Source organism: Sphingopyxis sp. Geo25 (assembly GCF_949769135.1).
GTDB lineage: Bacteria > Pseudomonadota > Alphaproteobacteria > Sphingomonadales > Sphingomonadaceae > Sphingopyxis.
In genome coordinates this window covers 1-55,616 of record NZ_CATKOZ010000009.1, presented here as the reverse complement: position 1 = coordinate 55,616, position 55,616 = coordinate 1, and the positions used below count along the sequence as shown (strand labels likewise).

The following is a 55,616-nucleotide window of genomic DNA, read 5'->3' as shown; positions in this document are numbered from 1 at the left end:
GATCTATGGCAGGACCAGACGAGCCCGCTACGGTTCGTGCTCGATGAACTCTATGCTGACGAGGCCGCGGTCGCCGCACATCGCCTGACCCCGCATTTCAAACATTATCTCTCGGTCATCAACGACCTCGCCGACCGCGTAGCCGTGGTTCTTGAACCGGTCCGGGTGGATTGACCTGGCCCCGCGCAATGCTGGGCGTCTCGTTGTCAGCGGCTCGTCAAACAACGCCGACCGGCGCCGGATAGCGGAAACCCGCCTCGAGTACATCTAAGGGGGAATAGCGCACTCTCCGTGCCTCGCCCCCGACATCCTTCTTGCGCTCTGGTACAGAAAGGAATTCCGGTTTGAGGGCGGAACCTCCCGGCTTGTCCGCAAGGTCAAGGCGAGCGAACCGGCAACGTCGGATCGACCGACATTTACCCTTCACGGCGTCCCGTCTGCCTCCGTCTCCGGCAGCGGAGGCTCGGCTAAAAAATTACGCTTGCCGTAGCGTAAATTCACTATAAGCAGAATTTCAGACCGTAATAGTTCGTGGCGTGTGGGAGCGCCGCGACGATATCGACGTCCGGCGTGCAGCCGGCGACTGCGCGCGGTTCTTCTCTTGGTCGAACCCGCACCTACGCCTGGGGAGGGGCCAAGGATGAAGAGCAGCAGCAATAGCGATCCGGAAAATCAGAGGCCCGGGGACGACGGCCAAGATGCCGCCACGCGCAACCGGCGAGGGTCGGAGCGTTACCGGACCGTGTGCCGCGTCGCGCGCGTGCAGCGGGCACATGATTCAGGTTTGTGGCGGGTGCGCAATATATCGAACCATGGTTTGATGCTCGCGGCTGATACGCCGGTGAGGATTGGCGAGAGGCTCGAAATTTCCCTCTCCGAGACGACGACTGTCCGCGGCAAGATAGTCTGGGCAGAGCGCGGTCGCTGCGGGGTCGCCTTCGACAAGCCGATTGCTGCCGCGGCTGTGCTGAGAGCCCTTGCCTGCGAACAGCGCAGCGAGAGTTATCGAGCTCTCCGCCTCCCGGTCGAGGTCAAGGCCGTTATGGCGCTGCGCAACGATGCCCGCCCGATCGACCTCGTCGATATCTCCCAGCAAGGTGCGGGTTTTCGCTATGACGGTGTGCTTGCGCCCGGGACCGAGATAGAGTTGCTACTCCCCGGCGGCGAACTTCGACGCCAGGCCCTTGTGCGCTGGTCGCGCGGCCCGCGCGGCGGCCTTTGGTTCACACGGCAACTCGACCGAGCCGATCTGGAAAGCATCTCGCTCCTGCGGGGATAGATCGCACGGTTCCGGACGGGGACCCGAATCTCCCCGACCCCACCAACGTCCCCAAATTTAGGGCTCCACCGTGACGATTTCCGGCGATCAGACCGCGCGGGGATCGATCGGCAGCGACGTCTGTGACACGGTGAAGACTAGATGAAGAGGATGATCGCAAGTGGCACCGCCGCGTCATTCTCCTTCCGGAGCGCGGGAAACGATCTCGCGCGAGGAAGTGAGGAGGCAGCGCAAGAAAATGGCGATAGATCGCGATCCGCCCCGACCGGGCGTCCGCATATTGCTCTCTGCCATCCGCTGCCGCCCTCTCTATAACGGGTCAGGACTGATTATGTGCTGACCCTAGAATTTGGTGCGCACCGTCACGCCATATGTGCGCGGCTCCTCGAGAAACGCCATCCGCGACCGGTGGCCTGTTCCGCCACGCAGCGGGGTGTTGGCGGTGATACCGCGGGTGATCTCGTTTGTCAGATTCACACCCCACGCTTCGAAGGTGACCCGGCCATCCGGGGTCGACACCCCGAGCCGGGCGTTCAACTTGAAATAATCCTCCTGATAATCGAGTGGTAACGGATCGAACGGCGCAGCGATTTCGGTCGGAGTAGTACCGGTGCGGCGCTTGCCCGAGTAGTGAAGATTCGCGTTTGCGAGCAACCCCCAACCCAAGCTGTTGAGCGGGCCGTCGTAGGTCAGTCCGGCAACCCCGCTCCATTTTGGCGCATTGGTCAGCGACTGGCCGCATAGCGTCTGGACCGTCGCAAGGGCTGCCCCGGCGATACCCCGGTCGCAATCGCTCGGATAGCGCGCGTCGGTGTAGGCGACCGAAAAGTTCACGATCATATGGGGATCAAATCGGCCGAGGAACTCAAATTCGGCACCGGTCGATTTGGCGGAAGCCACGTTGAATGTCTGGAACTGGATCCCGGTAAATTCGAGCACCTGAAAATCGGACATGTCCATGTGGAACACGGCAAGGTTCGCGGTTGCCTTGTCATCGAGCAGCGCGGTCTTGAAGCCGAGTTCGTAGGAGTCGACTTTTTCGGAATCAAAACGCGGATCGAGCCCGCCGGCGGCAGCGAGCGGGTCGAGGTTGAACCCGCCCGATTTGAATCCGTGAGAGTGGCTGACATATGCCAGGAAACCAGCATTGTTATTGTACGCCAACTGCGCTGTGTACGTCAGCTCGTCGTCCTTGAACTTCAGATCGAACTCGCGCGGGAGCGGCAGGACGGCCGAGCCGGGCAGGTTTGCCGCGGTCGTGAACGGGAAGCAGTTCAGCGCGAGCGCGCCCCCTGCCAGTGCCTGCGCGGCATCAGAGGGCAGGTTGACGATCGTCGTGAGGTTGGTGACGATATTGTTGAAACCATTCGCGGTCGTGGCGCAGGCCGGCGAGCTGGCCGATAGCTGATCGAACGCACCATCCTTTTGCTCTTCGACATATCGTGCGCCAAGCGTCAGGCTGATATTGTCGGTCAGCTCGATCACATTATGGGTGAAGACCGAGAAGCTCTTGGCTCTCTGCGTGAAGTTGTTGATCGCGAAACTGCCATCGGTATCCACGCCAACGGTCGTAGGCAAAGCGAAATTGGGCACAGGCCCTACACCTGGAACCGATGTGACCCCCGTCGTCTGTGCCAGTCGCGTGAGCGCGAACAGCGGATTGGGGCCGAACGCTGCGAAGCCGTCACCGACAGCATTGAACAATAAGGTCGAGGCATAAGCCTGATAGTCCGGCCCGAGGCCTATCGCCTGGATCTCGCCGATCTTCTCGTCCGAATAATAGGCGCCAAATAGCCAGTCGACGCGATCGTTGAAGGCTTTGCCCTGCAGACGAAGTTCATGCGTCATAGTCTTCGCGTCAATGCCGCTGAAGGGCAGATTGGGTACGAACGCGCCCGGTCCTACCTGATATGTGTCGAGGCCGATGTAATCATATTGGGTGTTCCGTGTCTCGAAATCGCGATACGATCCAATGTAGGTCGCCTGAACGGCGCCCAGGTCATATTTGAGTTCCCCCGACAGGCCCCACTGCTTGCTGTTGTTGACAAAGCCCAAGTCGCTCGAAAGCCGGCGGCGTACGGCGTTCTGGCCGAAATCGTTCACTCCGCCGTTTGCCGTGAGCCCGTAGGCCCCGAATGCGCCCAAGCCGCGCAGTTCGGTTTCCCGAAGGATGACTGCGGTGCAGCAGTTCTCGTCGGATTCCGCATAATCGCCGATCAAACGCAGGCTGAAGTCCGCGGTCGGCTCCCATAGCGTCTGCCCGCGGAGGATGAAACGATCGCGATTCTGGCTTTCCTGGCCACTGGTCGTGCTGGTGACGAAGCCGTCTCGCTCGCGGTAAGCACCCGAGACCCGTACGCCGAGTTGCCCTTCGATTACCGGGGCACTCACGCCCGCCTGCACGCCAATATAGTCGAAATTACCGGCACTGAGGTTGGCGAAGCCCTCGAATTCGTCGAGGTTGGGGCGCTTGGTGGTGATGCTGAGCGCGCCAGCGGAGGTGTTGCGCCCGAACAGGGTCCCCTGCGGACCGCGCAGAATTTCAAGGCGCTCGAGATCGAGCAGGTCGCCGAGCGCTATGCCGGGACGCGACTGATACACACCATCGATGAAAACGCCGACCGAGCTTTCAAGCCCGGTGTTATTGCCCGTGGTGCCCACCCCGCGGATGCGGATCGAGGTGCCTTGTGTTTCGGTCTGCGACGACTGGGCGTTGAAGCTCGGCGAGATGGACGACAGCGACTTGATGTCCATAACCCCCTGCCGCTCAAGCTCGACAGGGGCAACCGCCGTTACCGCGATCGGGATGTCCTGAATGTTGGCGGCGCGCAGAGTGGCGGTGACGATGATCTCGTCACCCTCCTCGGCTGCGGCCGTGCTGTCTTGAGCATATCCCAGGGCTGGAACGGCCGCGCACACACCAGAAAGCAATGCAATAATAGTTCTCATTTCCGTCCCTCCTCAGCGGAGCAGTCCATTACATAACTTCTGCTCATTTATTTAAATTATTTGCTACCAGTTCAACTGTTCTTATGTTTCTATACTTCTAAAAGGCCAAATCATTTACCATAATCATAGTGAATAATATTAGATAGCCGATCCCGCCTTCGAGACGCTGGCCACACTGACTGATGTCACTGGCGACACCGGCGCCCCTCGAGCCTCGGCGGGCAGGTCTGCGGCTTTGCCTCCCTGACGCAACGACCTCAGCGGTGCGCGTCCGGTGACCCGCCGGACGAACGGCAGCGTGTCAGCCAGGGAGAGGTACGGCAGATCCATATGGTTCGCTTCGTAGCAATGATATTCGACCTCGCAGCCCGCCGCGCTTAGCTCTTCGGCAAGACGGCCAACGGTTCCCGGCACGCAATATTCGTCGACCGCACCCTCGGTCAGGAGAATGGGGCGGTCGAAACCGCCCCGCGGCGCCTCGAGCCCGGACATGTCAATATTGGCAAAGATGCGCGCCGCCGCTTCCGCGTGAGTCGAATCACCCGGCGCGAGACGGAATAGCGGCTTACCGAGCATCGGCATGAACGTGTCGAGCACCGCGCCCGGCTCCGCCAGCCTGCTCGTGCACCAGGCATTCCACAGCGCCAGCCCGTCGCTGTTGAGATGCGCCTCGACCTCTACCGACGGGTCATGGTATGAGGCGGCATGCAAGACGAGCGGCAACAGAATGCGCGCCATGTCTGTCATGTCCGCCACGAGTGTGGACCATTCGGTCGGAGGACATTCAGCGACAGCGCCGCGATAATCCAGTTCGGGGGCGGTAGCCGTTGCGATCGCAGCGGTGAATAGCGTAGATTGTCCCCCTTCGGACGCACCCATGGCGACCCATATCGCGGACAACTCGGATGTGAGCTCGCGACCCGCTCGCACGGCATCGATCTGGTTGGCCGCGAGCGTGGGACCGTGCAGATAGGGATGTGGACCTGCAGTGCCGCGTCCCTCCTGGTCCGACAACACCACCGCATATTTGGCCTGGAGGAACGACGGAATTGTCGTCCAGGCCGGGTAGCCAAGCACGGTCGCGAGCGGGTCGAGCGAAGGTGCCGCTATGGAGGTAATGCCGGTCGTCCCGACGGCATAGGAGACGACCGCCCAACCCTCCTGAGGAGGCTCGCCATTCGGCAGGAAAACGAGGCCGCTGACGGCGATCTCGGTGCCTGCGCAGCCGATACTGACATACAAGACGCGCCAGCCCCGCGCCGCGCCCCGGATGAGTTCGCTCTCGGCCAGGGGCTCGCTGCGCAACAATGTCCCCCGCGCCATGCCGGACAAGTCTTCGGACCATGCGTAGAAGGGCGCTGCGGGATCGAACGGCTTGCTCATAAGATCTCCCATTTTGCCTTACCATATGGTAGAGCTATTTTCGGGCATTTTATTATGCGAATGTAGAATTGGAGTCAAGCGTCGATGGAAGAGACAGACGAAAGTGGAAATGCGACACGGCAAGACGGCCGCGCATTGCGCTACCAGCACCGACGCCCCGAGCTGCTCGAGGCGGTGCTGAATCACTTGCTCGACAACGGCCTCAACGGTCAGTCCGTCCGGGCACTCGCCGAATCGGTCGGCGTCTCTCACGTGACGCTGCGTCATCATTTCGGAACACGCGAGCAGCTGTTAGCCGAAGTTTTCCGAGCGATTCTCGAGCATGCCTCGATCGCCTCCCACTTCGCGCGACACGATCTGGTTTGGGTCGTCCGCGACCAATGGCAGCGGTGGAGCCAAGCCGAAGGGCAACGCTACTTCCGACTGGCATTCGAAGTGTACGGGCTCGCCATAAGCCAACCCGACAAGCACCGAGCCTTCCTCGCCGGGATGGTCTCGGACTGGATCATCCTCATCGTCAACCGCTTGGTCGAGATGGGCTACCGGCGCCCGGAGGCCGAAAGTCTGGCGACCCGCATTCTGGCGCAGGTGCGCGGACTCCTGATGGACCTACTCGCTACCGGTGACCACCAGCGCGTCACGGCAGCTTTCGAAGAGTTCGCGTCCCAGTTGGCAACCGAGATCTCCCAAGCGCTAACATAAAGATGCGCGTCCTCACGGCATCTTGCCATGCCACGCGGGATGACGACGCCCCTCTGCGAGACAAGGGGGTGGCACGATTCCTCCGGTGCCGAGGACGGGCTCGCCAATGAAAGCTGCGATCGTGTCGGGCCCTTCCGCGAGGATCAGTTCCTCAAGCTTGTCCGCACAATGCTGCGCGAAGGCTTCCTCGCTCATTGAACGATCGTCGCGGCGGAAATAATAGGGCGCCTGCGTATGAAGGATCGGCGCCCGCGGAAGGTCGAACGCATTGTGGAACGCTTGAAGGCCGGTCAGAGAGCCGGTGATAACCCCCGAACCATGATAGCCCCGCCAGCGGGAGATGATCTTCTTCTTCTCGGGACGGCCGAGAACATTGTTATAATACCAGATGAGCTTGATGTTCGTCTCGTTCGCGTCGGAACCCGAAAGGCCGAAAAAGACGCGGCTCATACCTTGGGGGGCGCGGTCGATGATCATTTTGGCGAGGGTTACCGACGCATCTGTGCCGTGCCCCACATAGGCGTGATAATATGCCAGCTCGCGCGCCTGCTCGGCGATTGCATCGGCGATCTCGGTGCGCCCGTAACCGACGTTGACACAGTAAAGACCGGCGAACGCGTCGAGACTGGTCCGGCCTTCCCTGTCCGTGACGAAAACGCCCTTCCCTCCTGCCATGATCCGGTTCGGGGTTTCACCGCGCGCATGAGCGCCCATATGGGTCGAGGGATGGAAGAAATGATCGCGGTCCCAAGCCGCCAATTCGCTGCTGAAGTTCGACATGCCATTCTCCTTGAAATGGGCCTAGATAACTGAATCAAAACAGATATATTTGAGCTCGGAGAAGGCGTCGAGGCCGTGGCGCGACCCCTCTCTGCCGACGCCCGACTGTTTCCAGCCTCCGAACGGCACGGGACCGCCGGTGATCTTCACGCGGTTGACCGCGACCATCCCATATTCGAGAGCGCGCGCGAGGCGTTTCTGGCGAGCGCCGTTAGCGGTCACGACATATGCGCAAAGGCCGTATTCACTGTCGTTCGCGCGCGCGATGACCTCCGTCTCGCTATCGAAGGCCGCGACAGCGGCGACTGGACCGAAGGTTTCCTGCCGCATGATGAGAGCCTCGTCGGGGACATTCGCAAGCAAGGTCGGCTGATAGAACAAAGGGCCTGCTGAATGACGCGCGCCGCCCACGACCAGCCGCGCGCCCCGCGTCCGCGCATCGGCAACCTGCGCTTCGATCTTTGCCATGGCACGCTCGTGCACCAGCGGGCCGATATCGACACCCAGCTCCGCTCCCGGGCCGACCCGAAGCTGGGCGATCCGCGCCGCAAAGCGTTCGAGGAAGGTCGCAAGGACCGGCCGCTCGACATAGATGCGGTTCGCGGCGAGGCAGTCCTGCCCCGAGGTTGCGAATTTCGCGTCGACGGCAAGCCGCGCCGCCTCGTCGGGGTCGGCATCGGCAAAGACAATGAAAGGCGCGTGGCCGCCCAGTTCCATGACAAGCCGCTTCATGCTCGCAGCCGAGCGCGGGGCAATAAGGCGACCGATTTCGGTGGACCCGGTAAAGCTCAGCGCTCTCACGCGCACATCGTCGGTGAGGCATCCAACGATCGCCGCGGGATCGCCCGTCACTACATTGAACACACCGGGGGGGATACCGGCACGCTCGGCGAGTTCGGCGAGCGCCAGTGCGGACAGGGGAGCTTCGCACGAGGGATGCGCGACGACAGTGCACCCGGCGGCGAGCGCAGCAGCAGCCTTGCGCGTGATCATCGCGCTCGGAAAATTCCAGGGCGTGATGACGGCCGCTACGCCCAGCGCTTCCCGGCGCACGACCATTTCAGCGTCGGCGAGATGGCTCGTGACGCTCTCTGTATTGAGACGTCGACCCTCTTCGGCAAACCATTCGATAAAGGAGGCAGCATAGTCGATTTCTCCCAGCGCCTCTGCGAGGGGCTTGCCCTGCTCGAGTGTGAGGAGGCGAGCGAGGTCCCGACGCGCACTGACCACAAGATCATGCCAGCGTCGGAGCAGGCGGGAGCGCTCCTGGGGCAAAGCGCTGCGCCAACCTGGCAACGCGTTCGCTGCCGCGTCGATCGCGCTCCCGGCTTGGCCAGCCTCGAGCGAAGCAACCCAGGCGATTGGTCGCGCACAGGCCGGATCGCTGACTTCGAAGGTTTTTCCATCGGCGCCCGCGGTCCAGCGGCCGTCGATGTAGGACAGCTCGCGCAGGAGCTGACGGTCGGTCAGTTCTGCGATATCGGGGTGAAAATCTCGCGGTGCAAGAACTGCATTCATCTTCGGGCCTCCCTCATCGCCCCAGAGTAGCGACGAGGCAGAGAGAGATTGTCCAATGTTGGAAGTCGCGAAGCGCGTTCAGTCCAAATCCGCGCTGCCTGGTAGAGAGACTATCTAGACTGCAAATTCATCCTGCTTTGGGGAATGGCTACGCGCCGACCTCCGCAGCTCGGCTCGCCGGCTTTTCGAAGCCTGCCGGCGTCCCAAAATCCAAATGGTTGCGGTCGATCAGTTTTGAACTCGGAACGCAAAAAACGGACATTGCCGCCAATGAGCAAGCGCCGATGGCGGACGGCGAATTTTCGAGCAGGCGTTCAGCGAATTCGCGCGCTGCGGACAAGGCACCGCCCTCGGGCGCGGGCGCGTTCACAATGCCCAGGTCGAGTGATTCTTAAGTGTCGAAATGGCGCCCCGTAAGGATCAGGTCCATCGTGGCCTTTCGGCGGCCTCGACAACATGCTCGGTTCCGTCCCGAGTAACGACTGTAATCGTGCTCATCGTCGAACCGCTCAGGCCTTGCGCACGGGGAGCGCGTCGGGGACAGCGAATGATGAATCCGCGTGCCCGACGATTGGTTAGCCGGGAAAAGCTGAGAACTTTGCGGTTCACAGTACGTCGGCAAACTGGCTTATTCGAGCACCTCACCTCAATCGTCGCGCCTACCAGAGCGCCCGCGTCTCCATCCAAGCAAGGACATCTGCCAGCTTGAACCGCGGCCGCGGCACCCTGCCCCGGCTCACGTCATACTCCTTGGGGAAGCCAACAGGGCGGTCGCGCCGGTAGCGGTCGATCGTCCGGCGCGAGAGCCGGGCTACGCGAGCAAAATCCTCCACAGTGATGAAGCGCTCGCTTGGCGCCGGGGGCTGGGCAGTACGGCGCGGAGCGCGATCGCCGCGCATCTACGATTCCCTGCGCCGCTGTTTGCCGAACTCCCGATCGCTTGCAATGAAGCGCTCGATCATTGGACCAATCAGTCGCTCGGGGGGCAGCGGCGTCACCAGACCGGTCAGCTTGGCGTGTACCCTCGCATAGTCCGCAAGATCACGGACAAGTGCACCCGGCAGCTCGACTGTCAGCTTGACCGGCTTTTCGTCAACTACGGGTCCGAGCCTAAGCTTGCTCATCTCGCGTCTCCTCCTGTCTGGTCTAGGACAAGGTCGCGCGTCACAAGCACCCGAAAGGCAAAGCCGGGCCGAATGGTGATCGTAGGTGCAATGGAAAGCTCGCGCTCCACAACTCGCCGACCTGCCTCGTTCGTGCTGTCCTGCAAGCCCGATCGGAGCGCCCGGACAAGATCATCCTCGCCGCCCGCGGCCAGCTCGGTACCGACGCCGAGGAGCGACGAAACCAAAGCGGCGCGCAGCATGCGCCCCCAATGATTGTTCACGCGATCCTCGAGTCCTGCATAGCCGGTGGCATCGGCACCCGGCTGGCGGTCAAGGCGAATAGAGCGCCCTCCGGGCAAGATGAGCCGGTCCCAAGCGAGCAGGACCCGGCGCTGGCCCGCCGCGACCTCGCTGTCATATTCGCCGATCAATCGGGCGCCCTGCGGAATCAGGAGCAGGCGCCCGGTCGGGCTGTCGTAGATGTTCTGCGTAACCTGCGCCGTGATCTGGCCGGGCAGGTCGGACCGGATTCCGGTAATCAGAGCCGCCGGAATGACGGTTCCCGCCTGGATGATGGAGGCCGAACCAGGCGCGACGACGCGCTCAACGCTTTCGATCGCGCCACGCGGACCGCTGGCTAGAAAGGCCTGCCGGCGAGTTGCTCCACCGCTCGGATCGCTCTGAGGCTGGACTTGCGAAGGCGGCGTCTGCGCCAAAGCCGTCCCGGACACCGCCGCGCTGCTCCCCCCGAGGAAGAGCCGGCTGCCTTCGGCGGCTTCACGCTCCTGGAGAGCGCGCAGTCTCGCCTGTTCGCGGGCCGTTTGCGCCGGGTCAGGTGGCGGCGGTCCCATCGCGGGCGCGGGCATCGGCTCCCCCGCCTTCTGCGCCGAAACGATCGGTCGGCCGAGGTCGCCCGGCAGCGGCGGACCGAGTTTCGGGACGGCGCCGTAATCGGCTGGGGCGCCGGTTACAGTCTCCGAGCGGTTCGGTGCCGTGACTTCATACAGTTCCTGCGCGGCTCTGGGATCGACCGGCCGCAGCGCCCAGAGCAAGGCACCACCGATCGCGATCCCGGCGGCCCCGCCCAGCACGGCGAGAGTCTTTCGCGACAAGCGCATGACACGCGGCAGCTCGCCCCCAAGGCGAAAGCCATCGGGGCTCGGCGGCGCAATCGCCGCCGGCTCCGCTTCCGGCGCCGACGCGATCGCCTCCCGGCCATCGATTCGATCCTCGGGCATGCCTTCCTGCCGGCTCACGGGCGGCCTCGCCCGACCGGCACGTCGCGCGAGATGCGGACCTTCTTCTCCGCCTTACCGGACCCGAGCCGTAGCTCTCCACGCTCGAACAGCCGATCGACAATCATGAAGCGGCCATCGACACGGTAGTTCAGCAGCTCGGCCGCCTCCTTCTCGCCGACGGCAAACAGCGGCGGCATTTCGCCGGTCGCGACCGAAGGGCCGAACTCGACGAAGAGCTGGCGGCCGTCATCGAACGCACGCACCGGGCGCCACGGCACCTTGTCGCCACTGATCCGGTAGGCGAAGTTGAGCGACGGCAGGTCGATCCCGCCGGCGACGGGCGCGGATCTCACGCGCGCGGCTTCAGCGGCACGAAGCGCAATCAGTTCGTCCTGCGGATAGCGCCACGAAACCGCCGCCATATAGGTCGAAGGCGTCGCGCGCAGCTCGATGTGATATGTCCGACGGCTCGTGTTGATGATCAAATTCGTGACGATGTCGGGCCGGGTTGGTTTCACGAGGATATGAACGCGTCGCGTCGCGCCCTCGCCGCTCAGCGTGTCACCAATAATCCACCGTACCGTATCGCCCGCGGCGACGGGACCCGGGCCGACCAGCTCCTCGCCTTCCTGCAGGGCGATATCGGTAACCTGGCCCGGCGCTGTATAGACTTGGAACAGTGCGCCCTCGGCCCAGGCATATTGCTGGATCGCATTGAGGAAGGTCGTGCGTTCGGGCTGGACGCGCGCGGCATCGTTTGCGCGGCCGACCTGCACACGCGGATCGCCCGGCGCGGCGTGGAGCGGCAGCGCGACCACCGCAGCGCCGACGAGAAGGGAAAGGCGGATCGTCATTGATTGAGCTCCTTTGAGAGGTTGATCGCAGTCACGAAGACGCCGAGCGGATTTTTGCGCAGAGCGTCGGGCGTGCGCGGCGGAAGGATCGTGACGGTCACGATCGCCGACCATCGCGAGGTCTCGATGAGGCCGCCGTCCTGATAGCGGCGCTCGGTCCAGGCGATGCGGAAGCTGTCCTTCGATGCGCGGATCACGCTCGACACGTCGACCGCGACCTGGCGCTTGCCGATCTCGGCGAACGGGTCGTTGTTGCGCGCATAGTCGTTGAGCGCCTGCGCGCCCGAGGTGGCCGTGAAGTCATAGGCACTCAGCCAGTTCGCGCGGAGCACGACGGGATCGGCAGGGATCGAGCGGATATGCTCGATGAAGCGCGCAAGATGGAATGCGACCTGCGGATCTGTCGGCGCGTAATCGGAGTCCGCCGGCGCGACCGCCCTTGCCGCGCCGAGCTTGTCGACCTCGACCACCCAAGGCGTGATCGTGCCGCGCAGCGATTGCCAGACGAGCGCCGAGGCAAGGCCGCCCGAGAGCGCGAGGCAGCCGAAGAAGGCGAGCCGCCAGTTCTTCGCCTGGACGCGCGCCGAGCCGATGCGATCGTCCCATATCTGCGCGGCACGCTGATAGGGCGTCACCGGCTCGGGCGTCTTGCCATAATGTTGGTGAGGTCGTCGGAACATGCTCTCAATCCTTCTGGCTGATGTCGGGGGATGAGCCGGCGCCATGGCTGTCGCCTTGCTTCAGGGTCTGCGCGCCGATCGTGGCACCCGAGGTGATCGCCTGCCGCCGCTTCATCGCAGCGGCCCAGCCCGGCTGACCGGAAGGCTCCGCCCCGGCTGCGGCAGGCGCAGGCTTGCCGGCCTGCCCCTCGGCAAAGTTCTGGCGAAGCTTGGCCGCGGCCTGCCGGAGCGGCGAACCCGCGCCGCTCGCCGCGTCGCGCGCGACATTGGCCATGCCCGATCCGAAAGCCCGCATCCCCGACTTGCCCGCAGCGCCGCGGGCGTAGGAGGCCGAGGCCGATCCGGAAGCGCGCGAGGCTCCCGCCGCTCCCTTGCCGGCCATCGAAGCGGCCGCGCCGGCCGCAAGGGTCGCGCCTGCGGCACCGGCGGCGATCGTCGCTCCGGCGGCCAACGTCGTCCCCGCTGCGGCGCCAGCGCCGAGCTGCGGGCCACCGGCAACGATACCGTTGGCGACGCTAGGACCGAAGATACCGAGGCCGAGCAGCGTCAGCGCACCGAGCGCGATCGCCATCACTTCGCGAATGTCGGGCTCGGTGCCGAGGCCCGCTTCCATGAAGCGCTCGAACAGAGTGATGCCGATGCCGGTGATGACCGCGAGCACGAGCAGCTTGATGCCCGAGGAGATCACATGCCCGAGAACGCGCTCGGCCATGAAGGCAGTGCGATTAAAGAAAGCGAACGGCAGCAGGACGAAGCCCGCGAGCGTCACCAGTTTGAATTCGAGAATGGTGACGAAGACCTGCACCGCGAGGATGAAGAAGGCCAAGACGACGATCACCCAGGCGATCAGCAGGATCAGGATTTGCACGAAGTTGGTGAAGAGGCCCACCGGGCCGACGAGATCGGCCGTCGCATCGAGCAAGGGCTCGGCGGCGTCGAGGCCGGTCGCGGCAATCATGCCGGGGCGCATGAAGTCGCCGATCGCCATTGCCCCGCCGCTCGCCTTCAGGCCAAGGCCTGCGAAGCTCTCGAGCAGGATGACCGAGAGCGCCTGGAAATTGCCGATGATGAAGGCGAAGACGCCGATATAGAGCGTCTTCTTGACGAGCCGCTGCAGCACATCCTCGTCGGTGCCCCACGCCCAGAAGAGCGCCGCGATCGTCACGTCGATGACGATGAGCGTCGAGGAGAGGAAGCCGACCTCGCCGCCGAGCAGGCCGAAGCCGCTGTCGATGTAGGTCGAGAAGACCGACAGGAAATTGTCGATAACGCCGGTGTCGTTCATTGCTCGGGCTTTCCAGAACGGAAGAAGTGACGCCGCTTCGCCTCCCATGCCGCCTCGCATTCGGGATCGGCTTCGGTGGCGGTTCGGCAGCGGCGCAGCGTGTCGCCATAATCGGGGGGTGCGTCCGCTCCGGAGATCTGGGGAGCGGACGCACGGGGCACGGGCGGATCGAGCGCGGCGATGAGGGCAAGGGTCAGCGCTAGACCCAGGACGATTGCCGCCATCACCAGACCGCCCGCCCGGCCCATCTCAATTGCCCTTGCGGAAGCGGCGGAAGCGTTCGCGGCCTTCGGCCTCGGCCGCCGCCGCACGCGCGGCATCGAGCATCTCGGCGCGACCCTGTGCCGTCATGACGGCGGCGAGATCGGCAATCTGCTGTGACTGGATCGCCAGCAACTGGTTGCCCGCCTGCGCCGCCTGCAGCGCCCCGGTCGCCGACTGGCTGGCGCCGACGATGGTCGAGATCGACGTCCGCGTGCCGCCCATGTTCGAGACGATGCCGGCCTGCACCTTCATCGCGTCCTCGAAGGCGCCGACACTGTCCTTCCAGCGCGCCTCGGCATTGGCGACCATAGTGGCCGCGGGGCCGGAAAAGGCGGTGCCCTTGTAGCGCTGCTCGAACCCCTTGCGGATTTCGGCCACGTCATAGGCGATGCCTTCGGCCTCGCTCAGCAGCTGCTTGGTCTGGTCGATCTGCGCCTGCAGCTCGCCGAGCGTCGACGTCGGCAGGCTCTGGAGGTTCCGCGCCTCGTTGAGCAGCGAGGTCGCCTGGTTCTGGAGCTGCTTGATCTGGTTGTTGATCTGCTCGAGCGTGCGGGCGGCGGTCAGGATATTCTGCGAAAAGTTGCGCGGGTCGTGGACGATGCCGCCGACCTGCGCGGTGGCCGGCGCCGCGATCATGGGGCCGGAGGCGGTTGCGAGCAGCGCGACAGCGAGAGCGCGGGCGAGATTCTTCTTCATTTGGGGGACTCCTGGTTGGGGGCGACGATGGGAGGCAGCAGCTCGGTCGCCCAATCGAGCTTGCGGTGGGAGAGCCAGGCGGCCGCGAAACCGGCGCGGCCGTGCGCGGCGAAGAGCTCGCCGATGCGCGTCTGGTCGGTTTTCGAGGAGGCGGCGGTGAAGGCGAGCGCAATGTCGCCAAGCCCCAGGTCGAAGAGGCGGTTGCCGCGGCGCGATTGGCAATAATAGTCGCGCTTGGGCGTTGCCCGGCTCAATATCTCGATCTGCCGGTCGTTGAGCCCGAACCGCTCGTAGATGCGCGCGATCTGCGGTTCGAGCGCGCGCTCGTTCGGCAGGAAGATGCGCGTCGGGCAGCTCTCGATGATCGCGGGCGCAATGCTCGAGGTCTCGATATCAGCGAGGCTCTGCGTCGCGAAGATGACGCTCGCATTCTTCTTGCGTAGCGTCTTGAGCCATTCACGAAGCTGCGCTGCGAAGGCTGGGCTGTCGAGAACGAGCCAGCCCTCATCGATGATGATCAGTGTCGGCGAGCCGTCGAGGCGCCCGGCGATGCGGTGGAACAGGTATGAAAGCACCGCACCTGCCGACGCCGCGCCGACAAGACCCTCGGTCTCGAACACCTGCACGAGCGCTTTGCCGAGCCTTTCTTCGTCGGCATCGAGCAGGCGGCCCCAGGGACCGCCGACGAGATAGGGCGCGAGCGCCTGCTTGAGTTCGATCGACTGAAGCAGCACGGCGAGCCCCGTCAGCGTGCGCTCCGACACCGGCGCGGTAGCAAGCGAGGTCAGCGCCGACCAGAGATGCTCCTTTGCCGCGGGATCGATACCGACGCCTTCGCCCGCGAGCATCGCGGCGAGCCACTCGGCCGCCCAGCTCCGCTCGGCCGCCTCGTCGATCCGCGCGAGCGGCTGCAAGGCCACCCCGCCCTCGCCATCGTGCAGCGCGCCGCCGAGATCTTGCCAGTCGCCGCCCATTGCGAGCGCCGCAGCGCGGATCGAGCCGCCGAAATCGAAGGCGAAGATCTGCGCACCCGCGTAGCGCCGGAACTGCATAGCCATGGTGGCGAGCAGCACCGACTTACCGGCGCCTGTCGGGCCGACGACGAGACAGTGCCCGACATCGCCGACATGGAGGGAAAGGCGGAACGGGGTCGAGCCTTCGGTCTTGCCGTACAGCAAGGGGGCATCACCGAAATGCTCGTCCCGTTCCGCCCCCGCCCACACGGCGGAGAGGGGGATCATGTGGGCGAGATTGAGCGTCGAAATGGGGGGCTGCCGGACATTGGCATAGACATGGCCGGGGAGGCTCCCGAGCCAGGCCTCGATCGCGTTCATGCCCTCGATCGTGCAGGTGAAGTCGCGGCCTTGGATGACCTTCTCGACCAGCCGGAGCTTTTCGGCCGCAAGCGCCGGATCCTCGTCCCATACCGTCACCGTGGCGGTCACATAGGCGATGCCCGCGTGATCGGCGCCAAGCTCCTGCAGCGCGACGTCGGCGTCGGCCGCCTTGTTCGAGGCGTCGCTGTCCATGAGCACCGACTGCTCGTTGGTCATCACCTCTTTCAGGATCGCCGCGATCGACTTGCGCTTCGCGAACCATTGCCGCCGGATCTTGGTCAGGAGCTTGGTGGCGTCGGTCTTGTCGAGCATGATCGCGCGCGTCGACCAGCGATAGGCGAAGGCGAGCCGGTTCAGCTCGTCGAGCAATCCCGGCCAGGTCGATGACGGAAAACCGGTGATCGTCAGCGTGCGCAGATGCGTCGAGCCAAGCCGCGGCTCCAGCCCGCCAACGAGCGGCTGATCGGTGAGCAACGCGTCGAGATAGACCGGCGTCTCGGGCACGCGGACGCGCTGGCGCTTGGTCGAGACGGTCGAATGGAGGTAGGTCAGCGTCTCGCCGTCATCGAGCCATTCGGCCTCAGGCATGAAGCCCTCGACGAGATGGAGGACGCGGTTCGTCCGGTCAGTGAAGCTCGCGACATGCTCGCGCGGGTCGACCCCCATCCGCGCCATTCCCTCATAGAGCCACCCTTCCGCGCGCGAGGCATCCTCGGCCGGCGGCATCCACAGGAGGGTCAGGAAGTAGCGGCTCTCGAAATGCGCCCCTTCCTCTCGGAATTGCTCGCGTCGTTCCATGTCGACCAGCGACGAGGCGGGGTCGGGAAAGTCCGACTGCGGATAGTCGCTCGCCGGCAGGCGCTGCGCCTCGACGAACACCGCCCAGCCCGAACCGAGCCGCCGCAGCGCATTGTTCAGCCGCGAGGTCACTGCGACCAGTTCGGCGGGCGTGGCGCTGTCGAGATCTGGGCCGCGGAAGCGCGCCGTGCGCTGCAGCGATCCATCCTTGTTCAGCACCACGCCCTCGCCCACGAGCGCGACCCACGGGAGAAAATCGGCGAGGCAGGCGGATTTCGCGCGATATTCGGCAAGGTTCATCATGGCCGCATCCAGACGGGATATTTGAGGTGCCGCCGCGCGACGTCGACGAACTGCGGATCGCGCCGCGCCGCCCAGACCGAGAGCGCATGGCCGATTGCCCAGATCGCGAGCCCGGCGACCCAGAGGCGAAGGCCAAGCCCGATCGCGCCGGCAAGCGTGCCATTGACGATCGCGAGGCTGCGCGGAGCGCCGCCGAGCAGGATCGGCTCGGCGAGTGCCCGGTGAACCGGCGCGAAAAAGCCCGGCACCTCCCCTTCCCGGTCCATCAGACCAGCGCTCCGCCGCCGAAGGAGAAGAAGGAAAGGAAGAAGCTCGACGCCGCGAAAGCGATCGACAGCCCGAACACGATCTGCACGAGGCGCCGGAAGCCACCCGAGGTGTCGCCAAACGCGAGGCTGAGCCCGGTCACGATGATGATGATCACCGCGACGATCTTCGCAACCGGCCCCTCGATGCTTTCGAGGATCGATTGGAGGGGGGCTTCCCACGGCATCGACGAGCCGCCGGCGCGAGCGGGAGCGGCAACAGCCAGCGCGACGAACAGTGCGGTCGAACAGAGCATGGCGCGGCGTGCGCCATGCCGGCAGGCATGGATCATGGACGGTCTCCTTCAGGGGTGATGAGCGAGGTGAGCCGGTAATCGCCGGCCACGGGATCGAGCCCGTCCACGCGGGCGAGTTCGGCAAGGCGGCGCCCGGCGCCGTCACGAACGAGGACGGCGACGAGATTGATTGTCTCGGCGAGCAGCGCGCGCGGGACGGTGATCACCGCTTCCTGGATAAGCTGCTCCATCCGGCGCAGAGCACCGATGGCGCTCCCGGCGTGAATCGTACCGATCCCACCAGGGTGGCAGGTGCCCCACGCCTTCAAAAGGTCGAGCGCCTCGGCGCCGCGCACCTCGCCGATCGGGATCCGGTCGGGGCGCAGGCGGAGCGATGAGCGGACGAGGTCGGACAGCGAAGCGACACCATCCTTCGTGCGCATCGCGACGAGATTGGGCGCGGCGCACTGGAGTTCGCGTGTATCCTCGATGAGAACCACGCGATCTGATGATTTCGCAACTTCGGCCAGCAGGGCGTTGGTAAGTGTCGTCTTGCCGGTCCCCGTCCCTCCGGCGACGAGGACATTCTTGCGCTCGGCCACGGCACAGCGAAGGATCTCGGCGGACAAGTCCGACATGATCAGCGCGTCGACATAGTCGGCCAGTGTGAACACCGAGACTGCCGGTTTGCGGATTGCGAACGTCGGCGCCATCACGACTGGCGGCAGAAGCCCTTCGAAGCGCTCGCCCGTTTCCGGCAGTTCGGCGGACACACGCGGCGCCCCCGCGTGGACTTCGGCTCCGACATGATGGGCCACGAGCCGGATGATGCGCTCGCCGTCGGCGGCGCTCAGACCGAATTCGCTCTCGGAAATTCCCGTGCCGAGCCGGTCGACCCAGAGCCGACCATCGGGGTTCAGCATGATTTCGATCACCGCGGGGTCGGTGAGCCAGTCGGCGATCATTGGCCCAAGGGCCGTGCGGAGCATGCGCGCGCCCCGGCCCTGCGCTTCCACACCGTTGAATCCTGCGCCCATGTCCACCCCGTTTGATGACCGGGCAACCGCGCCCGGCTCGACGGGATGAGTAAGGGACGCAGAAATCGTCCTCGCTCAACAGGCTTTTAGGAGTAGTAGTGCCCAGGCGATGACAAACGCAGCCAGGCGCACCGCCGCGATTTTTAGGCACTACGCCAGGCTGCTACGATCCCTCGATTTGATCGCGCAGGGACGTGTGTGACAAAAGCATGACATGGATGATTCGGGGTCGCACCCAAAAGAAGAGCTTGAACGCTGGCTGCGCCTCACCGAGAAGCAGCGGGCCTGCCTTGATCTGCTTATCGAGCACAAGACCTCGAAGGAGATTGCGCGGCTGCTCGATATTTCGAAGCATACGGTGGACCAACGCCTGAATCTTGCACGCGATACGCTTGGGGCGCAGGACCGGAACGACACTGCTTTCATCTATCGCCGGCTCAAGGACATATACGACCGAGTGACATACGACGCGGTGGAGGTTCCGCCGCCGCCGGCTTTGGTGCGATCCGAGTTTCCGGACGGCGGCTCGCCCAACCTCATGGAACTGCACGATAGTTCTGCGCTGCGGGGGGAGCCTTCGGGAATTCGCCCGCCGTTCAGGGGTCTTTTTAGGCGCGATCACAATTCGGCAAGGCGGCTGTGGATTTATATCGCCGGACTTGCCGCCGCGGTCTGGATTGTTCTGGGTGGCCTTGGAATTGCCCAGGCGCTGAACCAACTGATCTAGCGCCGACCTCTCTTCGCATCGATCCATTGAGCCGGGGCAATGCACCCCCGGCGAAGGAGAAGTTATGTCTCAGAATATTGCCGCGATGGCGGCCAGGCTGCATCGCGACGTACCTCAGGCTGAAGGCAGCATCGATGATGCGCTCATCGCTGTTTCCACCCTTACGACTAGCGTCGTCATGGCGCGGCGAGCGATCGGCGCGCCGCCGAAGACCGGCCAAGGGACGATCATGCGTCTCGTCGAAGCGCAAATGTCGCTCGTAAAGGTGAGCGGCAGTATCTTGCGCGCGCACAGCGAACTCGCCGAAATCGGCAAAGAAACCGCGGGCTATGATCTGCGCGAATGCCCGTCCGTTGCTGGCGTGGAGGTGGTGCCGCTCTCTTCGGCCGCTTGAAGCGAATTGACCGAGCGCGATCAGCATGAAAAACAACGAGAATGCGAGTTGCGATTTTCGCCTCCCTCCTGCTGATCGCTCTCGCCTATGCCGTCTGCAAGGGTGGTGGACCCGAGCGGACGATGGTCGGGATCGCGATCATCATCGTGATCTTCGATCGCTTGCTGGTCGGTTTCGACATCGTTTCCTATCAGTCGCTCGATCTTGGCTATCTCGCGCTCGACATATTCGGTGCCACCGCGACTCTCGCTTTGGCGTTGGTAGCATATCGGTTCTGGACGATACCGGCGGCAATCCTCCACGGTTTGCCCTTGCTCGCCCACCTGAGCAGGGTGGTGGACCTCTCCATCAGTCCGGTCGTATATCTAACGATGCAGGTGGCCTCGTCCTGGCTGGTCCCTCCCCTTCTCATCCTTGCAACCTGGCATCACCAGCGTCGCCTGAAGCAGCACGGCAGCGATCCGTCCTGGCACATCTCGTGGAGATCGCCGCCCCAGGACGCGGGATCGAAATCGCTAACGCGCTCCTAGACGAGTTCCAGTCGCTCGGCCGCCTCTGGGCGCAAGAGCCTGAAGCTATCGGGAGGATCGCCGGCCAGCGTTCTCCGGTCGTATCCGCGATTCTATGCGCCCGCGATGTCGCTGTCGCAGCAGCGAGCGCAGACATCCGCGGAATTCGCATCGATCCCTTCGCTGCCGAACTGCGGCAATATCTGATCCTCTCGATGGGCAGTCTCGTCGACGAGCGGTTTCGCATCCTGTTTCTCGACCCTTCGCACCGCCTGATCGCGGACGAAGAGATGCAGCGAGGCACGATTTCGCAGATCAGCCTCTATCCGCGGACGATCTTTCGGAGGGCTCTCGAGCTGAACGCCGCGGCCATCATCCTTGTCCACAACCATCCGAGCGGGGATGCGACGCCAAGCCGGGAAGATATCGACGTGACTCGCCGATTGGATCAAATCGGCCGATCGCTCGGCGTCGACGTGCTCGACCATATCATCGTCACAACGGCCTATGCCCACCATCTGGTAAACCGGGAACCCGCCGCAGCGAGTGTCTCTGGCCCGCCCTTCACTCTCCGAAGCCCCGATCGTTCGCAGCCCGACGACGAGGATGTCGCACTCGCCAATGCGCGCGCTACGATGAGGAGGCGCATGCTCCGTCAGCAACTGCTCGGGGCGCCCGAATTGTTCGGCGATCCGGCGTGGGAAATGCTGGTCGACCTCTTCATCCACGAGTGCGAACGAAAGCCGCTTTCCGTCACGTCGCTATGCGTGACGCCGAGCATCCCGATGAGCAGCGCGCTGCGTCTCTGCCAAAAGCTCTGCGATGCAAATATTATCCGGCGCGTGCCGGATGCGTTCGATGGTCGGCGCACATTCATCCGCCTCAATCCAGAGGTGTCGCATCGAATTCGGGCTTATTTTCTGGCGGGAGCCGATTGAGTGGCATCTCGGTTCAATTCGGCCGCGAGCTTCGCTCCCCCCTCCATCCGTTTCACGAGAGCGTCGACGAACCCCTCCCACCGCCGCTTTCCAGTTGCCTGCGCCGCCGCGAGCGCGCCATCGGGAAGCGGCGTCGTGCTGGTAAGCCAATGGCGAACGAAAAGCGCCAGCGTTTCGTTGGTGAGGTCGGTATGCCATTCGAGGCGCTCGAGTAAACGCGCCAAGCGATCGAGTCGCCGGATCACCAACGCCTCGGCCTTTTCCCTGTCTTCGGGGGCTAGCAAGGCTGCGAGCGCCGCTTCGACGACTTCGGTCTTGGTCGAGCCGCTCTGCCGTGCCCGATCCTCGATGCCCCGGACGAGCCCGGCATCAAGGCGATAGGTCTGCTTGATGTGCCCTCGGCTCATAGGTCGATCCCGTCGCCGGGATCGAGCGAAGCGTTGCGCGCAGCGCGAGACATGCGGCGATCCGCGGCAGCCCGGGCACGCGCAGCATCGCTCTGGGCGTCATCGTCGGCATAGTCGAACTCGCCCTGCACAGGTCGTAGCGGCGGCGCGACATCCTCGTGCGCGGGGATTTCCGGTTCCTGCCGGATCCCGCTATTGGCGCTATCGCTCTCATCCTCGACGGGCTTGGTCATGGCGGGAGCCGGCAATGCGAGGCGCGGTTCAGATGGCGCTGGCCCGGGAACCCTGGACCAATCGTGCGGCTTCACCGATGGCGTGCGTCTTGGAGGCGGAGGGACGATCCGCGCCCGAAAGCGAGCATCGAGAAAGTAACGCGCCTTCTTGGCACGAATGGGCGCCAGCCCGGCGACCATCACGATCTCGTCGTCGGGCGGGAGCTGCATGACCTCGCCGGGTGTCAGCAGTGCCCGGGCGGTTTCGGTTCGTGATACCATGAGATGTCCCAGCCACGGCGAGAGCCGATGACCGGCATAGTTCTCCATAGCGCGCTGTTCGGTCGCCGTTCCGAGTGCGTCCGAAATGCGCTTGGCGGTCCGCTCGTCGTTGGTCGCGAAACTGACGCGTACATGGCAGTTGTCCAGGATTGCGTTGTTCTGGCCATAGGCCTTCTCGATCTGGTTCAAGGATTGGGCAATCAGGAAAGCCTTGATTCCGTAGCCCGCCATGAAGGCAAGCGCGCTTTCGAAGAAGTCGAGCCGTCCGAGCGCCGGGAACTCGTCGAGCATCAGCAGAAGCCGGCGCGGTCGCGCGGCCGGATTGAGTTCCTCGGTAAGCCGGCGCCCGATCTGGTTGAGGATCAGCCGAATGAGCGGCTTTGTACGACTGATGTCGCCGGGCGGCACGACCAGGTATAGCGACACCGGCACCTCGCCCTCCATCAGGTCGGCGATCCGCCACTCGGACGATCCGGTCACCGTCGCGATGACCGGATCGCGATAGAGGCCGAGGAAGGACATCGCGGTCGACAGCACGCCGGACCTTTCATTCTCGCTCTTGTTCAGCAGCTCCTGCGCGGCCGCGGCGACGACCGGGTGGACCGACGTGCCGAGATGCTTGGTCGTCTTCATCCGCCGCAGCGTCGTCTCGATCGGGCGCCGCGGATCCGACAGGAAGGCCGCAACACCGGCCAGCGTCTTGTCCTCCTCGGCGTAGAGCACATGGAGGATTGCGCCCACGAGCAGCGCATGGCTCGTCTTCTCCCAATGGTTGCGCTTCTCTAGGCTCCCTTCCGGATCGACGAGCACATCGGCGACATTCTGCACGTCACGAACTTCCCATTCGCCGCGCCGCACCTCGAAGAGCGGATTGTAGGCAGCCGACGCCTTGTTGGTGGGGTCGAAGAGCAGCACACGGCCGTGCCGCGCGCGGAAGCCTGCGGTAAGTTCCCAATTCTCGCCCTTGATGTCGTGGACGATGCAGCTGCCCGGCCAGGTGAGCAAGGTCGGGATGACGAGCCCTACCCCCTTCCCCGATCGCGTCGGAGCGAAGCAAAGGAGGTGCTCGGCGCCATCGTGCCGAAGGTAGCTCTTCCCGAGCCGCCCGATGATGACCCCGTCCTCGCCGAGCATTCCAGCGGCGCGAACTTCGCGCGGGCTCGCCCAGCGCGCCGAGCCATAGGTCTCGGCGCGGCGCCGCTCGCGGGCGCGCCAGATCGACATGAAGATGGCGACGATGATCGAGAGCAAGCCGCCCGAGGCTGCGATCGCCGCTCCGCGGTAGAAGACCGGCGGCGCATAAGCGTCGAAGGCGAACCACCACCAGAAGAAGGCCGGCGGCGGATAGACGGGATAGCCCGAGATGCGGAACCAGGGATCGCCCAGCGCTGCCTGATAGCCGAGCTCCCATGCGGTCCATTGCGTCGCCGTCCACACCGCGCCGAGCACGATCAGGAAGATGACGGTGATCTGTCCCCAGAGGACGCGGTCGTTCATGGGCCTTCTCCTGTCTGATCAAATGCCGATCCCGCGACCGCGACCGAGCGACCAGTCGATGCCGCCGCTCGCGGTCAAGGCGCCGCTGATATGTTTGCCGAGGTGCGGCTCGAGCGCGGGGCGCCAAGGGGCGAGCTGGAAGCCGAGCCCGTCGTCGATCATCGCGAAGCGCCCCGACGCGAGTTGGACACGTTCACGGTAGATGCCGCTCACATGTTCGCCCGCCGCCGACGGGCGGTGCTCGAGGCCGGTGCGCGCCGCGATCGCCTCGACGGCTGCCGCGATCTCGCTCCGTCGCAGGACCTCGATCCGCTCCTTGGCCGGCTGCCTGTCCAACCCCCGCGGCAACAGCTCGGCGCGCTCGAGAAAGTCGGAGCGGGCGGTCATCGCCTCCTGGACCTCGCGCCCAAATCCTTCCGCGCGCATCGAGCGGTCGGGCGATGCGAGCTGCCGGTCGAGCCACGTCGCGCCGCGCGCCTCGACTTGTGCCCCGATCGGGAGGTCCGAGCGAACCGCGAGCGAGATATGCCGCGCGCCATCGCGTCCGTCCCAGTGGCGAAGTTCGACGATCGCGCCCGGCGTCGCATCGCCCGTCCATTCGAGATCGGGGAAGCGGATATGGTGCGTCCGCCCATCGACCCCGTCGACGATCGCGTAGGCCGAGCCCGCGAGTTCGTCGTCGAGACCCCGCGCAACCAGGCGGCCGACGGTCGTCCCCTCGCCCTGCTCGCCGATCGCGATCGCCGAGGCGTCGAACGCGATCCCCCGCGCCGTCATTTCGCGGTGCATGGTCTTGATGATGTCGCCGCGTTCGCCGATCGCGCGAAGCCGATCCTCGGCGGCATGGTCGATCAGATATTGAGCCGGCCCGACGCGCGAGGCGAGCCCCAACGCTTCGAGCTTGGCGGCGCGACCGAGAAGATGCCGGTCGCCGCCCGGCGTTCCCGTGGCAGGGCGGAGGTCGACGATTTCATTCTCACGGCTGCGCCGCGCAAGCTCCGCGTCGAGGCTAGTCCAGCGCTCGGCCTCGACCTCGCGGCAAAGGGCCGCGTCGACTTGAAGTTCACTCCGCGGACCGAGCTCGAGGGTCGCAATCTCCGACGCGCGGCCGCGCACGCCTTCGGCCATATAGGTCCGGTCGATGACGAGATCGGCTCCATCGGCGGCGACCCCGCGCACCAGCACATGGATATGCGGATTGTCGGTGTTCCAATGGTCGACCGCGACCCAGTCGAGCCGGGTGTCGAGATCGACCTCGAGCTGCTGCAAAAGCTCGCGCGTGAAGCCGCGAAGGTCGCCTAGCTCGGCGGCGTCCTCTGGGCTGACGATGAAGCGGAAGTGGTGACGATCGCCTGCGCATCGCTCGGCAAAGGCACCGCGATCAGCCTCGTCGCCGGCCGCATCGAACATCGAGGCGTCGCGTCCGTCGCGTGTCACACCATCCCGCTCAAGATAGGCGATGTGCCGCCCGAGAGGGGCTGAGCGAAACTGTGCGCCGCGATGCCGGACGATCCGGCCCATGACGGTGACGCGGCGCATCGCCGGGCCGCGTCGGATGACGGCGAGCGCGCGGCGGCCCCGCCCATAGCGCCCTGTCCCGCCGCGCGAAGGGCCGGCGCGCCGGAGGCGCGTCGCGCCCGATCGAGCCGCAGCGCGCCGCACCTCGGCCGCAAGGCGCTTGCCGCGGCCAGCCGAGCCTGCCCCTGCATCGCGCCCTCTTCCCGGCCTGATGCGAAAATCATTGTCGTCTGAGCTCATATGCGGGCAGCCATATTGCAAGCCGCTGAAAAGAGGCCCGAACTTGGGAAGCAGTATGGCAGGAAAGTGCCGCTGCCATACGAAAAACCCGAGACAAACCAACCACATACCGCCAGAAAGCTGGCCGGTCTTTTATCTTGCCCTGCCCCCTTTCCCTGACAGTCCGACCCAAACGCCCCAACAAGCAGGTCCGGGCTAGCCAGCGAGGACCAGGCGCGCGAGATCATTGATCGCGGCCGGAACGCGGAACGAAGAGCGCCACAGGCGCGCGAGGTGGAGCGGTTCGCGCTGCATCCGCGTTGTCCTTGCTGTGCAGCGGATCTGCACCGGAGGGCACAACCGCGTCACCGTCACTCTGTCTGGCGAAGAGCGATGCGCTGCGCCAGCCAGGTGCCGTCGGTGTCGGCGCGGGGGCGAGCGAAGCGACGCCCGATGCGCCGATCGACGGTGCGATCGCTGCCACATAGGCGACAGTCTCGGCGGGAAGTCCGCGCCGACCAGCCGCATAGGCATCGGCGCGGCCGGGACCTGCGTTGTAGGCGGCGAGCATCAGCGAGACGTCGCCATAGCGGTCCCACATCATGCGCAGATAGGCCGCACCGGCGATGATGTTGGCACGGACGTCGAACGGATCAGACCCGAGCCGATATCGCGCGGTCAGCATCGCCCAGGTCGCGGGCATGATCTGCATCAGTCCCATCGCGCCGGCGTGCGAGACCGCACGCGACCGACCGCGGCTCTCGACATGCATCACGCGCCATATCCACGCTTCCGGGATGGCGAAGCGCTGCGATGCTTCGGTCACATGGGAAGCGAAAGGATGAACGGCCGGCGTGTCCGCGACCGGCTCGCGAGCTGCCGCCGGGACGGCAGGCAGCGCCGCGAGCGCCAGCAATGCGGCACCGGCGATGCGCATGGCGCGGAAGCGCGCCGAGCGAGCCGAAGGCCGCACCGCTCAGGCCTTGCCCTGCGGCGCCGGATGCGACCACAGCAGATGATATTCGTCCTCGCCTCGCACCGAGCGGATGAGGTTGGCGCGCAGCGCCACCGGCAAGGAGGGGTCGTCGATCTGCAGCGCGATATAGGAGCCGGCACGCTTGCCGCTGCGGTCCCAGCCCGCACCGATCTCAACGCCCTCGTCGGCCTCGACGAGCAGCACCCGCCAGCCGGGAGCGTTCTCGGCGTCCGACGACTGCGCCGGCACGATCGCGATACTGGCGTGGAGCGTGAGAGTCCGAATCTGACCGGCGTATCCATCGCCAGCGGTTTGAAAGCTTCCGATCATCATGGTGTCTGTTCCTCGTCCGGCAGGTTGGAGGGATGCCGGTCGCCGTCCCGGCGCCAGCGAAGCGGCGCGCCGGAGGCGTCGCGAGTGAGGATGGGATGCGCGGTGCCGATGACGGCGGATGCCGGCAGCGGCCCGAAGTATCGGCCGTCGAGACTGTCCGGCGAGGCGCCGAGCAGGAACAGCTCGCCTCGCTGCATACGGCGGCAGCCGAGCCACAGCGGCAGAGCGCGTCCCAAGCGGTCGGCCGATCGCGTGCGCGCCGCAGGCGCGCCGTCGATCGTGACGAACACCCCGCTACGGCAGACGAGCGCGCCCTCGGTTGCTGCGACGCGCTTCAGCAGTGGCACGCCGCGCGGCAGATAGCCGCGCGCCGAGAGCCAGTCCGAAAGCCGCGGAGGCGGCGGGACGGCGACGAGGTCGCCGCGCGCGGGCACCGCGCCAACATCTATAGTATAAAGCCCGACCGGCACACTGGCGCTCGCATTCCAGAGCAGCCGCGGCTGCGGCGCGAGGATCGCGACCGCGCCGAACAGCCCGCAGAAGATCCCGCCGCAGGCAGCGGTCGCGCAGAGCCATCGCCGGTTCATGACTCGACCGTCCTGCGACGCAGCCATGCGGCATGGCGTTCGGCTCCGTAGGAGCGGAACGGCAACGCAGCTGCCATCTGGGCGGCGATATGACGCCAATGGTCGGGCGCCACATCGCACAGGTCAATGCCGGACGACTCGATCGTGTCGATCTCGACGAGCACCGCCCTGATGGGCTCGAGCGCATCGAGATCGAGGAGAATGTCTCCTCCGGGATCGATCCCGGGATGGGCGGCGCATCGGCTTCCGGCTGCAGCCGCTGTGACGATGGAGAGCCGCCTGGACATCTGCCCCATGTCCGCGGCCGTGCAGCGGGTCAGACCGAATGTCGCGCCGGGGCGGAAGGAGACGATGCGCTTGTTGGGTCCATCGGACCGCTCGGCGACGACGCGGCCGAAGCGCAGTTGCGCTTCCAGTCGGCTTTCGATCCACGGCAGCTCGACGTCGGTCAGCCCGCCCGGCGGCACCCCGAGAAGCGCGGTCGTGGACGGATATCCTCCGACGGCGATGCGCTGTACACACGGCGAAGTTGGCGATCCCGCGTGTATCATCGGCGGATCGGCCGTGCCGAATGAACCGTGTCTTTTCCCGGATCCGAAGTCGACTTGCGCCGACCCTTCTCAGCCCAGGCGTCGAGGTCCGTGATCGCGTAGACGATGCGCGTACCAAGCTTTCGATACTCCGGGCCGGTGCCGCAATAGCGGTGCTTCTCGAGCGTTCGCGCTGAAAGCCCAAGGTGAACGGCGGCATCGGGCGTCGTCAGGTAGCGCGGTAGCAGCGGGGCATGAATTTCGTTCAAGAGTAGGCCTCCAGAGTGGCGCCGGATACGCAGGCGCGCTCAAGCGAAGAGGAGGCGAACTTGGAAAATCGCGGCCCGATTCAGGAACGGACAAAGTGACGGACCTCGGAATGTCCCGATCAGGCGGTGCCGAGTAGCGCGCTGAGGCCACCGTCGCGCATCGCAAGCGCGGCGCGCTGCCAGCGCGCGATGCGGCGGCGCTCGCTCGACGCATCCCATTCGGCGGCCGAGTAGCTCCGCGCGTCCTCAAGCAGCAGCCTCGCTGCGATCTCTCGAGCCGAAATTCCTTCGGCCATTGCATCGAGAAGGCGGATCCACTGGATCAGCCGCCAGCGCTCGGTGGGACCCAGCGTCGCGTCGGGCGGCGGACGTGCGCCGCCAAGGTCGAGCAATTCACGGTGGAGTGCCATGATCATCGAGGCGCGAAGCTCGATGTGGGCGTCGGCCGGAGACAGGAATGCGAGGCGCTCGTTGGCCAGGCAGCGCCGGATCAGGAGCCGGTAGCGCCTCCCGCCCGCACGCAGGACGACGTGCCAGTCGCGGTAGGACAGGAGCTCGGCGACGATCTCAGGTCCCTCGATGATCTCGGCGAGCCGGAGGGCCGCAAAGCCCTTCGGCGCAGGCCGGGCTATCGTGACGAAGGCGCAGGCCTGCGGCCGCCACAAGGCGGGCGCAGCCGCGGCCGTGAGATCAGGATCGAAGGCGAAAAACCAACCCCCAACGGCTGGCGAGCCGTCGAAAGCGGCGAGCCCGGTCGGCGCCTCGCGCTGCTGCGGCCGCGGCATAGCCGCCGCGATAGGCGGGGCTTCGACGCAGGAACTCCTGCGCGAAATCCGCGCGATCATATAGTTCGAATATTTTCGGAAAATATGGCGATTGCCAACCGACTGCCTGATCCATTCGCGCCTCCGACCCGTATGAGGAGAATAAACCGTCACATTTCAGCCGGTTTGTGGTCGCGCGCCGCGACGAGGTTACCGGCACATAAAGGAAAAGCTTAGCGCAACTTCACCTCAAACTTGCATGCTAAAGCCCTCAATATGGATGTAACATCGCCCGGCCGGAGCCGGGCGATGGGTGCGGCGTCAATTGTCGGCGCGGCGGGGCTGGCGGCTCCAGACCAGGTCAAATTCGCCTTCTTCGCCGGCGAAGAGCTGCGCGAAGATCGGGGCGACGAAGGTCGGGTCGTCAAGCTTGACCGAGAGATAAGGCCGCTTGTCCTGGCTCGTCTTCGCCCAGGCCGCGCCGACCTCGGCATCCCCGACGAAGACGCGGTGGCTCGGGGCATTTCCGCTGGGATTCTGCTCGGGAGTGATGCGGACCGATTTGGCCTGCACCGAAAGTGTAATGATCTCGCCCTGATATTCACCCGAGACGAGTTTGAAGTTGCCGATCTTGCTCATGACGATGTCCTTTGCTGCATGTCGGGCCGCACCAGCGCGGCCTCGATGCGCATCGACCGCCGGCAAGGGAGCGCGCCGCAGCCGCCAGGCCCGCAGCGAAGCGAAGGACGGCGGGCAACGAGTTTCTTGGTTCGCGAGGAACGGCGGAACGCCGGGGGAAGAAAGTCGCAGGCCCGCGGTTGCGGCCAGCGATCCAGCGTCAGCGTCTTGCCGGCAGATGGCGCAGATCGGAGGCCGGGCTGGTGCGGCGATGCTGCAGGGCTTCGACCTGAGATCGGCCTTTCAGCCGACCTGGTTGATGAAGATTGTCAGGCTCGGGCTGTGCCGAGCGCTCCACCGCGTGGGGAATTTCCCCCGGCTGTCCCGAGTCCCCGCCAAGCTGCAACGGCTGCGGCTAGAGCGCCTGCAAGTCCGAGCGCCTCAAGCGTATATCCTCCGTCGATCGCGAGCCCGGCCAGCCCCTTTGCAGCCTGATAGCCGGCAAAGCCGGCGGGAACGGCAAATACAGCCGCGACGATCGCGCGATAGAAGGGCGGCAGGACAGCGCATAGTGCCCGTCCGGCGACGAGAATTAATGCGCCGACCAGCAATCCTGCTGCGATAGAAGCCGGATAGCCAATGTCGCGGCCGGCGAGATAAATCGAAGTACCGATGCCAGCGTAAAGCGGGAGCGCAACCGCAGCCAGGCGAAATATCAGCATGGCGATGTAGATGGCGGCCGCGGCGCCGAGGATGATCAAAAAGGTCACGAGCGTCCTCCTGTCGGACGCGCTCTCCACCACCACCACAGCGCAATCTGCCGGGCGAGCATAGCAAAATCGCCCCGAGGGTGGAACCGGAAGTGGAACCACCTTGGGGCGAAATCTTCCGCGATATCAGCGATTGAACGGGTCATATTCGCAGACAATGCAGGCCGGGTCGCCATCGAACTCGTCGAGCGGCATAACCGAATATCCAGCCGATGTTTCGATCAGGACGATGATGGTCATCATCGTGCGGGCGAGATTCCAGCCAAGCGATTGGGCGGTGGAAAGCGACATATCGGGGCTCCTGCATCGGGAGCGGGACCATTCCCGCTCGACAGTCGCCCCGCCGGACGGGGACAGGCCGCAGTCACCGCGGCGCAGCCGCGGCCCAAGCTTGCGCAGGGACCCCATCGGGGTTGACTGTAGGAGGCCGGGCCTCGGCCAAGGGATTAGCGGCAATCGAGAGCGGGGGTGGTTCCGCGGAGCAGGACCAGATGCGCCCGGCGGCTTTCCGGTAGCTCTCTCCGCCGATTGATCCACAACGGCCCTTTGTCGGGCTTCGCTTCTTGTTCCCTAGTCGCCAGCGGTGATATCATTGCCATATGTGGGGTAGCGCAGCGATTACCGAAGCACCTCTGGCACCAGCGCGCTCGGTCCCTCGGCCGGCGATCAAGGAGGTGCTCGACCTCGATACGGGCGAGTTCATCGATTCCGCCGATTTCATTACAAGCTTCCTCTACCATGAGCTGGTCAAGGAACGCGGTGTCATCCTAGGCCGAATGCACCGAGACGAAGCCCGGTTCGCTTGCGGCGATTGCATGGTTCCGGTCTATCTCGTCTCGCGGCCGGAAGAGCATATTTTCTTCTTTCGGCACCGGCACGAGGACGGTTCTTGCCCGGCACGAACGCGATCACCGCTTTCGGAGGAGGAGATTTGCGCCCGCAAATATCACGGGCTCCGGGAGAGCGAGCCCCACAAGGCCCTCAAGGCGATGCTCGTCAGGTGTCTGGATGCTGACCCCGCCTTCTCCGGCGTCGCGACCGAGCAACATTGGAAGAGCAGCACTCGTGAGAAGGCCTACCGAAGACCCGATGTGCAGGCCGAAGATTCCAGCGGGAAGATTGCCTTCGAGGTGCAGCTTTCGACGACATTCCTGCGCGTCGTAGTCGGTCGACGGGACTTTTACCGGGAAGAGGGCGCGCTGCTCGTCTGGTTGTTCCGGGGGTTCGACCCGTCCTACCGCCTGATGACGACCGACGACCTTTTGTTTCCGAACAATTCGAACCTGTTCGTGATCGACGAGGAAACCGTGCGACTTTCGCTCGAACGGGAGCGACTTCATTTCCGCTGCCATTTCCGGCGGCCCATTCGGTCCGGAGATGATGTCACCGATCGGTTCGAGAGCGAGATCGTCGCTTTTTCCGAGCTGACCCACGACCGCGAGGGTCAGCGCGCCTATTACTTCGATTATGATGCGGCCGAAGTCGAAATAAGGGCGGCAATCGCGGAGGACCGGGCAGCGGCGGCCGCCGCCGAGGAAGAGCTTCGCCTCGCCGAGATCGCGAGGCGCGACGCCGAGGTTGCTCGGCTCGAAGCCGAGGCCGCGCGGCGGCGCGAGGCGCTCGATGCCGCGGACAGGAAGGATTTCTTCGAATTCTGGGTCGAGCATGGCGGAACGTTTCGGCACACCAACCAAACCCGTCGCGCGTGGAGCGATCTGCGCGGCCGCTTCTTCTGCCGGGATATCTTCCTGCCCGACTATCCCGACAGTTCGGCCGAAGTGCGGGCGATGATCAGCGGGCTTTACAGTGCCCGGGAGGGGAAACCTGTCGGCTGGAATTATGACAAGCTGGTGCAGGTTGCGCACCTTCTGGCGCAGAGCCATCCGCGCCAGATCCTCGCATTCGGTTATGCAATCGAGCTTTATGACCGGGCGGCCCAGATCGAGGAAGAGGATGTTTCGGGGAAGTGGCGCAACCGGAAGTGGGACATCGGTCCCAGGCTGAAGATACGCGACGAGGCTTTATTGCCCGACCCCGAACTCTTTCCTCTGATGCGCTTCCTGTTTCCAGAAGTGTCGGAGCGGGTCGAAGCCTATTACGAGCGCGCCGTTCGCCGAAGCGGGTCACAATAGAAAACGGCCCCGCCGACTGGCGGGGCCGTAGGCCGATCAGCTCGGCGGATTCCAGATCAGCACCTTCTTCGTGGGATCGTCGCCCGGCGCGTTCGCGACGTTGCAGAAGATCTGGCCGAGTTCGGGGGCCGACAGCGACACCGAGATATATTCGGCACCGGCCTGCGAGGTCTTCACCCAGCCGGCGCCGAGTTCGTAGCCATTTTTGCGGCTGATGACGCGGTAGTCGCAATTTCTCATGTCCGGCGAGGGGCAATTGGTCGATTTCAAGCGAACGTCCGACGGGATTTCTGCTGAAGACTTGGTCGCATTCGCTAATGCGCCCGAAGGCGGCACGATATTGGCCGGCGTGGGAGAGCAGAGCGTCGAGGGCGCGCAAGTAGGCGTAATTCTCGGTTGCGATGTGAGCGACGGCGCCGTTCTCCAAATCCTCAACAAGGCGATCAGTTGTCTCCCGCCGGTCTCCGTGGACATCGTCGTTGAGAACCTCGGTGATAAGCCGATCCTGCGCATCGGTGTGCCCTCCAGCTCAACGAGACCGCATTGCACGCCAAAAGGCCTCTACTGTCGGCGAGACGGATCGCGAAATCGGGCGCTTCATCCCGGTGAACTTCTCGAAATATTCCTCGACGTGGAAGCCCGCGTTTTCGCCGAAAGGTTCGAAACTGCCGCTTCGAGCATATCGGAGGAGCTTGAAAGCTTGGAAGATTCACTCTCGGCGACGATCAGGAACATGAGCAACGAGCTCGGGTGGGCGCAGTCCAACCTCGATGACACTTCCAGTACGATCGATACCATTCTTGCCTATGCGAAACGGGTTGATGATGAGACGATCGATATCAGCGACCGCCTGCGTGCGCTGTTCCGACAGGATGAGCGCGACGACCCAGTTCGTGATCGAACGCGCAAGGAGTTGACGCAGGAACTGGTCGATCAGATCAGCGAAGATGCCGATTTGATGAAGGCGATCCTCGCCAATCGGGAACTGAGCTACACGATGCGCGGCAAGACCGCGCGCGAGCTCACCGTCGAGGATGGACAGAAGGCGCTCGCGGAGGCGGCGAAGATTATTCATGATCGGGAAGATCGGAAAAATTACCAAGCCAGGATTGCTGATCCTGGGGATTGTTCGCCACAGACGCTCGACGCGATCACCGCAGCCGTCGCGCGCGGCGAAGATAAGGCTCGGGTGCGCGCTGCATTGGCTGGCGCGTTCCGAATCGCTTTCTCAATCTACAAGGGAAAAGTCGTGGCCGTTGCGGGGCTCGCGAAGCCGCGCGCTGCCGCGCGCGCCGCATTGTTCAAGCGAATGGCGTGCTCGGCTGACCCCGCCGAGTTCAGGATTAGATTGGACTGGCTCTATTTGCATCAGGATCACCGGAACAAGGGTCAACTCACCAAGCTGGTCACCGAACTTCGCAAATTGACCAAGGGCCAGCCGCTCTTTTCATTGGCAAAGCGCGGTGACGCGTTGACGCGCGAGTTGTTGGCACATTTGAAATTCAAGCCGGCCACAAGGCAGGCCGACTCGGCGGAAGGCGAAGAGGTGCCGGAGGCGCTATTCCTGCTCGCTGCCGCGCGAGCTTGAAGACGTGAACGCCTCGCCAGAATGCCGGCATGCTTCAGCTTTCTGCCTGAATCAGCATGAGATTGTACGAAAATATCGCTGCCCAGATTGCGGCGAGGTTATGATGTGCGCTTGTGATGAGCCATTTGGCCAGCGGTTTCTAGCCCACCAGCTCAGCGAAGGATGCGAACTCGAAACGCAGATGCGGATACCCGTGACGATCGGGTTCCAGCCGAATATCTGCAACGGCTGCCGCGGGGTTCCACTCGAGCCGGCGCCAGCGGCGGCGATCCCGGGCAGGACGAGCAAGATCAAGCGGTTCTATTGGCGGGAACTCTTCTTTCGGGAGACGGAGGCTGTCGCGCATTGGGACGCAGAACATCCGGACGCTTCGATCGATGAAGCGAAGGCGGCGCACGAGAATATTGGGCGCGAAGTGCTGGATGAAATCAAGCGGCTGCACGCCAGCGCGCCGCTTTACGATATGAGCGAGCCGTCTCCAGCGGACATTCTCGCTCGATGTCGCGTTCCCATCGACTCCTTCTACCCCGAATATGTCACATCGCCCGAACGGGGTGCTGTCGTGCTAGTTGAGAGCGAAGTAGTTTCGGCGGAGGTGTTCGTCGCGCGGCACTATGAAAGCTTGGGTTGGTCGACAATGGGACTGGAAAGTCGACCTTTCCACGTTTTGTTCGGCGTAATGATGTGGCTCCTGATCCAAGACGGAGCCGACCCTCTTAACCGGATAATATCATTCGGCTCGCGCACAGCCTTTGAGGCCGGTGTGCGAGGAGAAATGATCTGGACTCACCTACCGGAGGATTTCGGCACGGCGGGCTACGGGCGGCGGCGCAAGGACGCTATCGACGAGCACTTCTCCTTCTTTTTCAGACAAGACGGTATCGCCGACAAGGGGGAGTTGCTTTGGCTATTCGATTATTGGCGATCACATAGTGAGCCACTGCGGCAATATCTCTGGGCCCATCGCGACGAAGATTTCGAGCGGGCGCGCGACCTGATTGCGATTTTTCCACCCGACACGATCCTCGCAATTCTGCGCTACTTGGTCGACGATTATTGGGGTCGCTACCTTGGCTGGCCCGACCTCCTGCTGTGGCGCGACGACGAGCAACTTTTGGTCGAAGTAAAATCCTCATCCGATCGACCGAGCGGCGACCAATTGCGTTGGGTCATGGACAATTTTGAGCAATTGTCGCTGCCTTTCCGCATTGCGAAACTTCATCGTCCCTCGCGTCAGCGCAGCCGCACCGGAAGAACTGACACACCGTCGCACTAGATGGGCGACTTCAATGAAAATCATGGCTCCGGATGCGAAGGCCAGGCTCGCGGCTATCCGGGCCGCCCCCGCTCCGCGCCCCGTCCCCGCGTCCCGGCGCAATGGAGAGATCGCTGCGCCCGACGCTGCGCAGCAGCGCATCATGATCGACGATCCGGTCGCAGATGATGTGAATGACCTCGCCTTCCTTCTGGGGCCGACCGCGCATCGCGATCATCGACGCCGACATGATTTGGCGCCGATAGATGTCGAAGCGGTCGGGCCAGAGGATCCCGTTGGCGATGCCGGTCTCATCCTCGATCGTGACGAACAGCACGCCCTTCGCCGAGCCGGGCCGCTGCCGCACGAGGATCACACCTGCAACTTCAACGTTCCGTCCGTCGCGTATCTGGGCGAGGTCGGCGCAGCGGACCACCCCCATGGCATCGAGATCGTTCCGCAGGAACGATAGCGGATGCGCGCGCAGCGAGAGCTGCAGCGTGCGATAATCCTCCACCACTTCGCGCCCCTCGGTCATCGGCCGCAGCGCGGTCGGCGGCTCGAGCCCTTCGGGCGAGAAGGCCGCCTCCCGGGCATCCGCCGCCGCGAACAGCGGAAGCGGCGCCTCCCCCAGCCCCCGAACCTTCCAGAGACCTTGCCGCCGATCCTCGGCAAGGCAGGCGAACCCGTCGGCCTCGGCGATCCGCTCGATCGCGGCGCGCGGCACGCCGGCGCGCCGCCAGACGTCCTCGACGCAATCATAGGGGACATCGCCCCTAGCCCCGACGATCGCGGCACCATGGATGTTCGCGAGGCTGCGCACTTGGCGAAAGCCAAGGCGCACGGCGCGATAGCGCCCTCCCCCTTCTTCCAGCGTGCAGTCCCAATGGCTGTCGTTGATCGAGACAGGCCGCACCTCGACGCCATGCTTCTGCGCATCGCGCACGATCTGCGCGGGCGCATAGAAGCCCATCGGCTGGGCGTTGAGCAGCGCGGCGCAGAAGACGTCGGGATGGTGATGCTTCATCCAGCAGGAGGCGTAGGCGATCTTCGCGAAACTCGCCGCATGGCTCTCGGGAAAGCCATAGCTGCCAAAGCCCTCGATCTGCTTGAAGGTGCGTTCGGCGAAGTCCTTGGGATAGCCGCGCTCGACCATGCCGCCGACGAGCTTGTCATAGAAGTGCGATACGCCGCCCGTCAACTTGAAGGTCGCCATCGCGCGGCGGAGCTGGTCGGCCTCGGCCGGCGTGAAGCCCGCGCCGACGATCGCGACCTTCATCGCTTGCTCCTGGAAGAGCGGCACGCCCAATGTCTTCTCGAGTACCGCACGCAGTTCGGGCTTCGGATATTCGGGTTTCTCCTTGCCTTCGCGGCGCCGAAGATAGGGGTGGACCATATCGCCCTGGATCGGCCCCGGACGCACGATCGCAACCTCGATCACGAGGTCGTAAAAGCATTTGGGCTTGATCCGCGGCAGCATCGACATCTGCGCGCGGCTCTCGATCTGGAAGACGCCGAGCGTATCGGCCTTCTCGATCATGCCATAGACCGCCGGGTCATCGTCCTGCAGGTCGGCCATGCCGACCTCGGCCCCCTTATGCTCGGCGAGCAAGTTGAACGCCCGGTTCATGCAGCCGAGCATGCCGAGCCCAAGCACATCGACCTTCATGAACTTCAGGACATCGATATCGTCCTTGTCCCATTCGATGATCTGGCGGTCCTCCATCCGCGCCGGCTCGATCGGGACGAGATCGTCGAGCCGTTCCTCGGTGAGGACGAAGCCACCGGGATGTTGCGACAGGTGCCGCGGCGTTCCAATGAGTTGCCGGGCGAGATCGAGACATAATCTCAGCCGATGATCGTCGGCGTTCAAATTCAATTCGGCGATCCGCTCCTCGGGAATGCCGTCCATCGACCAGCCCCAGACGAGGCCGGTCAGCATCTTGGTGAGATCGCGCGGCAGACCAAGAGCCTTGCCGACTTCGGCAACGGCGCCGCGGGTCCGGTATCGCGTAACGACGGCGGTTAGCGCGGAGCGATGGCGGCCGTAGGTCTCGTAAATCCACTGGATGATTTCCTCGCGCCGCTCATGCTCGAAGTCGACGTCGATATCGGGCGGCTCCTTGCGTTCGCCCGACACGAAGCGCTCGAAGAGCAGCTCATGCTTGATCGGGTCGATCGAGGTGACGCCGAGCAGGAAGCAGACGCAGCTGTTCGCAGCCGAACCTCGGCCTTGGCACAATATTCCCCGGCGGCGGCTCTCGGCGACGATCGAATTTACCGTCAGAAAATAGGGAGCGTAATCGAGTTCGTCGATCAATCGCAGCTCATGATCGATCTGTTTCCGATAGGCAGGCGGCACGCCGCCCGGAAACATGCGCGAAGCGCCTTCCTCGGTGAGCGCCGCCAGCGCCTCCTGTGCCGTCCGCCCCTCCATCACCTGCTCATAGGGATATTGGTAGCGGATCTCGGCGAGATCGAAGCGGCATTGCGCGGCAATGTCGGCGGTCGCCACGATCGCGTCCGGAAAGAGCGCGAAGCGCCTTTCCATTTCCGCGGGGCTCTTCAGGGCCCGGTCCATGAAGCGCTCGCGCTGAAACCCCAGTGCATCGACCGTGGTCTTCTCGCGGATCGCGGTCAGCACGTCCTGCAGGGGTCGGCGCTCGGGTGCGTGATAGAGGATGTCGCCGCAGGCGACAGCTCGAACGCCGACACCGCGCGCGAGATCGTCGAGCGCGCGCAGCCGCGCATAATCACCGGGCCGCCGGCGCAGAGCGAGCGCAAGGAACGCGCGATGACCGAAGGCCCCGCGCAGTTCTGCGAGATCCAGCCGCGCACGCTCGTCCGCAACGTCGGGCACGAGGATTGCGAAGAGGCCCTCGGCCGAGGCTGCGATATCCGGCCAGTCGAGCCAGCATTGTCCCTTGCCGCCGCGCGCTTTCCCCAGCGACAGGAGCCGCGTCAGCCGCGACCAGGCGGCCCGATCGGTCGGATAGAGCAGGATCGAGCGGCCATCGCGAAGATCGACGCGCGTCCCGGCTATCAGCCGGACGCCGGTCGCCTCCTGCCCCGACAGGCCGCGCACCATGCCCGCGACGCTGCCCCGGTCGCAAAGCCCGAGGGCCGAATGGCCGAGGTGCGCGGCCGCCGCGAACAATTCCTCTGGCGAAGAAGCCCCCCGCAGGAAGGAGAAGTGGCTCGTGGATTGAAGCTCGACATATGTCGTCATCCGAAGATACCGTGCATGTACCAGCTCAAATCCCCGGTCTTGTCCTCGATGGCGTCGCCGCGGCGGAACAGCCAGAACCGCTCGCCGCTCTCCGCCTCGACCCGGAAATAATCGCGCACCGCCCACATCTCGCCGGCGCGGCGCCACCATTCGCCATGGATGCGCTCGGGCCCGTCGCCCGCGACCACCGAATAGGCCCGCCCGCGCCACGCGAAGCGGCGCGGCGGATGATCGGGGAGCAGCGCGACCACCGCCGACAAGCGTTCGGGCCGCGCGAGCATCCGGATGGGGCGCGGCCACGAAGGCCAGCCGGCAGGCTTGGCCAGCGGGCCGGCGCGTCCGACCGCGCGTTCGGGAACATCGCTCTCAATGGCGCGCAAGCGAAAGAGTGCGTCTGCCCCGGCCCGGCCTGCGAGCTGATCGACAAGCGGCGCGAGGTCGGGCGCCCGCGGCTCGCCGCCGAGCGCAGCGCCCAACGCCACCGGCGCGAGGTGTTCGACCGCTGGCGCCGCGAGCGTCATCGCCTCGATCCCCAGCCCGGGCTCGATACGGTCGATCCGCAGCCGGAACAGGCGCAAGAGATGCGAAGCATCGCGCGTCGCCCGCGCCGTCCCGATCCCGATGATCTGCCGCGCCGCATCGACGCGCTCGCAGGTCAGCAGCGCGGATCGGAGCCCGAGGCCCTTGCGTTCGAGCGTGCCGACGAGATCGGCGAGCAGATCGGCGATGACCTGCTCGATCGCCTCGGCGGTCCCGATCGGCTCGAGAAGCTGCCGTTCGGCACGCGGCACCTCGAATGGCACCACGGGCACGATCGGTTCCGGCAAAAACCCGCGCGCCTGATCGAGCCGCTCGACCGCGCCGCGGCCGAGCCGCCGGGCCAGCGGCCCGCGCGGCATGGGATAAAGATCGGCCACCCGCTCGATCCCGAACCGCGCCGCGGCGGCGAGCGCCTCCGGCGCCAGCCGGAGCGCCGCCAGCGGCAGAGGCGCCAGCGCCTCCCCCTCACTCCCTTCCGGCAGAATCAGAGCCGCGCTTCCGCCGAAGCGCGCGAGCGCATGCGCGGCGCCGGGGGTTCCGGCGATCGCGACATGCGCAGTGAAGCCGAGGCGCTTGAGGAACGCCAGAAGTCGCCGCGCGAACCCTTCTTCGCCACCGAACAAATGGCTCGCGCCGGTCAGGTCGAGCCAGAGGCCGTCGACGCCCGAAACGGCAGCGGTCGGCGTCCAGCAGCGCGCGGCGTGAAGCGCAAGCCGGTCGAGCCATTCCGCGTCGGCAGCGGGTTCGGCATCGAGCACGTCGAGATCGGCGACAAGCGCGCGTGCATGCGCCGCGGCCATCCCGACCGCGAGGCCGAGGTCCTGCGCTTGACGACAGGCGGCGGTCACGACCTCGCGCTGCCCGGTGCGCGCGACGACGATCGTCGGCCGCGGCCCCCATAACAACGGCATAGGCGCCGGAATCCCTGCGGGTGGCGCGTCGTCGGATCGCAATGTCCGGAAGACCGGTTCCGCCGCTTCACTGCGCCGTCCTAGCTCGCGCATCGTCGGCCGCTGGTGCGCCGGGAGCGTGTCGACCGATGCCGCCGTCCCCTTATCCTGTGCCCAACGCGCGCCAGGACGCCAGCCGCCACCCTTCGGCACCGAGCAGGCGCCGGGGTTGTCGTCGACGGGCTCGGGGAAGCGCGGGCCGGCCCGCGCCGGTTCAGGCGGCGCGTTCGATCGCGGCGGATGCCGCCCTGCCATCCGCAACCGCTCGATCGCGAGCTGCGGAAGGAAGAGCGAGGCGACCCTTGTCATCGCACGCCTCCAGTTCGAGGGAGAAAGGCGGTCCGCCGCGCTGGCGGACGAGCTCGACGCCCCATCGCCCGCGCCCGACACCGGGCGTCGCGAGGCGCGCCGACGGCAGCACAGATATGCGCCAGCGGGTCATCGCGAGCGATGGATCGGCGAGCGGGCATTGGCCGTAGCGACGATAGCGCCGGTAGAGCAGCATCGGCGTCTTGCCTTCGGAGGCCGCGAGCTGCAGCCGCCGCGTCGCGGTCTGGTCGGCGGCCTTCACCTCGCCGACGACGCAGGCGAGCGCACCGTCGCGCAAGGCATCCTCGCACATCATGAGGAGATCGCGGTCGTCCTTGCCCCGCGCATAGAGGATCGAATCCGGCCCGAGTCCCGCCTGTTCAAGCGCGGGCGCGTAGAGATCGAAGCGGGTCAGCGCCCAGAGGACCGAGACATCGGGCGCCGCCGCGAAGCGCGCGGCGATCCCGGCCACAAACAGCGTTGCGGCGGCATCATCGCTCCAGCTTGCCGAAGCGCCGGCGATCTCATGGAGGCCCGCGCCGTCGAGACCGCCGCCGGCAAGGCCATGATCGAGCGCCCCGATTCCGAACGGCAGCACCGGCCCGCGCGCGGCCGCAACGCGCGCGACCGCCTCGCGAAGCGCGGCAAGCTCATCGGCACTCGGCCGGAGCGAAGAAATGGGCGTTGCGCTCATGATGATATCGACTCAAATGTTCCCTATATGTTCCACTCGCAGGAAACATTCGTCAAGTCGGCTGCAGCACGGGCGTGCCGATCGCTCGTCACCGCATTGAGATGTCCGGATAATTGGTGGGATCAGGATGAGGTGTTTTCAGGATTGCTGGGGTGCACGATCGAAAAATCGAGCGAATATCGCCCGGTCGGATTCGGTTCTTCGGCTTCGATCCGGAAGCGATATCCGTTCCAATCGAGCGAGGCGCCATCGACCTCAGGGTCGAGTTCATCGCGAAAAGCAGCCCGGGCCTCCGCGCCCACCGCACGATCCATCAATATGGCGATGAGTTCGGCAAAGCGCTGCTCGTCCCTTTCGCGATCATCCTTCCCCCATATCCAGAGTTCGAGGGTCAACAGCGTCGCGTGTGCCTCGTCGCCCTCGACATAATAGGTGGCATAGTTGGCGAGCGGATCATCACCGAACTTGTGCGTGACGCGCGCGCGATACCCATCGAAATACCAGAGATAGTCTGGCGGCGAAAAACCTTCAGACGCGAGGAATTCCACGGCCGCGTATGGCGACCAGCCGTCAGCGGCGTCGACGGCCGAACGCCGCAACGCATTGTCGCGCTCGCGCATCGCCTGAGCAATCGCCTGCACGACGCCCAGCCGATCTGAAGGGCGCCGCTGGACGATGATATGGCGCCAGCGCTTCAGGAGATTGAGGTCGGTACGAAAGGCGAAAAGCGCGCGGCGCCGAGCGAAACGCGCAAGCCCCTTGTCGGGCAAGGCATATGCGATGTTCGTGAAGTTGCGGTCATACACGAGGAAAATCGAGAGGGCGTACAGAAAGGGCAGGAAAAGAAGCGACAGAAGAATGGGAACGAGCAGTTCGCTCAGATTCTTGCGCAGGTCGAACTTCGCCCATTCGAGCCAGGTTGCGTGAATGCTGTACGTGAGAATGGCGATGCCTGCGGCCACGAGGAGTGCGCCGAGGCAGTTCGAGGCGGGTTTGTGTGCTGGATTGCTGAGGCCGACCTGGTGCGTGAGCGACACGAACGATATCACCGGTACGAAGAGCAACTCGGCTGAAAGGCTGAAGCTCTCGAGGCCGCCGATAAAGACGAGGAGGCCCGTAAGGCCGAGCGTATCGCGGATCGTCCGGCCGAAGTAGGTTTTGTCCTCATCGATCCGATTGGCATCGATGAGCGTTACGAAGAGGAAGGTGATCGACCACAAGATCGTCGATTTGAGGTTGTCGGTCGTCCATATCCCCCACCACGAGAGAAACGCGACACACGCGCCTACATAAAGGCCTGCCACGCCGTAGATCATGAGGATCTGGCGCTGCGCAAAAGCGCTCAGCAGGCCCCGAAAGGCGATCCGGACCGAGGCCAGGCGGAAGACGACAACCGCGAGGATCGCCAGCCAAATCAGCGTTGCGATTTCGCGATTGTTCAGTTCCATCGCCCCGGACAGCCTTTCGTTCGCTTCAGTCTGTGCCTCCGGCGCCGAGCAAGGCGAGGCTGCGATCATCACGTTCGCCCCCGAACCATCGGTTTAGCGCGGCCACCAAGAGCGAATTGTCAGAGGCCGCCTCGAACAACGTGAGCGACGATCGAAGTTTGACACTGTCGACCTCACCGAACACCGCTACCGGGTCGCTGCCCGTCAGATCCTGCAGTGCCTCGACGCATTCGAGATAGCGCGCGCCGAGAAGCGGATGGGCGAGATAGGCACGCGCTTCCTCGACGCCTGCGAGGCCGTAGAGCTGCGCCATAGCACTTCGCCCCAGGCCGGCCAGTTGAGGAAAGACGAACCACATCCAATGCGTGCGCTTCCGCCCGCGCCTGATCTCTTCGAGTGCCCGAGGATAAACTTGCTCCTGCGCCTTTACGAAAAGATCGAGCCCTTCGGCGTCGGTCATGGTCATAACGCGAGCGCTCCCTGCGCCGGCGGTTTGCCATAGACCTGGGTCACCTCGAGCATTCCTTCGGGCAGCCATTGCAGGACGTCTTCGGCCGGTACGCGGGGATCGAGCCAGGCGGGCCATTTGTCGCGCGGTAGCGGGATGATCTGGCGGTGATGGTAGGGCGCGATATCGGGACCTGCGTCCATTGTCAGCAGGCTGAAGGCTTCGCCGACATGCGCATCGCGCCAGATGCCCGCCATGCAGAACCAGCGATGATCTTTCATCGTGAAGAGCCATTTATCGAGCCGCTTTTGCGACAGGTCTGTCGGATCGGTGAACTCGTAGAAACCGTCGCACAGAACGAGACAGCGGCCCGCGCCAAGTTCGCGGCGCTCGGAGCGAACATTATAGACCGGCTTTCCGCCCTGCCCCGGCCAGCTCCATCGCCGGTTCACAAGTTCGCCGACGGCATCGCCGTCACTCGCCTTCACGATCGGCGCCATGTCAGTGATTCGCACATCCTCGCGCGCCGGCACATTGGGAGCGCCTTCGGGCATTTTGATCTTGATCTGGAGGTCGTCGAAGTCTTCCATGATCGAAGCAACGTCGACTTCCAGCTTGTAATCGTTACACATTCCAGTGCCGCCCCTGATGCTTGCGACTCGCAATCGTTCCCATTATGTTCCAACCATGCGCACGGCGCCAACCCCTTTCGATCCCGATGCCCCGGATGGCAGCCGCCGTGCGCTCATAAGACGCAATCCGGAGCATGAAAGCGAGTTAGAAATGGTCGAGGCGGTCTGGGGAAGCGATCCACGCTTTTCCGACGGCATCAACTATCGCTTCGTCCGGTCCGAAGGCCGCGCCTTCCCGAAGCGCCGTTGCCTGATCCCCGCCTCGGAATTCCGCATGGGCACCGGCGATCACCGCTACCGGGTGACGCTCGACAGCGGCAATTTCTTCTACCTCGCCGCGATCTGGGATCCGCCGCTCGCCGACTGGCCCCTCTCGTACCGGATACTCACCATCCCGGCAGGGGCAGATGTTATTCCCTATCAGCAGCGCCATGGCGTCATCATCCACCGCCGCGATGTGATGCACTGGATCGACGGCAGCCTCCCCAACGAGGTGCTGTTCGAGGAGCCGCCGCGACACGCATTCTTCATCGAACCGCTGCGCGCGCAGGCCGACCTGCCGCTATAGACCGCACTGCTGCCCGGCCCGAAGGGCCGAATGAAAAGCGCGCTCTTGGCGAGCCCGCAGCGGCGCGGCGTGCGCGCAGACGGGAGGGTAGGTCTTGGCGTAGCCAGGACCGTGGCAGCGCGCCAGCGCTGTCCACCCGCCCCGGGTGCGTGCGCCCGCGCCGCAAGGATGGCGAGACCAAGTGCGCCGCGCGGCCAAAACAGGATCGCGACCCCTGGCCGGAGCCTGCGAGGCCAGAGCGCGCTCATCATATGCCGCGCTCGACATGCCGCCGCGCGGCCGTCCCGCCGGCTGGCGGGCGGGACGCACCTGCTCAACCGTTGAGGCGATCCTTGACCGCCTTGGCGGCGCCGAAACCGAGCTTCTTCTTGGCAGCGATCTGCATGGTCTCGCCGGTCGCGGGGTTGCGGCCCTCACGAGCAGCCGACGTCGAGACCTTGAACTTGCCGAAGCCGCTGACCGAGACTTCCTCGCCCTTGGCGGCGGCGTCCGTAATCGCCGCGAAAACGGCATCGACGGCCTTCTTGCCCTCGGCCTTGCTCACTCCGAGCGATGCGGCGACGCTGTCCGACAGTTCGGCATGATTCATTTGATATCTCCTTGTGCGGCCGGAGAATCCCGGCCGGGCGGGCGATATAGCGCCAGCCAAAGCGAGACGCCATGTGCGGCGCAGCATGAGAGGAGAAGCGATTGAACTCGGACACGCGCTGGGGCACTAGCGCACCAATGCTCTCCATCCGCCTCATCGCATCCGCCCTGTTCCTCACCGCGACCGCCTGCTTCGCCCCGGCGAGCTCGTCTGCGGAGATAACCCTGCCGCCGCAGTCCAAGCCTCTCAAAGTCGCGAGCTGGAACCTCGAATTCCTCGCCGAGCAAAACGGCGCCGGTTGCAACCCGCGCGATGATAAGGATTATGCCGCAATGCGCCGCATAGTCGGCAGCCTCGACGCCGATGTGATCGCGTTCCAGGAAGCCGAGAGCATTGCGGCGGCAGCACGCATTTTCGACCCGGCGAGCTACACGATCGTCATGGAGGCGCGGCCGGGCGCGCCGAGCAGCACCTGCGGCGGCGAGCATCCGGATCAGAAAGTCATTCGCCAAGCGGTAGGATTCGCGGTCCGCAAGGGCATCGCCTTCGATCGCAATGCCGATGTCACGGCGCTGATGATCGGCAACGCGCAGTTGCGATCGGGGATCGACATCACATTGCGGCCGGTAGACCGCGCCCCGATCCGCCTGCTTGGCATTCATCTGAAGTCGGGTTGCTTCGCGGGCAGCGAGGGCAAGGCGTGCCCGACCCTGATGCAACAGCTCCCCGCGCTCGAGGCCTGGATCGATGCAGCCGCGCGCGGTCCCGACCGCTTCGCCGTTCTCGGCGACTGGAACCGCAGGCTCGGGCAGAGCGGCGATATTGTATGGACCGAGATCGACGATGGCGAGCCGGCGAACGCCGACCTTCATCTTGCCGACACCGGGAAGGGACCGGCCTGCGATCCCCGCTACACCAGCTTCATCGACCATATCGTTCTCGACAAGCGAGCGGCGGCGGACCTCAAAGGATTCGCCGAGACGCTCTACGCTCCCGGCGAGAAACATTATTCCGATCATTGCCCGATTGCGGTGACGATCGCGAACTGAGCCGCGGCACGCTAGTGTCAGTCGCCGCGAAACCAGTCCGGCGCGTCGATCCTGCGCCAGGTCTTGTACGTGCCGGGCACCGGTATCTTCGCGCGAGCCTCGATCAGGGCGCCGGTCGTCAGATCATGGATGTCCGCATAGACTTTGGGATTGCCGTAATATGGCGGAGGACCTTTAAGGGGTCCCACCTCGACGATGCGCGCGCAACTGTTCCCCCAGGTCGTTCGACGGATCCAGAAGCCTGGCTGCCGGGCATTGGCTTCAAACATCTGAAAGACGTTGAGATCGGAAAATTCGGTCATCGTCCCCTTCTTCCTACGCAAATCGAAAAGTTCAGACCCATTGCAGGGCACAGTCTTCGATCGAAGCCTCCTCGCCCATCGAAAGGCGGACAAACAACGCGTGGCGATAGCGGAAGCTCTGCTTGATCTGCTGAAGCTTCATAAGGTCGCGCTCATTGCTCCTGTTGCTCGTGGACTTCTTGATCTCGATCACCAGCAGATTGTCGTGGTCGGATCCCGGCACATGCACGATGATGTCGGGAAAGACCTTGCTCTCGGTCAGCTCGCCTTCCGCATCCGGCAGCTCGATCTCCTTGGGATATATGTCATGTCGATTATATTCGACATGGACCTTGTGCTTGGGGAAATGAGGGACGAGCAGCCACGCAAGCGAGGAACTGATCGTTCTTTCGCCGATATCGAAGGAGATGATCTTGCCCTCTTCGGCGTAAAGCTGCTCGATTGCCTCAACGACGATGGCACCGATCTCATCAGCGTCCATAATGCGCACTTCCCCATCGCCCACAGTATCATATATGGAACAATTCTTGACAATTGTTCCTTTAAGGAACATATAGCTCTCACTGGAGACTATATGGCTACCGCTGTAAAAGCTATCGACCGGAAGGAACTCACCGGCCCCGCGCTCCGGACCTTCTTCAACATCGCCGAGGCCTGGGACCTCAGCGAGGTCGAACAGATGAATATCCTTGGCCTCGATAGCCGTTCGACCTTCCACAACTGGAAACGCGGCGATGTCGCCGCGCTCAGCAAGGATGCTCTCGAACGCATCTCCTATGTGATGGGCATCTACAAGGGTTTGCAGATCCTCGTGCCGCAGACCGCCGACGCGTGGGTTCGCAAGCCAAACAAGGCGGCCATGTTCGGCGGCAAGCCTGCGATCGACCGCATGGCGTCCGGCAATGTCTCCGATCTTTATGTGGTCCGCCAATATATCGACGGCCAGCGCGGTTGATCCCTTGGACATTCCAATCACCGCCACGAGCTGGGCGCCCTGCTACCGCATCATCCCGAGCCGCTTCCCGCCCGTAGGACTGTTCGACAAGGTAACGGACCCGGCCGACCTCGATGCCGTCTTCATCATCGAAGCGATGACCAACGACCGCCTCCGCGACGAGGTCGGCGACCTCGCGCTCGTCCCGCCCGAGGATCGTGTCGCAGGCCCCGGCACGACGCCGATCATGGCTGCATTCACGCATCTCAACACGGAGGGCAGCCGTTTCTCGGACGGTAGCTTCGGCGTCTTCTACGCCGGACTCACGATCGAGACCGCCATCGCCGAGACCAAACACCATCGCATCAGATTTCTTGCCGCCACGGACGAGCCGGCGCAGGAGATCGACATGCGCGTCTACGCCGCCGACCTCACCGCGGACCTGCACGACATCCGCGGCCACATCGACAGCCATGCCCATCTCTACGATCCCGACACCTACGCCCATTCGCAGGGTCTCGCGACCGAGCTGCGCGAGGGAGGATCGCATGGCATCCGCTACCTCAGCGTCCGTGATCCCGGCGGCGAATGCGCCGCCGCCTTCCGGCCTCGTCTGCTCGCAAACTGCCGGCAGGAGCGACACCTCTGCTATGTCTGGGACGGCGCGACGATCGGCACCGTCTATGAGAAGAGAAATTTCGAGGGCTGACCAGACCAAGGGAACCAACGAGCGACCCCGGACGTTTCAATTACCTGTCCAGACGAAAGAATGGCAGAATTTGATCGCATCTTTGGATGCAATCTAGGGAAGCCCCGCTGCAGAGATGTAGCGGGGCTTACCACATCCGCCTCCCCGACATCGAAGCCGCTGGCCCGAAGGGCCGGACAAACGCGCTCTTGGCGAGTCCGTCGCGGGGCGGTGTGCGATGCGCGCCAGTGCCAAGACGCCGCTCTCCATATCAGCGCGACCCCTGACCGAGCCTGCGAGGTCACTGCGCGCGCAACAGATGCGGCGCTCGCTTTGTTGGCTGCACGCCGCTAGACGCGTAGCTGTCGAATGAGGGGCGAGCGGGTACTTTGGGCAAAAAAGGACGTCGCAAATATGCCTTAGGTGAAATTATCAGCGTCTTGCTCGACGCGCGCGCCGATGACGCGCCGCGGCGGTTTCTGGGCCATCCGGATATTGCTTGTTCCAGGCTTCTCGCGCCTTATCCCACATGTCCGTCTGCTTGAGCAGCGCAACGGTCTCCGGGATCGTAGTTCGTGATCGGTAGCGGTTTGTGAGCTGCCGACGTACCATCGTCTCCGGGTTGAGCTTGGCAGGACATGGCACGGGCGGGACGGCGATGAAGCACCAGTGCGCCGCCATCCGCGCCATCGCGGCAGGACCCATCCGATCGACGAGTATCTGATCCAGCGCGCGTGCGCATCGATAGAACACGTCGGATGCGAAGATGGCGTGGCGAGGTTGCCATTCGACGACTTGGTCCTCGACGACCGACGGAAGCGACAGAGTCCATTTGCCTGTGCGCTTTGGCCACCTTGTTAGGGCATCAAGCGTCGCCGGCGCGTTGCGCAAGCGCGCGAGTTGATCGCTGGCGACATTCGAACGATGAACCACGCAGTTGCGTGCGGCGTCGAAAAATTCGACCATCGCGATAAGGTCCCGCATGGCCAATGTGTTCGCCCCGAGCAGGGCGTCGAGCCGTTTCAGGGCTGACGCCCCAGTGCCGGCGGTATCAGCCGGTTGAAGATTAGCGCGATCGAACTCGCTCTTGGCATCGATCAGATAATTTTCGAAAGCGGCTGCGGCCCGCGTGATCCCCATTTCCGAAATGAAGATCGATGCTTCCTTTAGCGGACGGTCGAGGTCACGCCAGCGAGTTGCCCCGCCCCAAGGTTCGCTTCCGGTCGGCACCACAACAATGTTGCCAGGGTCGTTCGATTTTGTTTGATCAGCGAGGAAGATCATGGCTCCGTAGCTGACCTTGATACCGCGATTGAATGCGTTGTGAAAATCGATGAGCTGCACAAAAGGCTCGCTGATCGCTTCGCTCAAATCCATTGGTTGTTCCTTTGGTTGACCCTAGCAGATGGCCGCTAGAGTTCGCCGACCCTTCAATCCCCCCCTGCTTCCGAACGCATCGATAAAGGGGCCGTCTGTCTATCTCACTCATACTGACTATAGTTGGGTCTTTGATGCACGGCCCAAGGCAGCGACACGGGGTCGAGCATTCACGCGAACGGCGCAGCGCCGAGAATATTCTGTCCCTGGACTATGACATTGCACCATCGTTTCGCCCGGGTGATCGCGTTGTAGAGCAGGCGCCGCTTGTGTTCGGCATCGCCGCCCACCTGGTAGGGCCAAATGACCACGACGCCCTCGAACTCCCTGTTCTTGGCCTGCTGCACAGTCATCGCCGTCAACTGATGCGTCGCGCCGCCGCCATGCTGCCGTCGCAGCGAAACCTGCCGTGAAATCACTGCTTCGATTTCCGCACGGGTGAAGTTTACACGTCCACAGGCATGGAACTGGTTTTCGACCCATGACACAGTGGCCCGCACTGGGCCGGTCCTGGGCATTTCCCGTAGCGCTGCGAGGGCCGCAGCCGCAGGCACGTCGGCCGCGAGATCGAGATCCGCAATGATCGCCTGCGCCTCGTCGCGGTCATTCCCTTCCCAATGAACGGTGTAGGGCCCGTTTTGCTGTTTTCCGCACGGCCCCTGCCCTAGCCTAGTAACAACCGAGGCGGCAAAGCCACCTTGTAGCGCCGGTGTGATAACCGCGACATCTCCGCCCTGCCGCCAAGTGATCGCGTTGGCCAGCAAAGTCGTAGCCAGCGGCACGCTGGCGCCCGGCGGCAACAGCTTGAAGCCAGCTCCATTGACCGGCGCATTGCCGGCGCGAATCGCGGTCGCTGCCGCCAACAAACCCATCGCATTCGTGCGGCGTATTTGCACCAATGTCTCAGGCTCGGCGTCCTGCTGGATCCAGTTGACCAGCGGATTGGGGCGAAGCGCCTGATCGAGACACTGGAATTCGTCGGCTGCGATCAGCGCGTGGACGGAGCCAACGAGCGCCTTCAGCATGCGCAGGCGCTCGGGCTTCAGATCTTGGCCTTCATCGACAAGCACTATCGGAAAGCTCACCGCCACCCAGCCGCAAACCTGTGGCTGCTCGAGTAGCAATCCGGCTGCATCGCATACGCGATCAAACTGGCCCTCGTCTGCAGGAGCAATGGCGAGCGCGCCTGCCAGCCCACGCCACCGACGATAGATGCGCCAGGCAAAGGCGTCGATTGTGCAGCATTCCACGCGCCCGTGCAGATTGGCGACCAAGCGCAGTCGCTCAGACAAGCGCCGCCGCGACCCATGCATGAAGGTGAGCGCGAGAACACGCTGCCCGTCGCCGAGCGGATGGGTCTCGAGCCGCTCGGCCAGCATCTCCATGAGCCGATAGGTCTTTCCGCACCCCGCGCCGCCTTCGACCGCCTGGATGGTCACGGCGTGAAGACCTTGATTGCCGGATGGTCGGCGTCCGCCACGAACAATGGGTTATCGATGCCTTGGGCTACTTCGGCGATGCCGTTCAGGAGCGATCGCGCTCGCGCGCAACATGCTTCATTTGCGCCGATCGCCCCGGCAATCGCTTCATAGCTGGAACTATCCTTCTTCAGCCCACCTGCTGCGCGCACCTCGTCCTTGAGACGCGCCACAAGATTGGCGACATTCGCGGCAAGGTTGTCGATAGGGATTGTCGGCAGGCAGGCGGCCGCGTCGGCATCGATGATCCAGCCGATCACATCCTCGAGCATCTGGCCGTCGGCCCAACGCAGGATGATTCCCGAATTCGGAGCGCCGGCCCCAGCGAGGGCGGTAGCATAGCCCACGCCTTCCGGATCGCCATCGACAAGCGCGACGACACGCGGATGGAGCGGGGATATCGCAGCAACCGTACGCACGACAGACCCGTCATGAGTTGGAATGACGCCCACTAAGGCGTCGAAACCGCATTCATCGGCAGCCGCCCAGCTCTGATGAAGGTCGACGGCCCGGACGAGCAGCCCCAGCCACTCATAGTCTGTCCTGCCCTCGGGAATCAGCACGAAGTCGTGCATGATGGCAGCGATCGTCTCGACGCGGTTTACCTGGAACAGCTTCCTGACACTGTTGGGCGTGTCCGCCGGCAGGGTCGATTGAAGGAGCGACACCGAAGTCAAGATGCCGGCTTCATTGCGCAGGACCGCGACGCCTTGTGGATCCGCGAGAGCGGCTACCATTGGCGAGTGGGTCGACACGAGTGTCTGGCGTGAAAGCGATTGCAATCGATGCACCAGCCGCCGCTGCAATGCCGGTGGGACATGCAGTTCAGGCTCTTCCAGTGCCATCCAGAAATTCTCGTCGGCCTCGACCCGCAGTCGCCCGAACTCAAGCAGCAGCAACAGATGCTGCAGCGATAGCAGTCCGCTGCCATGCCGCTTCGCCGGGAGCGGTAGGTCCGCCCCGTAATGCGCGTAGTGCGATATGACCGACTCGAGAAGCCCGTCGGAATCGGTGGGCGTCACCCGCAGATGCAATGTCGGTTTGGTCCGGAAAAAGCCGCTCAGCTCGTGATTGAGCCGATCGACGATCGGCGAGAGCCGCTCGTCCTGCTCAAGCCTCGTTTCCGGCGCGCGCAAACGGTCGCGCTCGGCGAGAACCGATTCAGAAGGCTGTCCGTCGCCTGCTGCTACAACGCGACGGAACAGCTCGGAACCGAACGACACGGTACGGTCCCAAGTCCGCGCCGCAGGTACGAAGAAGAAACCAAGTTCGCGTATCAGACGGGCAGGAAGCGGAGTCGCCGTCTCGTCGTCAAACACATCGCCGACACTGTCGTCATCGTGGAAATAGCGCAGCGTCTCCACCTCCAGCGAGGGGCGATGGAACCGAGCCGAGAAGGCAATCTGACAGGCAAGTTTCCATACAGGATCGGTACGTGCGGGATGGACGACACCGGTCGCCGCGTTCCACCATTTGACGATGCCCCTGTCGTCCCGGAACCAGTCCGGATGCTGAGCCGGATCGTCATCGTGGAAGCCGATGACCGTTGCGGTCAGCCGAATGCGATCTGCTGGCTGCGGATTGCTGCCGTGGAAATCATGCTCGGTCAAAGAGCGGATCATCCTGTCGCGGCCGAACAAGAGCGCCAGCGCCTCGATCACGGTGGTCTTTCCACAGTTATTCGCACCGACGAGCACCGTGTGCGGAGAAAAACGGACCGTGCCGTTTTGCACACCCCGGAAATTCTCGATCTTAAGACTGGCGATCTCCATCCCATCCCCCCGCTATCGATCAGACAGCTATTGGAGCCGTATCCGGCCGTCAGCAATAGATCGGTCAGCGCCGGCCAGCGATTACAGACTGTCCTAAAGGCATCGTCGACACCTTGCCATAAGCATCTAAACGCGATTCAAGTAACGATCGAATAATTTGACTCCGAGTGTGGCTACAATTGAGGGGTGTTCGCGTGATGAGACCCATCATGATCAATGAAGAGATCACAAGCGACGCGTCGCCGTTTCAGCCATTGTGGCCGCCGCTTTGGACGAGCGTGCCGAACGACAGGCTGTGCACTTTGGACCGCTGACGCCACGATGCCGACCCTTCCCCCGCTTACCGATGACACGCCCGAGCACCTCAGAGCGCTTGTGGAAGAATTGGACCGCCGCCAGGAGGCTTTCGACGCGGAATGGCCGAAGGTCATGGAGTTGCGTCGCCGCTATTTCGTCGAGCGGACCAAGATTGCCAAACTGGAAATGGATGCGGCGATAGAGCGCGCGCAACGGGCCCGTGTCGAGCTCGATGCCGCAGTCGCGGCTACGCTCGAGGCGGCTGGGATCGACCCGGACGACCTCGCCGAGAAGAAAGAGGTAGTCGGTGACCCTTTTCCGAGGCTCAGTCGGGCGTCGATCGTGGACGACACACCTGCTGCGACCGCTTATGTTGAGGACCATCTGCCCGAGGCTATCGAGCTCATTGAACGTCATGCACCCAACGGCTGGCTGGAGCGGGAACCCGCCGACCTATTTCGCCTATCATCGATGGCCGATGAACAGCCCGTCTCGATTGTGAAGGGTGTGCGATTGGAAAGCGAACGGCCGAAAGGTCACCGACTTCGCCAAGCCATAACTCTTGCGAAGGACTACCTCGATAACGATCCACGCTATGACCATTTCGGCGGCGCGCTGGCCGTAACTCAGCTGGCGCAGCTCGGACGGCGCGTCGGGGCGCTGCGGGCGGTCGGTGGATCCCAGGAGAGGGTTGACGCCCTCTATTCCGGCGCCGACACGGATGCGATCATGTTCGAGCTTCTCGTCGCTGCTGCTTGCTCAGCGAAGGGCAGAGCCATGGTCTTCGTCGAGCCAACGAGCGTCAAATCGCCTGATCTGCGCAGCACCGACGCATTCAACATGGTCATCGAGTGCAAGCGCAGCGCAGCACTCACCGTCTATGAGGTCGATGAAGAGGCGCGGATGCGTAGTCTGTTTCGCCTTATCAAGGCTGATGCAATGGCGCGAGGCCAGTTCGGCACTTACGAGGTTGCATTCTCGGTCGAGGCCAGCGCCGTCGATATGGCGGATGTCGCTGCGACGTGCCTCCGACAGCGGCTTGCCGCGCATCCAGAGCGGTCACTGGCTTACCCCTGGGGTACTGTTGCGTTTCGACCGCTGCCTCGCCGCGTCGACCTCGATGAGGTGACGAAGGCGTACAGCCCGATCATGTTAGATGAGGTGTTCGGTTGGAAACTGGATATGCCGAGCTGGGATGGCTTCATCTGTCAGATCGACGGACCGCCCGCTGCAGCTGTCGACCAGGTGCGTTCGCCGGTGGGGCTCGCTTGGCGGGTCGACGCTGAGGCAGCGATTACCAAGCGGAGTCGCGCACCGGTGGGCCTGTTCGCTAAAGCGCTGAAGCAGGTACCGAGCGGGGAATTCGGATTGGTCTATGTCGCCTATCCAGAGGGCGCGCGCTTGGATGTCGCCGACAATCGCACCCGTGCTTACATGGAGCGCATCAATCAATGGGAGCATGACGGCGCCATTCGCATTCCCGCCACCTTCCTCGTTCGTCAGTTTCCTCTGCCGACCGGTCATGGAAATCCGGATATGGTGGAGAACACGATCCGGTTCCTGAGCGAGGAAGGTGGCGGCGACGAGTGGATCTTCCGCGAGTATCCAGCCGCCATCTTTACGAGCAAGGATTAGCCCGATGATCCGGTTTTCCGACTTGGACCCGGCGCTGCTCAATCCCGGCAGCGATCAGACGGTGTTCGAGGCGACTATCAATGCGCTCGGCACATACACGACGGAGCATTTCGTACTGCGCTTGAGTCCTCGAACGCACGAACTGGTCGATGCCATCACGCGGCAGGAGACAGACGGCTATGACACGGCCGAACTGTACCAAGCCTATTCCACCTATCTGCATGAAACGATCCACTGGTGGCAGCATGTGGGCTCGACGGCAGGCCTAATCCTGAGCCTCGCCAATCCTGCGCGGGTGTACGGCAGCATGGCCTTCCTCGCAGATTTTGCCCGGGAGGTCGGGGCAGTGAAGCCCGTAAAGGCATGGGCCGATCGCGCTTTGATCGACGGCACGCATACCCTCGACCCTGGTCTCGTAGCCGGCAATGTCGCGGTCAACAATGCACTCGATATCGACTTCTATAAGCGGCTCGCCTTATTCCCCAAATCGGTGCTGGAGCATGAACTTTCTCCCTTCTTCCTCGGCGTAGGGCACAGCTATCTCAAGGCCTATGGTGAGACCGTCAGCGCCATCAACGGCTCATGCGACTTCGCTGACGGCCAGTTTCCCAATCCCGAGAGCTGGGATGCGGAAACCCGCCGACTGCATGCCGAGCACAGCGAAGGTTTTCCTTATGGTCCGCGCCCGCCCTGCGCAGAAATCGGCCTGCGCCACATCTTCGAAAGTCAGGCCCGCTTCTGTCAAATTCAGTTTCTGGCGTCGGCCGGCGGCCCGGATCTGCTTCAGACCTATCTCGACGATGGCTATTTCGCACCGCTCTACCGGGATGCCTTTGAATTGTTCCTCAAGTTGACGGCCTCGCAGTGGCCGGAGCGCTACGACGACCCGCTGGTCGGTCTGTTTCTTTTGATCTGTGATCTGGCGATTAATCCCACGCGCGGCTTTCCACTGGATATAGAGCATTTCGACGACCTCATCAGTGACGTGGATGCTGGCGCCCGTTTTACGCTTCTTTGCTTGGCTGCGGCGGAGTCCCCGGAACTTGCGAACGGCGTACAAACCTATTCCGCTCTCGAATATGATTATATAGCGGATCGACTGACCAAGCGTTGCGGCTACGATCATCCGCGTGCGGCCCTGGAAGCCGTAGTACGTCTTCTAGGAGATGGTGGTCCGGTCGATGCACTGATGGAGGAGCATCGCACATTCGACTTCCAGGCCGTGAACACGCCGGTGCGCGTTATGGTCGCGCACTATATCGCCTTCTGTTGCGACAAGTCGAAGCGGCCCGAATTCTTCTGCTGGCCAGGCATGTGGTTGGCCGGAAATAAGGCTACGTCAGAGGAGAGCGCCCTCCTTGTCAATCATCTCTCCCTCTTTCAGGACCGAGCCGATACGGAG

57 protein-coding genes (1 of these 57 running past the window's edge) are annotated in these 55,616 nt (G+C 63.9%); 16 read left to right on the top strand and 41 right to left on the bottom strand.

All coding sequences use genetic code 11. The features are described 5' to 3' along the window. Both QOL68_RS17790 and QOL68_RS17785 read left to right on the top strand, forming a co-directional pair. A protein-coding gene (locus tag QOL68_RS17790) for a putative quinol monooxygenase (protein ID WP_282950328.1) crosses the window boundary here: on the top strand, positions 1–174 show its 3' portion. It extends 123 nt beyond the left edge of the window; the window shows 174 of its 297 coding nt (coding positions 124–297); the start codon falls outside the window, past its left edge; its stop codon occupies positions 172–174. Between the two features lie 466 nt (positions 175–640). Beyond that, entirely contained in the window at positions 641–1,279 is a 639-nt protein-coding gene (locus tag QOL68_RS17785) for a PilZ domain-containing protein (protein ID WP_282950327.1), read from the top strand. Positions 1,280–1,621: 342 nt separating this feature from the next. On the opposite strand, the gene QOL68_RS17780 is transcribed toward QOL68_RS17785, so the two are convergent. Both QOL68_RS17780 and QOL68_RS17775 read right to left on the bottom strand, forming a co-directional pair. Further along, a complete protein-coding gene (locus QOL68_RS17780) occupies positions 1,622–4,228 on the bottom strand; it encodes a TonB-dependent receptor (protein WP_282950326.1) in 2,607 nt (868 codons plus the stop codon). 138 nt (positions 4,229–4,366) lie between these two features. Next, positions 4,367–5,611, bottom strand: coding sequence for a lipase family protein (locus tag QOL68_RS17775; protein WP_282950325.1), 1,245 nt, complete (start codon positions 5,609–5,611; stop codon positions 4,367–4,369). Between the two features lie 84 nt (positions 5,612–5,695). On the opposite strand from QOL68_RS17775, the gene QOL68_RS17770 reads away from it, so the two are divergent. Further along, on the top strand, positions 5,696–6,313 hold the full coding sequence (locus tag QOL68_RS17770; RefSeq protein ID WP_282950324.1) for a TetR/AcrR family transcriptional regulator: 618 nt from the start codon (positions 5,696–5,698) through the stop codon (positions 6,311–6,313). A 12-nt stretch (positions 6,314–6,325) separates the two neighbouring features. On the opposite strand, the gene QOL68_RS17765 is transcribed toward QOL68_RS17770, so the two are convergent. The 13 genes from QOL68_RS17765 to trbB all read right to left on the bottom strand — a co-directional run bounded on the left by QOL68_RS17765 (position 6,326) and on the right by trbB (position 18,702). Next, on the bottom strand, positions 6,326–7,093 hold the full coding sequence (locus QOL68_RS17765) for an aminotransferase class III-fold pyridoxal phosphate-dependent enzyme (protein WP_282950323.1): 768 nt from the start codon (positions 7,091–7,093) through the stop codon (positions 6,326–6,328). Positions 7,094–7,114: 21 nt separating this feature from the next. Then, on the bottom strand, positions 7,115–8,611 hold the full coding sequence (locus tag QOL68_RS17760; protein WP_282950322.1) for an NAD-dependent succinate-semialdehyde dehydrogenase: 1,497 nt from the start codon (positions 8,609–8,611) through the stop codon (positions 7,115–7,117). Between the two features lie 899 nt (positions 8,612–9,510). After that, complete coding sequence (locus tag QOL68_RS17755; protein ID WP_282950321.1) at positions 9,511–9,735, bottom strand: DUF2274 domain-containing protein; 225 nt, start codon at positions 9,733–9,735, stop codon at positions 9,511–9,513. Beyond that, entirely contained in the window at positions 9,732–10,955 is a 1,224-nt protein-coding gene (locus tag QOL68_RS17750) for a TraB/TrbI/VirB10 family type IV secretion system protein (RefSeq protein WP_282950320.1), read from the bottom strand. The genes QOL68_RS17755 and QOL68_RS17750 overlap by 4 nt, the downstream gene beginning before the upstream one ends. 14 nt (positions 10,956–10,969) lie before the next feature. Next, the gene (gene trbG, locus QOL68_RS17745) at positions 10,970–11,809 is read right to left on the bottom strand and encodes a P-type conjugative transfer protein TrbG (protein WP_282950319.1); all 840 of its coding nucleotides are present in this window, start codon (positions 11,807–11,809) and stop codon (positions 10,970–10,972) included. Then, entirely contained in the window at positions 11,806–12,489 is a 684-nt protein-coding gene (gene trbF, locus QOL68_RS17740; protein ID WP_282950318.1) for a conjugal transfer protein TrbF, read from the bottom strand. The genes trbG and trbF overlap by 4 nt, the downstream gene beginning before the upstream one ends. Before the next feature lie 4 nt (positions 12,490–12,493). Beyond that, complete coding sequence (trbL, locus tag QOL68_RS17735) at positions 12,494–13,774, bottom strand: P-type conjugative transfer protein TrbL (protein WP_282950317.1); 1,281 nt, start codon at positions 13,772–13,774, stop codon at positions 12,494–12,496. Continuing rightward, on the bottom strand, positions 13,771–13,998 hold the full coding sequence (gene trbK-alt / locus QOL68_RS17730; protein WP_282950316.1) for a putative entry exclusion protein TrbK-alt: 228 nt from the start codon (positions 13,996–13,998) through the stop codon (positions 13,771–13,773). Before trbK-alt ends, trbL begins: the two co-directional genes overlap by 4 nt. A gap of 25 nt (positions 13,999–14,023) precedes the next feature. Next, positions 14,024–14,734 (bottom strand): P-type conjugative transfer protein TrbJ, encoded by a 711-nt coding sequence (gene trbJ / locus QOL68_RS17725; RefSeq protein ID WP_282950315.1) that lies wholly within the window; start codon positions 14,732–14,734, stop codon positions 14,024–14,026. Further along, positions 14,731–17,172: a conjugal transfer protein TrbE gene (gene trbE / locus QOL68_RS17720; RefSeq protein ID WP_282950314.1), complete on the bottom strand. Its 2,442-nt coding sequence runs from the start codon at positions 17,170–17,172 to the stop codon at positions 14,731–14,733. Before trbE ends, trbJ begins: the two co-directional genes overlap by 4 nt. Then, positions 17,169–17,438, bottom strand: a complete 270-nt coding sequence (locus QOL68_RS17715; RefSeq protein WP_282950313.1) for a VirB3 family type IV secretion system protein — start codon at positions 17,436–17,438, stop codon at positions 17,169–17,171. The genes trbE and QOL68_RS17715 overlap by 4 nt, the downstream gene beginning before the upstream one ends. Further along, the gene (locus QOL68_RS17710) at positions 17,438–17,770 is read right to left on the bottom strand and encodes a TrbC/VirB2 family type IV secretion system protein (RefSeq protein ID WP_282950312.1); all 333 of its coding nucleotides are present in this window, start codon (positions 17,768–17,770) and stop codon (positions 17,438–17,440) included. The genes QOL68_RS17715 and QOL68_RS17710 overlap by 1 nt, the downstream gene beginning before the upstream one ends. Further along, positions 17,767–18,702, bottom strand: coding sequence for a P-type conjugative transfer ATPase TrbB (gene trbB / locus QOL68_RS17705; RefSeq protein WP_282950311.1), 936 nt, complete (start codon positions 18,700–18,702; stop codon positions 17,767–17,769). The genes QOL68_RS17710 and trbB overlap by 4 nt, the downstream gene beginning before the upstream one ends. Positions 18,703–18,964: 262 nt before the next feature. On the opposite strand from trbB, the gene QOL68_RS17700 reads away from it, so the two are divergent. The 4 genes from QOL68_RS17700 (at position 18,965) to QOL68_RS17685 (ending at position 21,318) form a co-directional block, all read left to right on the top strand. After that, on the top strand, positions 18,965–19,477 hold the full coding sequence (locus QOL68_RS17700; RefSeq protein ID WP_282950310.1) for a helix-turn-helix transcriptional regulator: 513 nt from the start codon (positions 18,965–18,967) through the stop codon (positions 19,475–19,477). Between the two features lie 85 nt (positions 19,478–19,562). Beyond that, positions 19,563–19,871, top strand: coding sequence for a hypothetical protein (locus QOL68_RS17695; RefSeq protein WP_282950309.1), 309 nt, complete (start codon positions 19,563–19,565; stop codon positions 19,869–19,871). 41 nt (positions 19,872–19,912) lie between these two features. Next, positions 19,913–20,401, top strand: a complete 489-nt coding sequence (locus tag QOL68_RS17690; RefSeq protein ID WP_282950308.1) for a hypothetical protein — start codon at positions 19,913–19,915, stop codon at positions 20,399–20,401. Then, positions 20,350–21,318, top strand: coding sequence for a JAB domain-containing protein (locus QOL68_RS17685; RefSeq protein WP_282950307.1), 969 nt, complete (start codon positions 20,350–20,352; stop codon positions 21,316–21,318). The genes QOL68_RS17690 and QOL68_RS17685 overlap by 52 nt, the downstream gene beginning before the upstream one ends. Here QOL68_RS17685 and QOL68_RS17680 read toward each other — a convergent pair. The 13 genes from QOL68_RS17680 to QOL68_RS17620 all read right to left on the bottom strand — a co-directional run bounded on the left by QOL68_RS17680 (position 21,294) and on the right by QOL68_RS17620 (position 30,591). Next, positions 21,294–21,725, bottom strand: a complete 432-nt coding sequence (locus QOL68_RS17680; protein WP_282950306.1) for a CopG family transcriptional regulator — start codon at positions 21,723–21,725, stop codon at positions 21,294–21,296. The two genes, QOL68_RS17685 and QOL68_RS17680, sit on opposite strands and share 25 nt — an antisense overlap. Beyond that, positions 21,722–23,716, bottom strand: a complete 1,995-nt coding sequence (locus QOL68_RS17675; RefSeq protein WP_282950305.1) for a conjugal transfer protein TraG — start codon at positions 23,714–23,716, stop codon at positions 21,722–21,724. Before QOL68_RS17675 ends, QOL68_RS17680 begins: the two co-directional genes overlap by 4 nt. Positions 23,717–23,734: 18 nt before the next feature. After that, positions 23,735–25,474 carry a relaxase/mobilization nuclease domain-containing protein gene (locus tag QOL68_RS17670; RefSeq protein ID WP_282950304.1) on the bottom strand — a complete coding sequence of 580 codons (1,740 nt, stop codon included), beginning with the start codon at positions 25,472–25,474 and terminating at the stop codon, positions 23,735–23,737. A gap of 223 nt (positions 25,475–25,697) precedes the next feature. Beyond that, positions 25,698–26,369: a lytic transglycosylase domain-containing protein gene (locus QOL68_RS17665; RefSeq protein ID WP_282950303.1), complete on the bottom strand. Its 672-nt coding sequence runs from the start codon at positions 26,367–26,369 to the stop codon at positions 25,698–25,700. A 60-nt stretch (positions 26,370–26,429) separates the two neighbouring features. Further along, entirely contained in the window at positions 26,430–26,762 is a 333-nt protein-coding gene (locus tag QOL68_RS17660; RefSeq protein WP_282950302.1) for a DUF736 domain-containing protein, read from the bottom strand. Then, the gene (locus QOL68_RS17655; RefSeq protein WP_282950301.1) at positions 26,759–27,349 is read right to left on the bottom strand and encodes a S26 family signal peptidase; all 591 of its coding nucleotides are present in this window, start codon (positions 27,347–27,349) and stop codon (positions 26,759–26,761) included. Before QOL68_RS17655 ends, QOL68_RS17660 begins: the two co-directional genes overlap by 4 nt. Continuing rightward, entirely contained in the window at positions 27,346–27,900 is a 555-nt protein-coding gene (locus QOL68_RS17650) for a DUF2840 domain-containing protein (RefSeq protein ID WP_282950300.1), read from the bottom strand. Before QOL68_RS17650 ends, QOL68_RS17655 begins: the two co-directional genes overlap by 4 nt. Then, positions 27,897–28,148, bottom strand: a complete 252-nt coding sequence (locus QOL68_RS17645; RefSeq protein WP_282950299.1) for a helix-turn-helix transcriptional regulator — start codon at positions 28,146–28,148, stop codon at positions 27,897–27,899. The genes QOL68_RS17650 and QOL68_RS17645 overlap by 4 nt, the downstream gene beginning before the upstream one ends. Before the next feature lie 119 nt (positions 28,149–28,267). Then, entirely contained in the window at positions 28,268–28,933 is a 666-nt protein-coding gene (locus QOL68_RS17640; protein WP_282950298.1) for a DUF2285 domain-containing protein, read from the bottom strand. Continuing rightward, positions 28,839–29,048, bottom strand: a complete 210-nt coding sequence (locus QOL68_RS17635; protein WP_282950297.1) for a transcriptional regulator domain-containing protein — start codon at positions 29,046–29,048, stop codon at positions 28,839–28,841. Before QOL68_RS17635 ends, QOL68_RS17640 begins: the two co-directional genes overlap by 95 nt. A 185-nt stretch (positions 29,049–29,233) precedes the next feature. Next, entirely contained in the window at positions 29,234–29,551 is a 318-nt protein-coding gene (locus tag QOL68_RS17630; RefSeq protein ID WP_282950296.1) for a DUF736 domain-containing protein, read from the bottom strand. 308 nt (positions 29,552–29,859) lie between these two features. Next, entirely contained in the window at positions 29,860–30,300 is a 441-nt protein-coding gene (locus QOL68_RS17625; protein WP_282950295.1) for a hypothetical protein, read from the bottom strand. A 126-nt stretch (positions 30,301–30,426) separates the two neighbouring features. Beyond that, positions 30,427–30,591 (bottom strand): hypothetical protein, encoded by a 165-nt coding sequence (locus QOL68_RS17620; protein WP_200938066.1) that lies wholly within the window; start codon positions 30,589–30,591, stop codon positions 30,427–30,429. 383 nt (positions 30,592–30,974) lie between these two features. Here QOL68_RS17620 and QOL68_RS17615 point away from each other — a divergent pair, with 383 nt between their 5' ends. Continuing rightward, entirely contained in the window at positions 30,975–32,432 is a 1,458-nt protein-coding gene (locus tag QOL68_RS17615; protein WP_282950294.1) for a DUF6035 family protein, read from the top strand. 36 nt (positions 32,433–32,468) lie between these two features. On the opposite strand, the gene QOL68_RS17610 is transcribed toward QOL68_RS17615, so the two are convergent. Further along, positions 32,469–32,672 carry a DUF736 domain-containing protein gene (locus QOL68_RS17610; RefSeq protein WP_282950293.1) on the bottom strand — a complete coding sequence of 68 codons (204 nt, stop codon included), beginning with the start codon at positions 32,670–32,672 and terminating at the stop codon, positions 32,469–32,471. A gap of 16 nt (positions 32,673–32,688) precedes the next feature. Between QOL68_RS17610 and QOL68_RS17605 the strand changes: the two genes are divergently transcribed. Further along, complete coding sequence (locus QOL68_RS17605; RefSeq protein ID WP_283404333.1) at positions 32,689–34,020, top strand: AlbA family DNA-binding domain-containing protein; 1,332 nt, start codon at positions 32,689–32,691, stop codon at positions 34,018–34,020. A 193-nt stretch (positions 34,021–34,213) separates the two neighbouring features. After that, positions 34,214–35,296 (top strand): VRR-NUC domain-containing protein, encoded by a 1,083-nt coding sequence (locus tag QOL68_RS17600; RefSeq protein WP_282950291.1) that lies wholly within the window; start codon positions 34,214–34,216, stop codon positions 35,294–35,296. A gap of 10 nt (positions 35,297–35,306) precedes the next feature. Here QOL68_RS17600 and QOL68_RS17595 read toward each other — a convergent pair whose 3' ends face one another. The 6 genes from QOL68_RS17595 to QOL68_RS17570 form a co-directional block, all read right to left on the bottom strand. Beyond that, positions 35,307–38,504 carry an error-prone DNA polymerase gene (locus tag QOL68_RS17595; protein ID WP_282950290.1) on the bottom strand — a complete coding sequence of 1,066 codons (3,198 nt, stop codon included), beginning with the start codon at positions 38,502–38,504 and terminating at the stop codon, positions 35,307–35,309. Continuing rightward, positions 38,501–40,303 carry a DUF6504 family protein gene (locus QOL68_RS17590; protein ID WP_282950289.1) on the bottom strand — a complete coding sequence of 601 codons (1,803 nt, stop codon included), beginning with the start codon at positions 40,301–40,303 and terminating at the stop codon, positions 38,501–38,503. The genes QOL68_RS17595 and QOL68_RS17590 overlap by 4 nt, the downstream gene beginning before the upstream one ends. Further along, complete coding sequence (locus QOL68_RS17585) at positions 40,209–40,997, bottom strand: ImuA family protein (protein ID WP_282950288.1); 789 nt, start codon at positions 40,995–40,997, stop codon at positions 40,209–40,211. The genes QOL68_RS17590 and QOL68_RS17585 overlap by 95 nt, the downstream gene beginning before the upstream one ends. Before the next feature lie 122 nt (positions 40,998–41,119). Beyond that, entirely contained in the window at positions 41,120–42,445 is a 1,326-nt protein-coding gene (locus QOL68_RS17580) for a hypothetical protein (RefSeq protein WP_282950287.1), read from the bottom strand. A gap of 25 nt (positions 42,446–42,470) precedes the next feature. Next, positions 42,471–42,905 (bottom strand): DUF1810 domain-containing protein, encoded by a 435-nt coding sequence (locus tag QOL68_RS17575; RefSeq protein ID WP_282950373.1) that lies wholly within the window; start codon positions 42,903–42,905, stop codon positions 42,471–42,473. A 2-nt stretch (positions 42,906–42,907) separates the two neighbouring features. After that, positions 42,908–43,525 carry an SOS response-associated peptidase family protein gene (locus tag QOL68_RS17570; protein WP_282950286.1) on the bottom strand — a complete coding sequence of 206 codons (618 nt, stop codon included), beginning with the start codon at positions 43,523–43,525 and terminating at the stop codon, positions 42,908–42,910. A gap of 151 nt (positions 43,526–43,676) precedes the next feature. Between QOL68_RS17570 and QOL68_RS17565 the strand changes: the two genes are divergently transcribed. Then, positions 43,677–44,093 (top strand): SOS response-associated peptidase family protein, encoded by a 417-nt coding sequence (locus QOL68_RS17565; RefSeq protein WP_282950285.1) that lies wholly within the window; start codon positions 43,677–43,679, stop codon positions 44,091–44,093. A 313-nt stretch (positions 44,094–44,406) separates the two neighbouring features. Here QOL68_RS17565 and QOL68_RS17560 read toward each other — a convergent pair whose 3' ends face one another. Further along, positions 44,407–44,682: an HU family DNA-binding protein gene (locus QOL68_RS17560; protein WP_282950284.1), complete on the bottom strand. Its 276-nt coding sequence runs from the start codon at positions 44,680–44,682 to the stop codon at positions 44,407–44,409. Between the two features lie 137 nt (positions 44,683–44,819). Between QOL68_RS17560 and QOL68_RS17555 the strand changes: the two genes are divergently transcribed. Then, a complete protein-coding gene (locus QOL68_RS17555) occupies positions 44,820–45,731 on the top strand; it encodes an endonuclease/exonuclease/phosphatase family protein (protein ID WP_282950283.1) in 912 nt (303 codons plus the stop codon). A 17-nt stretch (positions 45,732–45,748) separates the two neighbouring features. Here QOL68_RS17555 and QOL68_RS17550 read toward each other — a convergent pair whose 3' ends face one another. Both QOL68_RS17550 and QOL68_RS17545 read right to left on the bottom strand, forming a co-directional pair. Beyond that, complete coding sequence (locus QOL68_RS17550; protein WP_282950282.1) at positions 45,749–46,033, bottom strand: hypothetical protein; 285 nt, start codon at positions 46,031–46,033, stop codon at positions 45,749–45,751. Positions 46,034–46,064: 31 nt separating this feature from the next. Next, positions 46,065–46,538 carry a hypothetical protein gene (locus QOL68_RS17545; RefSeq protein WP_282950281.1) on the bottom strand — a complete coding sequence of 158 codons (474 nt, stop codon included), beginning with the start codon at positions 46,536–46,538 and terminating at the stop codon, positions 46,065–46,067. Between the two features lie 69 nt (positions 46,539–46,607). On the opposite strand from QOL68_RS17545, the gene QOL68_RS17540 reads away from it, so the two are divergent. Together QOL68_RS17540 and QOL68_RS17535 are read left to right on the top strand one after the other, a co-directional pair. Next, the gene (locus tag QOL68_RS17540; RefSeq protein ID WP_282950280.1) at positions 46,608–46,988 is read left to right on the top strand and encodes an antitoxin Xre-like helix-turn-helix domain-containing protein; all 381 of its coding nucleotides are present in this window, start codon (positions 46,608–46,610) and stop codon (positions 46,986–46,988) included. Between the two features lie 4 nt (positions 46,989–46,992). Beyond that, entirely contained in the window at positions 46,993–47,676 is a 684-nt protein-coding gene (locus tag QOL68_RS17535) for an RES family NAD+ phosphorylase (protein ID WP_282950279.1), read from the top strand. A 411-nt stretch (positions 47,677–48,087) separates the two neighbouring features. Here QOL68_RS17535 and QOL68_RS17530 read toward each other — a convergent pair whose 3' ends face one another. The 3 genes from QOL68_RS17530 to QOL68_RS17520 form a co-directional block, all read right to left on the bottom strand. Continuing rightward, positions 48,088–49,032 carry a hypothetical protein gene (locus QOL68_RS17530; protein WP_282950278.1) on the bottom strand — a complete coding sequence of 315 codons (945 nt, stop codon included), beginning with the start codon at positions 49,030–49,032 and terminating at the stop codon, positions 48,088–48,090. A 170-nt stretch (positions 49,033–49,202) separates the two neighbouring features. Then, on the bottom strand, positions 49,203–50,471 hold the full coding sequence (locus QOL68_RS17525) for an ATP-binding domain-containing protein (protein ID WP_282950277.1): 1,269 nt from the start codon (positions 50,469–50,471) through the stop codon (positions 49,203–49,205). Beyond that, on the bottom strand, positions 50,468–52,282 hold the full coding sequence (locus tag QOL68_RS17520) for an ATP-dependent nuclease (RefSeq protein WP_282950276.1): 1,815 nt from the start codon (positions 52,280–52,282) through the stop codon (positions 50,468–50,470). Before QOL68_RS17520 ends, QOL68_RS17525 begins: the two co-directional genes overlap by 4 nt. A 321-nt stretch (positions 52,283–52,603) precedes the next feature. Here QOL68_RS17520 and QOL68_RS17515 point away from each other — a divergent pair, with 321 nt between their 5' ends. Further along, positions 52,604–54,214: a hypothetical protein gene (locus QOL68_RS17515; protein ID WP_282950275.1), complete on the top strand. Its 1,611-nt coding sequence runs from the start codon at positions 52,604–52,606 to the stop codon at positions 54,212–54,214. A 4-nt stretch (positions 54,215–54,218) separates the two neighbouring features. Further along, the coding region (locus QOL68_RS17510; protein WP_282950274.1) for a hypothetical protein at positions 54,219–55,616 on the top strand (1,398 nt) is incomplete at its 3' end.

Excerpts from the sequence above, each read along its gene's own strand:
- QOL68_RS17785 (WP_282950327.1), top strand. The coding sequence starts at position 641 with ATGAAGAGCAGCAGCAATAGCGATCCGGAAAATCAGAGGCCCGGGGAC.
- QOL68_RS17780 (WP_282950326.1), bottom strand. The coding sequence starts at position 4,228 with ATGAGAACTATTATTGCATTGCTTTCTGGTGTGTGCGCGGCCGTTCCA.
- QOL68_RS17775 (WP_282950325.1), bottom strand. The coding sequence starts at position 5,611 with ATGAGCAAGCCGTTCGATCCCGCAGCGCCCTTCTACGCATGGTCCGAA.
- QOL68_RS17770 (WP_282950324.1), top strand. The coding sequence starts at position 5,696 with ATGGAAGAGACAGACGAAAGTGGAAATGCGACACGGCAAGACGGCCGC.
- QOL68_RS17765 (WP_282950323.1), bottom strand. The coding sequence starts at position 7,093 with ATGTCGAACTTCAGCAGCGAATTGGCGGCTTGGGACCGCGATCATTTC.
- QOL68_RS17760 (WP_282950322.1), bottom strand. The coding sequence starts at position 8,611 with ATGAATGCAGTTCTTGCACCGCGAGATTTTCACCCCGATATCGCAGAA.
- QOL68_RS17755 (WP_282950321.1), bottom strand. The coding sequence starts at position 9,735 with ATGAGCAAGCTTAGGCTCGGACCCGTAGTTGACGAAAAGCCGGTCAAG.
- QOL68_RS17750 (WP_282950320.1), bottom strand. The coding sequence starts at position 10,955 with ATGCCCGAGGATCGAATCGATGGCCGGGAGGCGATCGCGTCGGCGCCG.
- trbG (WP_282950319.1), bottom strand. The coding sequence starts at position 11,809 with ATGACGATCCGCCTTTCCCTTCTCGTCGGCGCTGCGGTGGTCGCGCTG.
- trbF (WP_282950318.1), bottom strand. The coding sequence starts at position 12,489 with ATGTTCCGACGACCTCACCAACATTATGGCAAGACGCCCGAGCCGGTG.
- trbL (WP_282950317.1), bottom strand. The coding sequence starts at position 13,774 with ATGAACGACACCGGCGTTATCGACAATTTCCTGTCGGTCTTCTCGACC.
- trbK-alt (WP_282950316.1), bottom strand. The coding sequence starts at position 13,998 with ATGGCGGCAATCGTCCTGGGTCTAGCGCTGACCCTTGCCCTCATCGCC.
- trbJ (WP_282950315.1), bottom strand. The coding sequence starts at position 14,734 with ATGAAGAAGAATCTCGCCCGCGCTCTCGCTGTCGCGCTGCTCGCAACC.
- trbE (WP_282950314.1), bottom strand. The coding sequence starts at position 17,172 with ATGATGAACCTTGCCGAATATCGCGCGAAATCCGCCTGCCTCGCCGAT.
- QOL68_RS17715 (WP_282950313.1), bottom strand. The coding sequence starts at position 17,438 with ATGGACCGGGAAGGGGAGGTGCCGGGCTTTTTCGCGCCGGTTCACCGG.
- QOL68_RS17710 (WP_282950312.1), bottom strand. The coding sequence starts at position 17,770 with ATGATCCATGCCTGCCGGCATGGCGCACGCCGCGCCATGCTCTGTTCG.
- trbB (WP_282950311.1), bottom strand. The coding sequence starts at position 18,702 with ATGCTCCGCACGGCCCTTGGGCCAATGATCGCCGACTGGCTCACCGAC.
- QOL68_RS17700 (WP_282950310.1), top strand. The coding sequence starts at position 18,965 with ATGGATGATTCGGGGTCGCACCCAAAAGAAGAGCTTGAACGCTGGCTG.
- QOL68_RS17695 (WP_282950309.1), top strand. The coding sequence starts at position 19,563 with ATGGCGGCCAGGCTGCATCGCGACGTACCTCAGGCTGAAGGCAGCATC.
- QOL68_RS17690 (WP_282950308.1), top strand. The coding sequence starts at position 19,913 with ATGCGAGTTGCGATTTTCGCCTCCCTCCTGCTGATCGCTCTCGCCTAT.
- QOL68_RS17680 (WP_282950306.1), bottom strand. The coding sequence starts at position 21,725 with ATGAGCCGAGGGCACATCAAGCAGACCTATCGCCTTGATGCCGGGCTC.
- QOL68_RS17675 (WP_282950305.1), bottom strand. The coding sequence starts at position 23,716 with ATGAACGACCGCGTCCTCTGGGGACAGATCACCGTCATCTTCCTGATC.
- QOL68_RS17670 (WP_282950304.1), bottom strand. The coding sequence starts at position 25,474 with ATGAGCTCAGACGACAATGATTTTCGCATCAGGCCGGGAAGAGGGCGC.
- QOL68_RS17660 (WP_282950302.1), bottom strand. The coding sequence starts at position 26,762 with ATGATGATCGGAAGCTTTCAAACCGCTGGCGATGGATACGCCGGTCAG.
- QOL68_RS17655 (WP_282950301.1), bottom strand. The coding sequence starts at position 27,349 with ATGAACCGGCGATGGCTCTGCGCGACCGCTGCCTGCGGCGGGATCTTC.
- QOL68_RS17650 (WP_282950300.1), bottom strand. The coding sequence starts at position 27,900 with ATGATACACGCGGGATCGCCAACTTCGCCGTGTGTACAGCGCATCGCC.
- QOL68_RS17640 (WP_282950298.1), bottom strand. The coding sequence starts at position 28,933 with ATGCCGCGGCCGCAGCAGCGCGAGGCGCCGACCGGGCTCGCCGCTTTC.
- QOL68_RS17635 (WP_282950297.1), bottom strand. The coding sequence starts at position 29,048 with ATGGATCAGGCAGTCGGTTGGCAATCGCCATATTTTCCGAAAATATTC.
- QOL68_RS17630 (WP_282950296.1), bottom strand. The coding sequence starts at position 29,551 with ATGAGCAAGATCGGCAACTTCAAACTCGTCTCGGGTGAATATCAGGGC.
- QOL68_RS17620 (WP_200938066.1), bottom strand. The coding sequence starts at position 30,591 with ATGTCGCTTTCCACCGCCCAATCGCTTGGCTGGAATCTCGCCCGCACG.
- QOL68_RS17610 (WP_282950293.1), bottom strand. The coding sequence starts at position 32,672 with ATGAGAAATTGCGACTACCGCGTCATCAGCCGCAAAAATGGCTACGAA.
- QOL68_RS17595 (WP_282950290.1), bottom strand. The coding sequence starts at position 38,504 with ATGACGACATATGTCGAGCTTCAATCCACGAGCCACTTCTCCTTCCTG.
- QOL68_RS17590 (WP_282950289.1), bottom strand. The coding sequence starts at position 40,303 with ATGACAAGGGTCGCCTCGCTCTTCCTTCCGCAGCTCGCGATCGAGCGG.
- QOL68_RS17585 (WP_282950288.1), bottom strand. The coding sequence starts at position 40,997 with ATGAGCGCAACGCCCATTTCTTCGCTCCGGCCGAGTGCCGATGAGCTT.
- QOL68_RS17580 (WP_282950287.1), bottom strand. The coding sequence starts at position 42,445 with ATGGAACTGAACAATCGCGAAATCGCAACGCTGATTTGGCTGGCGATC.
- QOL68_RS17575 (WP_282950373.1), bottom strand. The coding sequence starts at position 42,905 with ATGACCGACGCCGAAGGGCTCGATCTTTTCGTAAAGGCGCAGGAGCAA.
- QOL68_RS17570 (WP_282950286.1), bottom strand. The coding sequence starts at position 43,525 with ATGTGTAACGATTACAAGCTGGAAGTCGACGTTGCTTCGATCATGGAA.
- QOL68_RS17565 (WP_282950285.1), top strand. The coding sequence starts at position 43,677 with ATGGTCGAGGCGGTCTGGGGAAGCGATCCACGCTTTTCCGACGGCATC.
- QOL68_RS17560 (WP_282950284.1), bottom strand. The coding sequence starts at position 44,682 with ATGAATCATGCCGAACTGTCGGACAGCGTCGCCGCATCGCTCGGAGTG.
- QOL68_RS17555 (WP_282950283.1), top strand. The coding sequence starts at position 44,820 with ATGCTCTCCATCCGCCTCATCGCATCCGCCCTGTTCCTCACCGCGACC.
- QOL68_RS17550 (WP_282950282.1), bottom strand. The coding sequence starts at position 46,033 with ATGACCGAATTTTCCGATCTCAACGTCTTTCAGATGTTTGAAGCCAAT.
- QOL68_RS17540 (WP_282950280.1), top strand. The coding sequence starts at position 46,608 with ATGGCTACCGCTGTAAAAGCTATCGACCGGAAGGAACTCACCGGCCCC.
- QOL68_RS17530 (WP_282950278.1), bottom strand. The coding sequence starts at position 49,032 with ATGGATTTGAGCGAAGCGATCAGCGAGCCTTTTGTGCAGCTCATCGAT.
- QOL68_RS17520 (WP_282950276.1), bottom strand. The coding sequence starts at position 52,282 with ATGGAGATCGCCAGTCTTAAGATCGAGAATTTCCGGGGTGTGCAAAAC.
- QOL68_RS17515 (WP_282950275.1), top strand. The coding sequence starts at position 52,604 with ATGCCGACCCTTCCCCCGCTTACCGATGACACGCCCGAGCACCTCAGA.